Origin of the sequence: Pseudomonas sp. PAGU 2196 (assembly GCF_022179005.1) — a bacterium.
GTDB lineage: Bacteria > Pseudomonadota > Gammaproteobacteria > Pseudomonadales > Pseudomonadaceae > Aquipseudomonas > Aquipseudomonas kermanshahensis.
The window spans coordinates 1-57037 of record NZ_BNTL01000015.1; the positions used below are offsets into that span (position 1 = coordinate 1).

The window sequence follows — 57037 nt, forward strand, 5'->3', positions numbered from 1 at the left end:
CCACATTTGTTTCGGGCCAGTTATTCCTGAGGCATGGGCGCGCGGCCCCTTGGTGCCCACCTTGATATCGAGTCGGACAAACAAGGCGGTCGCGCGCAGACTTCACAGGCCTCACTGGCCCGAAACAAACGTAGGAGCGAGCGTTGCTCGCGATGCGCCGCGCGGGCGGCGCTCGATCTGACAGGCTCTGCAAATCCATCGCCATGCACCCGGCGGCCCTATCTCAATCTACCGCCACCCACCCTCACATCAAAAACTGGCCTTGACCGACACCATGAAATTACGCGGCTCCCCATAATAATTACCAAACGTCTCCGTCCCGATACTGGCGTAATAACGCTTGTCGAACAGGTTGTTGCCGTTAACCGCCACCGACCAGGTATCGTCGATCCGGTAACCGATCCGGCCATTCCACACCGCGTACCCCGCCTGGCTGATCTTCTCGCCACTGGCAGGCGAAACCCGGAAGTTATCGCTCTGCGCATTCACCCCGGCACCCAGGCTGAACCGCTCAAAAGCGCCACCGAGTGCGTACTCGCCCCACAGGCGCAGCACGTGCCGAGGCACATAGCTGTTGAACGCCGCGCCGTTCAGGCTGGTGTCGATATCGTCGAGGGTCTTGGTCTGGGTGTAGGTGTAGCCCGCCAGCAATTGCAGGCGCTCGATGACTTCACCACTGATCTCAGCCTCGAAACCCTGGGCGCGGACCTTGCCGGCGTTCACGTAGCAATAGCCATCCGAGGAGGGGCACGACGAGTTGTAGTCGGTCTGCGCCTGGTCCTTCTGAATGGTGCGGAACAGGTTGAAGGCACCGTTCAAACGCCCGTCGAACCAGGCCCCCTTGATCCCCAGTTCATAGCTTTGGCCTACCAGCGGTTTGAGCGCCGAACCTTGTTCGTCCCGGTAGCTGCCTTGCGGGGTGAAGATGTCCGAGTAGCTGGCGTAGGCCGTCAGGTTTTCGTTCAGGTCCAGCAGCACGCCGGCAAAGGGCGTGACCTGCCCGGTCTCGCGGGCGTTGGAGTGCTGCGGCGGCGTGGCGGTGTCGATGAAGACGGTATCGGTCTCGGCGTTATACCAACTCACCCGGCCCCCCATCACCAGGGTCAACGGGTCGGCCAGTTTCAGGCGCAGGGTCGAGTAGAGGCCTTTTTGTGTGGTCACGGACTTGACCGGGCCACCGCGCGACGAGTGCTCGATGAAGTAGCTGTCATCTGGCTCAGGGATGAACTTATCGGGGTTGAACACGTTCTGCCGTTGCGCAAGGAACGCCACCGAGTAGAAGTCATCTTTCTTCGAGCGGCTGGCGTTCATGCCCAGCACCAGTTCATGTTGCTGGCCGAAGGCAGCGAACTTGCCATCCACATAGGCATCCAGGCCGTAATCGACCTGGTCATAGTCATACATACTGCCCAGCATGCCAGTGGTGTCGATGCCGGGGGTCACCGCACCGGAGGCGAAGGCGTACTTGATGTCCTGGGTGTTCTTTGTATAAACACTCGCCACCTTGAGCTTCCAGTCTTCGTCGAGCTGGTGGGTGAGGTCGGTGAACACCGTGGTGCGCTGGCTGCGCCAGGTATTCCACGAAGGGTCGAGGCAGGTCGAGCGGCTGAGGTTCAGATCGCTGCGGTCCCGGTAGCGTGGCAGGCCGCCCCAGCACGGGTTGGCATCCACGTCCTCGTAGGCAACGCCTAGGCCCAAACTTGTGTCGGGGCTGACATCGACGTCGAGGGCGCCGTAGTACACCTGGTCCTTGCGGTTGGCGTCGTCGACGGAGTAATGCCGGCTCTGCTCCGCCACGACTGCCCGGCCACGCAAGGTGCCGGCTGCGTTCAGCGGCCCACCGGTGTCGAGCTGCCCGCGGTAGTTGTCCCAACTGCCCCCGGACAGGGTGATGTCGGTATGCGCCGCCGCCAGGCCACGCTTGCGCACGAAGTTCACCCCGCCAGCGGTACCGCCCGACCCTTTCATCATGCCGGCTGCGCCGCGCAACACCTCGACCCGGTCGTAGTAGGCCATGTCACTGCTGAAGCTGTCGGCCTGGACATAGAGGTTGCCCATGTCCAGCGGCACACCGTCGTACTGGTACTGGCCCGACATGCGGAACCCGCGCGAATAGAAGTATTTGCCGCCCATGGTCGAGTCGTACACGGTGATGCCGGGCGTCTTTTCCATGACCTGATCGATGGTGTACAGGTTCTGGTCGTCCATCATCTTGCGCGTCATCACCGTGACCGATTGCGGCGTCTCCTTGAGCGAGTGCTCGCCCTTGCCGATGGTCACCGCGCCCGTGGTGTACGAGCCGCTGTTCTCAGTGGTTGCGCCCAGCACCTGGCTGGTGATGTTGGTGGCCCCCAGCTCCAGCGCCGAGCCCGACGACGGCACCGCCTGCAGCACATAAGTGCCGTTTGACCGCGGCTCGGCCTGCAGGCCGCTGCCTGCCAGAATCTGGGTAAAGCCCTCGCTGACACCGAACGCACCTTTGAGTCCGGGGCTCTGCAAACCGTCTGTTTGCCGGGCATCGAACGAAATCGCAGCGCCCGCTGCACTGGCGAAGCGGCTGAGGACTTCAGTCAGGCTGCCCCCCGCAATATTGTACGACCGGACGGCATTTTGCTGCGTCGGCTGCGGCGCTGCATTCGTCGTCATGGGCCAGGCGCCGGCGGTGGTTGCCGCCAACAGCCCGACATTTATTGCAGTCGCCAGACGACCACGCTTGAACACAGCAGACATACCTATCCTCCCCCTGAAAACGATCAATAGAACCCTTTGGGGGATGAGCCGAACGTCGTGTAAGAAAAGTGCAAAACCCGCGAAAGTTTTTTCAGCCCGCTGGGGAAGGGGGCGGCGATACGGTGACCCAAAAACGGCTGTAGCGCGTGACGCGCAGCGCAAACCCGGTTTCCAGTGCCGCCAATGCCCGGTCGGTGTCATCGATGGGGAACGCGCCAGAGACCTTCAACTGGGCAATGCGTGGATCACAGCGCAGCACCCCGGTGCGATAGCGTGAGAGGTCCGCCAGCAGTTCGCCCAAAGGGCGATCCAGGGCGATGATGCTGCCTTGTTGCCAGGCCCCTACAGAGGCGTCATTGCGCCGTATTGCCCCTACCGAACGGTCAGAAAACGCAATGGATTGCCCAGCTTCCACACGCACTGCCAAAGCACCGCTGGATGCCCTCACTTCCACCGCCTTCTCGAACACGGCCACGTCACCCTCCAAGGCTTGGGAGCGAACCAGAAAACGCGTGCCCAGCGCCCGTACCTGGCCATGCCGGGTGCGCACAATGAACGGCCGTTGCGCGGGGTCGGCCGCCGTGGTGACCAGAATTTCGCCGCGCAACAGTTCCAGCACCCGTTGCTGGCCGTCGTACATGAGGTTCACCGACGTGTCGGTGTTCAGCAGCAGCGAGCCGCCATCGGGCAAACGAAACGCGCGGCGTTCACCCACAGCGGTGCGGTAGTCAGCCAGCAGTTGTTGCGAGGTGTCGCTGCGCCAACCCAGCCAGCCCAGCGAAGTGGCCGGCACCAGTATCACGACACTGCGCAACAGCTGGCGCCGAGAGCGCTCGGCGCCGCGCAAGGCAGGGGCCGCCAGGGCGCTGGGCACGCCGGCCATCTGCTCGCCCACGGCGGCCATGCGTTGCCAGGCCTGACGGTGGGCCGGGTCGGCAACCAGCCAGTCGTTCCAGGCGCTGCGGTCGGCGTCGGTGGCGATGCCGGAGTGCAGCCGCGCGTACCAGCGCGCGGCGACGCTGATGGCGTTCAACTCGGCGGGCGACAGGCTCATGCCAGTTGCAACTGCATCAAACAGCAATGCTCCATGGCTTTGGCCATGTAGTTGTTGACGCTGCGCACGCTGATGTTCATGTGCTCGGCAATCTGCGGGTAGGTCAGGCCGTCGAACTGCGACAGCATGAACACCTGCTTCACCTTCGGGCCAAGCCCTTGCAGCAGGCGGTCGATTTCTACCAGTGCCTGCAACAGGATCGCCTGTTCCTCCAGCGAAGGCTGCAACGCCTCCGGCAGGCTAGCCAAGGCCTCCAGGTAGGCCTGCTCCAGTGAGCGCCGTCGGAACAGATCGATCAGCAGGCCCTTGGCGATTCGCGACAGGTAGGGGCGTGGCTCGCGAATATCCAGCGCACTGCGTGCCTTGATCACCCGCACGAAGGTGTCCTGCGTCAGGTCGGCGGCATCGAACGCATTGCCCAGGCGTTTGCGCAGCCAGCCATTGAGCCAGCCGTGATGTTCGCAGTACAGATCATTGACGGCGCTACGCAGGGATAGATCGTTGGCGGGCATGGTGATGGAATGGTTCGCGAGTGGTAATGAATCTTATTGTCGTGCGGACTGTGGTTTTTTTGCAAGCGCTACAAAGATTCAAGAAACGCACGTATCGCCTGCCGCTCGCCCTTGCCCAGCGCCGCATAGCGCTGCCGGGCCACTTCTGCTTCACCGCCATGCCAGACAATCGCTTCTTCCAGGGTGCGCGCTCGGCCGTCGTGTAGATAGCCGCTGCCGGGGGTAATCCGTTCGCTCAGGCCAAGCCCCCACAGCGCCGCCGTGCGCCACTGCCGGCCGTTGGCGAGATAGTCTTCACGGCCATCGGCCAGGCCGGGGCCCATGTCGTGCAGTAACAGGTCGGTATACGGCGCGATGCGTTGCTGTGTCAGGGCGGGATAAAGCGGGTGTGTGCCGGTGATCAGCTCGGGGCGGTGACAGGCGGTGCAGCCACTGGCAGCGAACAGTTTTTCGCCCTCAATGACCGCAGGTTCGGCCTGTTGTCGACGGGCCGGTACGGCCAGGTGAGCGAGGTAGAAATGCAGGTCGCCGAGTTGCAGGGCGTCCAGCTCCGGCTCGCCGCCGTGCGCCGCGTGGGCACAGGCCTGTTGAGGGGGCGTGCAGTTCTGCACCGGGGCGAGCGGGGAGGTGATGCCAAGATCACCTAGCATGGCGTGGGCGATCTGTTGGCGCAGGTCCGGCTGATTGGCCTTGAGGCCAAAGCGGCCTGCCTCGGTGCGTTGTCGCTCGACACTCCACACCTGATTGACCTGCCCCGTAACGCCATCTGGTTTGGCTTCGGAGGCCATGGCGTGCAGGGTGCGCTCATCGATAGCCTCCAGCAAACCAAGGCCAATGACCGGCGAACCTACGCGTGCCGACGTTAACACCGCGTCCAATGGCCCATAAGCCAGCTCACGCAGCTCGACACGCGGCTTGCGCAGCATGACGGTTTCGCCATCGCCCAGCGGCACCGCCTGCTCCTCCCAGTGCACATGGGCGCGCCCTTCACCCGGCACGCCCGGCACACCCTGGTCGTTCAGCTGATCGCCGTAGAGGGGGTGCGGCTTTGGCCCGCCATGGTCGTCGTGCCCCGGCAGGGACAAGCGCAGCAACATACTGCGCATCGGCTGCCCGTGTTCAGGTGCCTGGCCGCGGCCGTTCTTGGGGTGGCAGGCGATGCACGACACCCGGTTGTACAGCGGCCCAAGGCCATCCACCGCCTCGTCTCGGGACGGTGCAACCACCCAGGCCTGGCGGAACAGGCTGCGCCCGCGGAAGAAACGTTCCAGTTGGCCTTCGTCCAGCCCGCTGAACGGTTGGGCGTAGGCTTCACGGTTGGCCGCCGTGTGCGTGGTCGCGGCGCTGGCGAGCAGGCTCGTCAGCACACCCATCGTTAACCAAGCGGCGCGCACGGCAGTCATTGCCCCAAACCATCGAGCAAACGGGCGGCCTCTGCCCGGTGAAGCGCGGCCTGGAACTGCCAGCTGATTTCCCGGCGGCCGAGTTCGTCCGCGTCGGTGGCCGGCGCTTGCGTCATGCCCTGGTCCTGGCGCGCCGCGAACAGTGCCAGTAAGGGCTTCGCCTCGGCGTGTTCGGCATCCAGGGGCGGTGCGGTCAACTGTTGGCGTATGGCGGTGACGTCCAGCCCAGCGTCTTCGGCCGCGTGCAGCCGAGCCCAGAGCTCGCCCAAGGCTTCATGGGGCATGCCGAGCCAGTGGGTGAACAATGAGCTGATCAAGGCCAGGCGTTCGCGTGAGCTGCCGTTGCCATAGTCATAGGCACCCAGGCCCGCAGCAACGAACGGGTCATGGTAGTCCGCCGGCAACTGCCGATAGACACTGGGGCGCACGGGCAGTTTGCGGATATCGGCATCGGCCAGCAGCCCTTGGCCTGCTTCCGACAGCACGAACTGCGCAAACGCTCGGGCACCCGCCAATGCCTGGCTGTGGGCGGTAATAGCGATGAAGGCTGGGTTAAGGCCGCCAAGCGCCGGATAGATGAAATCCACCGGCTCGCCATTGGCCTTGGCCGAGGCGACAAAGAAATCGATCGACAACCCGACTGCTGCACGCCCGCTGGTCACTTCATCACTGACCAGGGTGCCACCCCGCGTTACCAGGCGCGCCTGGCCGGCCAGTTCACTCCAGAGGGCCCAGCCACGTTCCCAGCCATAGGCACGCAGGACGATATCCAGCAGGACCGGTGCAAAGCCGACCCGGCCTGGGTCTGGCAGCGCAATGCGCCCGCGCAGTCGTGGGTCGAGCAAGTCTGGCCAATCCCTTGGTACCGGAACCCCCAGTTCGCCCAGTGACGTGGCGTTGATGGCAAAGCCATAGCCCGCGAGCTCGGTTGCCTGGTACAGCTGGCGTTGGTCACGCAATGACAAACCACCGATCTGTGCCGGCAGGCCCTTCAGGCTGATCCCCAGGGGTTGCCAGCTACCGGCTTTCGCCAGCCGGGCGAAGTTGCCCGGCGACGGTGCCCAATAGACATCGACACCGCCCTGCTGTGCTTGCAGCAGATAGGGCAGGGCATCGAAGCCCTGGCGCCAGAGGATGTGCAGGCGATAGCCCGGGTGGGCTTGAGCAAAGCCATCCTCGATCCGCATCATCACCTCTTCGGGGTAGCTGGTCATGACCACCACGGTTTGCGGGGCGGCGTTCAGCAGCGTGCTGACCGTCAGCAGCAGGCCCGCCAGCCAGCGGTTACAGCGGCACATTGAATTGCACGAAGTATTGACGGCCCATTTCAGGGTAGCCCTCGCTGTACTCATACAGCCGGTCGAACAGGTTGCGAATGCCGCCCTCGATCAGCACATCGTTGCTGAAGCGGTAGCCGCTTTTGAGGTTGTACACCGCGTAGCCGGGCGCCATCTGGTTGCCGTCCGAGGTGTTGTAGCGACGCGATGCGGCCTCCACGCTGGCAGTGTGTTGCCAGTCACCCAGATGCCACGAGGCCGAGCCGAACGCGCTGTGGCGTGGGGTGTCGGTAGGGTGCAGGTCGTGGTCGCTGAGGTTCTCGCGGTCGAGCCAGGTGTAGTTTGCCGCCAATTCCCAGTTGCCCAGGTCGCCGTTGATGCCAAGCTCCACACCCTGGTTTCGCGCTTTGGCAATGTTCTGGTACTGGCCACAGGGCGCGGCGCAGTTAGGTTGCGCGGGCACCGTGACGTTTTGAATGGAGTCCTCGATGTTGGCCACGAACAGCGCGGCGTCCAGCTTCCATTGCGGGGCGATCTGGCCGCTGTAGCCGAGCTCATAGTGAGTCGCCCGCTCAGACTTCAAGTCGGGGCTCGGGATCACCGTGCCGAAGCGCGTCGAGTAGCGGTCTTTGATAGTCGCGAAGCGGCTTTTGCGTGCCACGGTCAGGCGCAGTTGGCCGTCGTCGTGGGTGCCCAGCAGCGGGTTGGTATTGGCGAACAGGCCCAGTTGCGCGTTGACGGCGTCGTTGCTGCCGGTGGGTTCGTCATAGCGCGTGGCCTGCGATGGCGAGCTGGCGTTAGTGCCATAGTTCTGTGCATCGAGGCTCTTGCGGTAGTTGTACGAGACGCCGCCCACCACGCTGAAGATGTCGTTCAGGCGCAGGGTGTCTTCCAGGGCAATCGATTGAGTCTGGTCGCGGAAGTGGGTCTGGGGGTTGGCGCCATCACGCGAGCGATGCACATCGTCTTTGAAGTGATAGGCAATGCCCAGGCGGTTGGCCTCGCTCAAGGCGAGGTCGCCTTCCACCGAAAAGCCGCTGCTCTCGTCATCGTATTTGCTGGGGAAGCCCGGCTGCAAAGCGCCGACCACGCCATTGCGATAGGTGAAGCTTTCCAGCGAGTTCTTGAAGGTGTCGTGGTACACGCGCGTTTTCAGGGCGTGCTCGCCAAAGCCGGTCTTGGTGGCGATGAAGACACTGGTGTTGTCCGACCGCGGCCACTCCCACCAGCGCGCACGTTGGCCGGTGGTCGGCAGGTCGCCGGCATACGGCGGTTGGCCCTTGCTGCCTTCCTGCTGAACGTAGCCGAGCACGTACTCGTCGGTTTCACTGGGGGTGAAGCCCACTTTGAAGCTGAATTTGCTGTCGCGGTGGTTGCTGTTCTCGCGCCGCCCCGTGCCCTGCTGGTTGTTGGTCGGCTTGAAGTCATCGGGCAGCAGGGTGTAGTCGTAATCGACATACGACACGCCGCCCTGAACCCACCACAGGCCCTGGTTGGAACCCACGTTGGCGTAACTGCGGTAGGCATTCACGTTACCGTGATCGGTCAGCTCCAGCCCCCCACCCACTTCGCCCTCGAACGCTTGCGTGGGGCGGCGGGTCACCAGGTTGATCGCCCCACCCAGGGTGTTGGGGCCGTACAGCAGCGAGGCGAAGCCCTTGTCCACCTGGATGCGTGACAGGTCGTAGGTGGTGAAACGCCCCAGGTCGATGTTGCCGTCGTAAGGCACGTAGGTGGGAATGCCGTCGATGAACACCGGCACCTGCAAGCGATCGAAACCGCGCACGAATACCACCTGCTCGGCGCGACCGCCGATGTAACCGAGGTTGACCCCAGGGGCCAATGTCAGCGCGCTGCCGACGGTCTCGCGGTCGTGCAGCCGAATGTCTTTCAAGTCGATGACGCTACCACCCGTGGACAGCGTTTCGTCCCGTGGTGCGGAGATCTGGATTTCGCCGAGGTTGAAGGTGTTGTTCTGTTCGGCGACAGCGGGTTGAGCACCGAGGGCTGCGACGGCAACCATCACGGTGCGCGGTGTTAGCGGCTTCATTACTGCTCCTGGGTCGGCCATGGCAGTGGCGGGCCTGGCGACGTTATATATTGTTGTATATAGCGGTAGGCGAAATTAACCGACCACGACCTCCCCAGGGCGTGATCAGTCAGCGATCGCAAAAAGAGATAGCAGGATGGCAGATAGCCAACCGCGGGGAATCCTAGCGTTGTTTACGGGGGGTTACAACGATGTATACAAAAATATATAGCGTGTGCCGAGATCGGTAGGGAGGGAGGTCGCAATGGTGCCCCTCCGGTCATGCGCGATCGGTGTAGGAGCAGCCTTGTGCTGCGAAGAGGCCGGTGGCAGCGCTGAAGATTCCCGGTGGGGTCACGGGCCTCTTCGCAGCACAAGGCTGCTCCTACAGTGGAAGGCGTATGCCTTGAGGATCAAACAACGCTCCGAAACCTAGCCCGCCGTCTCAACTTCCAAAAATGCCGCCTCCAACAACTGCCGCGTATACGCATGCTGCGGCGCGTGGAAGATCGCCTGCGCATCCCCTTGCTCTACCACCTGCCCCTGCTTGATTACCATCAACTGATGGCTCAGCGCCTTGACCACTGCCAGGTCATGGCTGATGAACAGGTAGGTCAGGTTGTACTTCTGCTGCAAGCTGCGCAGCAACTCCACCACCTGCCGCTGCACCGTGCGGTCCAGCGCCGAGGTGGGTTCATCCAACAGGATCAACGCCGGTTTCAACACCAACGCCCGGGCAATCGCAATGCGCTGGCGCTGCCCGCCCGAGAACTCATGCGGGTAGCGGTGCCGTGTCCGTGGGTCCAGCCCCACTTCCTCCAACGCAGCAATGATCGCCGCTTCCTGCTCTTCAGCGGTGCCGATGCGGTGAATCCGCAACCCTTCACCTACGATGTCTGCCACGCACATGCGTGGGCTGAGGCTGCCAAACGGGTCTTGGAACACCACCTGCATCTCTCGCCGCAGCGGGCGTACTGCCTTCTGGTTCAGCCCTGCGAGGTCCTGGCCGTGAAAGCGAATGCCGCCCTGGCTTGAAATCAAGCGCAAGATGGCCAGCCCGAGCGTCGACTTACCCGAGCCACTCTCGCCGACAATCCCCAGCGTCTGCCCTTGGGGCAAGCTGAAGTTGATGCCGTCCACCGCCTTCACATGGTCCACGGTGCGCCGCAAGAAGCCTTTCTTGATGGGGAACCAGACCTTGAGGTCATCCACCTCCAGCAACGGCGCGCCGACTGGGTTGTGGGCAGGCTGGCCGCTGGGTTCGGCATTGATCAGCATCTGCGTGTAGTGATGCTGCGGTGCACTGAACAGCGTCGCGCAATCCGCCTGCTCGACAATCTGCCCGCGCTGCATCACGCACACGCGGTGGGCAATGCGCCGCACCAGGTTCAGGTCATGGCTGATCAACAGCAGCGCCATGCCCAAGCGTGCCTGCAGCTCCTTGAGCAGGTCGAGAATCTTCAACTGCACGGTCACGTCCAGCGCGGTGGTGGGTTCGTCGGCAATGAGCAGTTCTGGCTCGTTGGCCAGCGCCATGGCGATCATTACCCGCTGCCGCTGCCCACCCGACAGCTCGTGGGGCAGGGCCTTGAGGCGCTTGCGCGGTTCGGGAATCCCAACCAGTTCCAACAGCTCCAGCGTGCGTGCGGTGGCTTCCTTGCCGGTCAGGCCTTTGTGCAGCAGCAGGATTTCGTTGATCTGCTTCTCGATGCAGTGCAGCGGGTTCAGCGAGGTCATCGGCTCCTGGAAGATCATGGCAATGCGGTTGCCACGGATATGCCGCAAGGCCTTCTCGCTCTGCTGCAGCAGGTCTTTGCCCTCGTAGCGGATGCTGCCGCTGGGGTGGCGGGCGAGGGGGTAGGGCAGCAGGCGCAGGATCGAGTGGGCGGTCACCGATTTGCCCGAGCCGCTCTCGCCGACCAGGGCCAGGGTCTCGCCCTTGCGAATGTCGAAACTGATGCCGTCGACCACCCGGTTGACCTGCTCGCCAGTGACGAACTCCACCGCAAGATCACGCACTTCGATCAGGTTATGTTCGCTCATGTCATTTCCTTGGGTCGAAGGCATCGCGGGCGGATTCGCCGATGAACACCAGCAAGCTCAGCATCACCGCCAGCACGGCGAATGCGCTGATGCCGAGCCATGGCGCCTGCAGGTTGGATTTGCCTTGGGCGACCAGCTCGCCCAGCGACGGCGAGCCAGCCGGCAGGCCGAAGCCGAGGAAGTCCAGGGCGGTCAGCGTGCCGATGGCGCCGGTGAGGATGAACGGCATGAAGGTCATGGTCGAGATCATCGCGTTAGGCAGAATGTGCCGGTACATGATCGCGCCATTGCGCATGCCCAGGGCGCGGGCGGCGCGCACGTATTCAAGGTTGCGGCCACGCAGGAACTCGGCGCGCACCACGTCCACCAGGCTCATCCACGAGAACAACAGCATGATCCCCAGCAGCCACCAGAAGTTGGGCTGCACGAAGCTTGCGAGGATGATCAGCAGGTACAGCACCGGCAAGCCCGACCAGATCTCCAGAAAGCGCTGGCCGGCCAGGTCGACCCAGCCGCCATAAAAGCCCTGCAAGGCACCGGCGATGACGCCGACGATGGAACTGAGGATGGTCAGGGTCAGGGCGAACAGCACCGACACGCGGAAGCCGTAGATCACCCGCGCCATCACATCACGGCCCTGGTCATCGGTGCCCAGCCAGTTGTCCGCCGAAGGCGGGGCGGGGGCCGGGACCTTGAGGTCGTAGTTGATGCTTTGGTAACTGAAGGGGATTGGCGCCCACAGCACGAAGCTGTCTTTCTTGGCCAGCAGTTCGCGGATGTACGGGCTCTTGTAGTTGGCCTCCAGCGGGAACTCGCCGCCAAAGGTGGTCTCCGGGTAGCGCTTGAACGCAGGGAAGTACCACTCGCCGTCGTAACGCACGGCAATCGGTTTGTCGTTGGCGATCAGCTCGGCGCCCAGGCTCAGGCCGAACAGGATGAGGAACAGCCACAACGACCACCAGCCGCGGCGGTTGGCCTTGAAGCGCTCGAAGCGCCGGCGGTTGAGAGGGGACAGTGCCATGTCAGTGCTCCCGGCTGGCGAAGTCGATGCGTGGATCGACCAGGGTGTAGGTCAGGTCGCCGATCAGTTTCACCACCAGCCCCAGCAGGGTGAAGATGAACAGGGTGCCGAAGACCACCGGGTAGTCGCGGTTGATGGCCGCCTCGAAGCTCATCAGGCCCAGGCCGTCGAGCGAGAAAATCACCTCGATCAGCAGCGAGCCTGTAAAGAAGATGCCGATGAAGGCCGAAGGGAAACCGGCAATCACCAGCAGCATGGCGTTACGGAACACGTGCCCGTACAGCACCCGCGAGCGGCTCAGGCCCTTGGCCTTGGCGGTGACCACGTATTGTTTGTTGATCTCGTCGAGGAAGCTGTTTTTGGTGAGCAGGGTCATGGTGGCGAAGTTGCCGATGACCAGTGCGGTGATCGGCAGCACCAGGTGCCAGAAGTAGTCCAGCACCTTGCCGGTGGTGGACAGTTCATCGAAGTTGTTCGAGGTCAGCCCCCGCAGCGGGAACCAGTCGAAGTAACTGCCACCGGCGAACAATACGATCAGCAGGATGGCGAACAGGAACGCCGGGATGGCGTAGCCGACGATGATCGCCGAGCTGGTCCAGACGTCGAAGTGGCTGCCGTGGCGCACGGCCTTGGCGATGCCCAGGGGGATGGACACCAGGTACATGATCAGGGTGCTCCATAACCCTAGCGAGATCGACACCGGCATCTTCTCGATGATCAGGTCGATGACCTTGGCATCGCGGAAGAAGCTGTCGCCAAAATCCAGCTGGGCGTAGTTCTTGATCATGATCCACAGGCGTTCGGGCGGCGACTTGTCGAAGCCGTACATACGCTCGATCTCGGCAATCAGCGCCGGGTCCAGGCCCTGCGCGCCGCGGTAGCTGGAACCGGCCACCGAGACTTCGGCGCCGCCGCCGGCGATGCGGCTGGTGGCGCCTTCGAAGCCTTCGAGCTTGGCGATCATTTGCTCGACCGGGCCGCCGGGCGCGGCCTGGACTATGATGAAGTTGATGATCAGGATGCCGAACAGGGTCGGGATGATCAGCAGCAGGCGGCGCAGGATATAGGCCAGCATCTCAGTTGGCCTCGCCCGCGGAGGCATCGGTGACGGCTGGGGTCACGCCAGGCTTGATCCACCAGGTGTCGATGCCGATGTCGTACTTGGGCGACACGCTCGGGTGCCCGATGTGGTTCCAGTAGGCCACGCGCCAGGTCTTGATGTGCCAGTTGGGGATCACGTAGTAGCCCCACAGCAGTACGCGGTCGAGCGCTCGTGCGTGGTTGATCAGGCTCTGGCGTGAGTCGGCGTTGATCAACTGTTCCACCAGTTGGTCGATGGCCGGGTCACGCAGGCCGATGAAGTTGCGGCTGCCGGGGTTGTCGGCGGCGGCGCTGGACCAGAACTCGCGCTGTTCGTTGCCTGGCGAATTGGATTGCGGGTAACCGCCGACGATCATGTCGTAGTCGCGTGAGCGCAGGCGGTTGATGTATTGCGAAACGTCGACCCGGCGGATGTTCAGGTCAATGCCCAAGTCGGCGAGGTTGCGTTTGAACGGCAGCAGAATGCGCTCGAATTCGGTCTGGGCCAGCAGAAACTCGATGGACACCGGCTTGCCGTCCTTGTCTACCATCTTGTCGTCGACGATTTTCCAGCCGGCCTCCTGCAGAAGCTTGTAGGCCTGGCGCTGCTGTTCACGGATCATGCCGCTGGCGTCGGTGACCGGGTTGTGGAACGCCTCGCTATAGACCTGCTCGGGCACCTTGCCGCGCAGCGGTTCGAGTATTTTCAGCTCGTCAGGGGAGGGCACGCCCCTGGCGGCCATGTCGGAGTTTTCGAAGTAGCTGCCGGTGCGGGTGTAGGTACCGTTGAACAGCTGCTTGTTGGTCCACTCGAAGTCCAGCAGCAGGCTCAGCGCCTGGCGCACGCGGATGTCCTGGAAGACCGGTTTGCGCAGGTTGAAGATGAAACCCTGCATGCCGGTGGGGTTGCCGTTGGGCAGCTCTTCCTTGATCAAGCGGCCATCGCGGACCGCCGGGACGTTGTAGGCGGTGGCCCAGTTTTTTGCGCTTACCTCGAGCGCGTAGTCGAACGCCCCAGCCTTCAATGCCTCCAGCGCTACGGCCGTGTCGCGGTAAGCGTCGAAGGTCATGGCATCGAAGTTGAACTGACCGAGGTTGATCGGCAGGTCCTTGGCCCAGTAGTCCTTGACCCGCTCGTAGCGGATGGTACGCCCGGCCTTGACCTCGGCGACCTTGTACGGGCCGCTGCCCAGGGGGATTTCCAGGTTGCCGCGGTTGAAGTCGCGGTTTTCGTACCAGTGTTTGGGTAGCACAGGCAACTGGCCGAGAATCAGCGGCAGTTCGCGGTTGTTCTGATGCTTGAATTTGAACAGCACCCGCAGCGGGTCTTCGGCGATCACTTCGGCAACGTCGGCGTAGTACTGGCGGTACAGCGGCGCGCCGTCCTTGATCAGGGCATTGAAGGTGAAGACCACGTCGTCGGCACGCATCGGGTGGCCGTCATGGAAGCGGGCTTCGGGGCGCAGGTAGAAGCGTACCCAGCTGTTGTCCGGGGCTTTTTCGATCTTGCCGGCAACCAGGCCGTATTCCGTGAACGGCTCGTCCTGGCTCTGGCGCATCAGGGTGTCGTAGATGACGCTGATGTTTTCGGCGGACACACCCTTGTTGATGAAGGGGTTGAGGCTGTCGAAGCCGCCGAAGCTGGACTGGCGGAACGTGCCGCCCTTGGGGGCATCGGGGTTCACATAGTCGAAATGCTTGAAGTCGGCCGGGTATTTCGGCGCCTCGTCGTAGAGCGTCAGCGCGTGTTGCGGGGCGGCCAGCGTGGGCAGGCTCAGGCACGCGAGCAGCAGGCTGCCGGCCAGCTGGCGCAGGCGGTGCGTTGGCATCATTTGGCTTTCTCCGAAGGCTTGATCCACCAGCTGTTCAGCCCGAGGGTGTAGGGCGGTGTGGTGACAAAGGCGAACCGGTTGCGGTAGGCCAGGCGGTGATTGTCGAGATACCAGTTGGGGATCATGTAGTACTGCCATGAAAGCACGCGGTCCAGGGCGCGGGCGGCGGCGACCTGGTCGTCGCGGGTGCGCGCGGCGAGCAAGGTGTCGAGCAGGTGGTCGACCACCGGGTCCTTGACCCCAGCATAGTTCTTGCTGCCCTTGGTCGCGGCTTGGCTTGAATGAAAGTACAGCCACTGTTCTAGGCCTGGGCTCAAGGTCTGGTTCAGGGTCATCAGAATCATGTCGAAATCGAACTGGTCCAGGCGTTGTTTGTACTGGGCGCGGTCCACGGTGCGCAAGCGTGCGTCGATACCGATGCTGGACAGATTTTCGACATAAGGTTGCAGGATACGTTCGAGGTTCGGGTTTACCAGCAGCAGCTCCAGGCGCAACTGCTGGCCTTTGCTGTCCACCAGGCGCTGGCCGTTGAGCTTCCAGCCCGCTTCGCCGAGCAGGGCCAGGGCTTGGCGCAGGGTTTGGCGGTTGATGCCACGGCCATCGGTCTGGCTGACCTTGTAGGGCTCGCTGAACAGCTTTTCGGGCAGTTGGTCGCGGAACGGTGCCAGCAGCAGCCATTCCTTGCCGGTGGGCAGGCCGCTGGCGGCGAATTCGCTGTTGGGGTAGTAGCTGGTCGAGCGGCGGTAGGCGCTGCTGAACAGGGCGCGGTTGGTCCACTCGAAGTCGAGCATCAGGCCCAGTGCCTGGCGCACGCGCGGGTCGCTGAACGTGGCCCTGCGGCTGTTCATGAACAGGCCTTGGGTCTGGGTCGGAATACGGTGCGGGATCTGTGCCTTGATCACATCACCGCGGCGCACCGCCGGGAAGTTGTAGCCATTGGCCCAGTTCTTGGCCTGGTGTTCGATATAGATATCGAACTCGCCGGCCTTGAACGCTTCGAACGCCACGGTGGCGTCACGGTAGAACTCGTATTCGACCCGCTTGAAGTTGTACTTGCCACGGTTGACGGCGAGGTCCTTGCCCCAGTAGTTCTTCACCCGTTCGAACACCAGCCGCCGGCCAGGCTCAACCTGGGTAATGCGGTAGGGGCCGCTGCCCAGCGGCGGCTCGAAGGTGGTGGCCTTGAAGTCGCGGCCCTGCCAGTAATGCTTGGGCAGCACCGGCATTTCGCCCAGGCGCAGGATCAGCAGCGGGTTGCCGGCGCGCTTGAAGACGAAGCGGATGCGCAAGGGGCCAAGTATGTCCACCCGCTGCACTTCCTGCAGGTTGGTGCGGTAGAGGGGGTGGCCATCCTTGAGCAGCGTGCGATAGGAGAACGCGACGTCCGCCGAGGTGATCGGGTGGCCGTCATGGAAGCGTGCCTGCGGGCGCAGGTTGAACACGACCCAGCTGCGGTCCTCGCTGTATTCCACCGAGCGCGCGATCAGGCCGTAGCTTGAGGTCGGTTCGTCGCCCGAGGGGTCGTACTGCCCGGTGCCGATCATCAACGGCTCATTCAGCTCGCTGATGCCATATTGCTGGAAGTTTGGCGTGGTAATCGGGCTCGATCCCTTGAAGGTGTAAGGGTTGAGCGTGTCGAAGGTACCGAATGCCATGGCCCGCAAGGTGCCGCCTTTAGGCGCTTGCGGGTTGACCCAGTCGAAGTGGGTGAATGTGGCTGGGTACTTGAGCGTGCCGAACTGCGCGTATCCGTGGCTTTCGCTCACCATCGCGACGGCGGGAAAGCTCAAGGCCAGGCTGATTGACAGCAGGAGGGGACGTATCAAGTCGGCATCCGATCCAGAGGCGTTGGGCTTTGATCGAGTACAGTAACAGCTTGGTGGGGTTGGAAAAAGAGAGGTTTTGGCGGTATTGGCGGGAAAGCCCAGTGCAGGTAACGCTGTACCTGTAGGAGCGGCCTTGCCGGGGCGCCGGACTGGTCGGAAAGGGCCGCAGCGCGGCCCCTGGCGTTACATCAATGCGACAGGTAAACAGTCAGCGTCTGACCGGGTTTGAGCGCATGCCCGCTGCGCGGGTTCCAGCGCTTTAGGTGCTTCATCTCGACATTGAAACGCTTGGCCACGAGGTACAGCGAGTCGCCCTTGCGCACCTTGTATTGGGTTGAACGCTGCGATGACGCCGCTACCCGGTTGCCCGCGGCGCTCGGCGCATTACCACCGCGCAGTGCCAATACCTGGCCTGCCTTCAGGCTGTTGCCCGACATGCGGTTCCAGCGCTTGATGTCCCGGACCGACACGCGGTTGGCCTTGGCGATGCTGCCCAGGTTGTCGCCCCGTTTTACCCGGTAGCTGCGCGCGGTCGTCGCGGGTGCCTTGGCTTCGGCCACGGCGCGGGCGAACACGGCCTTGTTCGGTTGCAGGCTGACCAATTGCTCAGGCTTGAGGTTGGACAGGCTGGCGGACAGCAATTGCGCCTTGGCAGTCGGTACCAGCAGCTGCTGGGGGCCGTCCACGGTCATGCGCTTCTTGAAGGCCGGGTTGAGCTGGATCAGTTCGTCTTCGTCGATGTCGGCAAAGGCGGCAACGCGCGACAGGTCGAGGCGATCATTGATGGCCACCGCCTCGAAGTAGGGTTCGTTGGCGATCGGGTTCAGGTTGACGCCATAGGCGTCAGGCGTGGACACCACCTGCGACAGGGCCAAAAGCTTGGGCACGTAGTCGCGGGTTTCCTGCGGCAGTGGCAGGTTCCAGTAGTCGGTCGGCAGGCCGAGCCGTTCGTTGCGTTCGATCGCACGGCTGACGGTGCCTTCACCAGCATTGTAGGCCGCCAGGGCCAGCAGCCAGTCACCGTTGAACATGTCGTGCAGGCGGCTCAGGTAGTCCAGTGCAGCGTTGGTCGACGCGGTCACGTCGCGGCGGCCGTCGTAGAAATTGGTCTGGCGCAGGTTGAAGTGGCGCCCGGTGGACGGGATGAACTGCCACATGCCCGCTGCATGGGCACGCGAGTAAGCCATCGGGTTGTAGGCGCTTTCGATGGCTGGCAGCAGGGCCAGTTCCAGCGGCATGTCGCGCTCTTCGAGGCGTTCGACGATGTAATGCAGGTAGAGGCTGCCACGCTCGCCCGCGCTTTCGATGAAGCGTGGGTTGCTGGCAAACCACAGGCGCTGCTGTTCGATGCGCGGGTTGACGTCGATGCTGTCCTGCAGGGCGAAGCCTTGGCGCATGCGTTCCCACACGTCCTGCGGCGCCTGCTCGGCCGGTTTGACCAGCAGCGGTGCCGGTTTGTGCTTGATCCGCGCCTGGTAGTTGTGCGCGCGAACGCTATCGGATTCGTCTAGCTGACGGGTGCTCTGGCAGCCCACCAACGTGGCGGCCAGGGCCAGCGCACTGATCTGGGCCAGGCGCGTCAGGGCGACGGAATGAGAGGTTCTGCGGCTACGGGAAGGCATCGGCTGGGACAGGTTTCCGGGCGAAAAATTTCGGCGATTCTAGAAACCTCTACCCGCCGGGTCAACCGTTGTGCCGCACATGCGATATATCTTGAGGTTATCAGAAGGTGTCCTTCCAAGACCTCAAGGCAGCAAAAACAGCGACATGCGTGGTGTTTGAATGTCCCTTCCATTCGTCTGCTTTTTGTTTAACGGATGTTTCAGCCGTGCGAATAAAGGGGTTCGTCAGGCGTTCCAAGCCGATCGTTGATGGCAATGTGATGCGATTTTCGGCGCGCAGCTGGGTAACCTCGTCGAAGCGTTGCAGAACGTGCAGGTTTTGCGGTTCGACGGCTTTTGCAAAACGCAGGTTGCTCAGCGTGTATTCGTGGGCGCAATACACCTCGGTGTGCTCGGGCAGGGCGGCCAGGCGCTGCAGCGACGGGTGCATCTGTTCGGCGGTGCCCTCGAACATGCGCCCACAGCCGGCCGCGAACAGGGTATCGCCACTGAACAGCAGGGGCGTTGGCGGTTGCGCCGAATAGAAGGCGATATGGCCAAGGGTGTGCCCGGGCACGCCGATGACCTGGAAGGGCAGGCCCAGTACCGTGATTTCATCGCCGTCCGCCAGCGCTACATCGCGGGCGGGGATGCGCTCGTTGGCCGGGCCGTAGACCTTGGCATCGGTCAGTTGCTTGAGCCGTTCGACACCGCCGACATGGTCGTTATGGTGGTGGGTGACCAGAATATCGGTCAACACCCAGTCGGGGTGGGCTGCCAGCCATCCTTCCACTGGGCCGGCATCGCCAGGGTCGACCACCGCACAGCGGCGTTTGGCAGTATCCTGTAACAACCAGATGTAGTTGTCGGAGAAAGCGGGGAGAGCATCGATCTGTATCATGGTGCGGATCCGTATCGCCAAGCGTGGGACATGAGGGCATCTTAGCCGCGATGGCGTGGCGCGAGAACCTTCGAGGGAGAACGCAATGACCGACCAAGCCTTTGCCCAGGCCGACCCCGACTGGGTCGAGCTGATCAGCCTGGCCCGTGAGTGGTTCAACGGCCCGCTCGGGCAACTGATGCTCAAGGAAGAAGAAAAACTGCTGGAAGAAGAGCTCGGGCGCTTCTTCGGTGGTTACCTTGTGCACTATGGGCCCTGCGCCGAAGCACCGCCCAGCGCCCCTCAGGTGCAACGCAACGTGCGCCTCGGGGCACCGCTGCCGGGGGTGGAGATCGTCTGTGAGGAGCAAGCCTGGCCGTTGAGCGAGCACGCCGCCGACGTGGTGGTGCTGCAGCATGGCCTGGACTTCAGCCTGTCACCCCATGGCCTGTTGCGCGAGGCCGCCAGCGCCGTTCGCCCGGGTGGGCATCTGCTGATCGTCGGTATCAACCCCTGGAGCGGGTGGGGCATGCGCCACCTGTTCAGCCATGGCGCCCTGCGCAAGGCGCGCTGTATCTCGGCTTCGCGGGTGGGCGACTGGCTCAACCTGCTGGGCTTCGCGCTGGAGAAACGCCGCTTCGGGTGCTATCGTCCGCCGCTTGCCTCGCCGGCCTGGCAGCAACGCCTGGCGGGCTGGGAACGCGCGGCAGGCAACTGGCAAACCTCGGGTGGCGGCGTCTACCTGCTGGTGGCGCGCAAGATGGTGGTCGGCCTGCGGCCGTTGCGCCTGGAGCGCCGCGAACCCATGGGCAAACTGCTGCCGCTGCCGCTGGCCAAGGTCAACCGTACGGCGGCCAATCCTGATTCTGAAAAGCACTGAACAAGAGTGGTACATGAGCGATAGCGTCGAAATGTTTACCGATGGCGCCTGCAAGGGCAACCCGGGCCCTGGCGGCTGGGGCGTGCTGATGATCTACAAGGGCGTCGAGAAGGAACTGTGGGGCGGCGAACGCGAGACCACCAACAACCGCATGGAGCTGATGGCCGCGATCCAGGGCCTGATGTCGCTCAAGCGTGAATGCGAGGTGGTGCTGACCACCGACTCGCAGTACGTGATGAAGGGCATCAACGAATGGATGGTCAACTGGAAGAAGCGCGGCTGGAAGACCGCCGCCAAGGAGCCGGTGAAAAACGCCGACCTTTGGCAGTTGCTCGACGAACAGGTCAACCGGCACAAGGTGAGCTGGAAGTGGGTGCGCGGCCACATCGGCCACCCGGGCAACGAACGCGCCGACCAGCTGGCCAACCGTGGGGTGGATGAGGTGCGCGCCGCGCGCTGAGCTGGGGTACAATCCCCGGCTTTGTCACTTTTGTCACTGAAGCAAGTGGGAGCCCCCGCGTGGAGCAGCAGCAAGATAAACGCCTGGTCATTCTCGATACCGAAACCACCGGTATGCCGGTCAGTGAAGGCCATCGCATCATCGAGATCGGTTGTGTCGAGGTCATTGGCCGTCGCCTGACCGGGCGGCATTTCCACGTCTACCTGCAACCCGATCGCGAGAGTGACGAAGGCGCCATCGGTGTTCACGGCATCACCGACACCTTCCTGATCGGCAAGCCACGGTTCGCCGAGGTCGCCGAGGAGTTCTTCGACTTCATCCAGGGCGCCACGCTGGTCATTCACAACGCGGCGTTCGACGTTGGCTTCATCAACAACGAGTTCGCCCTGCTGGGCCAGCACGACCGCGCCGATCTTTCGCAGCATTGCACCATCCTCGATACCCTGCTGCTGGCGCGTTCCCGGCACCCGGGGCAGCGCAATAGCCTCGACGCCCTGTGCAAACGCTACGACATCGACAACTCGGGCCGTGAGCTGCACGGCGCTTTGCTCGACTCGGAACTGCTGGCCGACGTCTACCTGGCGATGACCGGTGGCCAGACCAGCCTGTCGCTGGCTGGCAACGGCGCTGAAGGTGATAACGAAGGGCAGGGCAGTGGCGGCAGCGAGATTCGCCGCATTGCCGGCCGTGCGCCCGGGCGGGTGATCATGGCAAGTGCCGAAGAGCTCGAGGCGCATGCCGAGCGGCTGGCGGCAATCGCCAAGTCGGCCGGGGCGCCTTCGATGTGGCAGGCGTTGACCGAGGCCTCTGCGGGCTAAACCTCACCACACAAGGCCGCACCTGCAACTACCCTGAAAAGGACACATGTCCTTCAGAGGTAGTTGCCTGATGTACAAGGACCTCAAGTTCCCCATCCTCATCGTCCACCGTGCGATCAAGGCCGACAGCGTCGCCGGTGACCGCATACGGGGGATTGCCGAAGAGTTGAGCCAGGATGGCTTTGCCATTTTGGCCGCAGCGGACCACGCCGAAGCGCGACTGGTCGCCGCCACCCACCACGGCCTTGCCTGCATGCTGATCGCAGCCGAAGGCGTGGGCGAAAACACCCACCTGCTGCAGAACATGGCCGAGCTGATTCGCCTGGCCCGCTTGCGCGCGCCAGACCTGCCGATTTTCGCCTTGGGCGAACAGGTCACCCTGGAGAACGCCCCCGCCGAGGTCATGAGCGAGCTGAACCAGCTGCGCGGCATTCTGTATCTGTTCGAAGACACCGTGCCGTTTCTCGCACGCCAGGTGGCCCGCGCTGCCCACAGCTACCTCGACGGCCTGCTGCCGCCCTTTTTCAAAGCCCTGGTGCAGCACACCGCGCAATCCAATTACTCCTGGCATACACCGGGCCACGGCGGCGGCGTGGCCTATCACAAGAGCCCAGTAGGCCAGGCCTTCCACCAGTTTTTTGGGGAAAACACCCTGCGCTCGGACTTGTCAGTCTCGGTGCCGGAGCTGGGTTCGTTGCTTGATCACACCGGCCCGCTGGCCCAGGCAGAGGCCAGGGCCGCGCGTAATTTTGGTGCCGACCACACCTTCTTCGTGATCAACGGCACCTCCACCGCCAACAAGATCGTCTGGCACGCCATGGTCGGCCGTGATGACCTGGTGCTGGTGGACCGCAACTGCCACAAGTCGGTGGTCCACGCGATCATCATGACCGGGGCCATCCCGATCTATCTTTGCCCGGAACGCAATGAGTTGGGCATCATCGGCCCGATTCCGCTCAGTGAATTCAGCCCAGCTTCGATCCAGGCAAAGATCCAGGCCAACCCCCTGGCCCGTGACCGCGGGCAGCGCATCAAGCTGGCGGTGGTGACCAATTCCACCTACGACGGCCTGTGCTATCACGCCGGGCTGATCAAGCAGACGCTCGGTGCCAGCGTCGAGGTGCTGCACTTTGACGAGGCCTGGTTCGCCTATGCGGCGTTTCATGAATTCTTCGAGGGGCGCTACGCCATGGGCACGGCCTGCGCGGCCGACAGCCCGTTGGTGTTCAGCACCCATTCCACCCACAAGTTGCTGGCGGCGTTCAGTCAGGCGTCGATGATTCATGTGCAGGACGGCGCCAGGCGCCAGCTGGACCGGGACCGCTTCAATGAAGCGTTCATGATGCACATCTCGACCTCGCCGCAGTACAGCATCCTGGCGTCCCTGGACGTGGCCTCGACCATGATGGAAGGGCCGGCCGGGCGCTCGCTGTTGCAAGAAATGTTCGACGAGGCGCTGAGCTTTCGCCGCGCGCTGGCCAATTTGCGCACGCACATCGCTGCCGCCGACTGGTGGTTCAGCATCTGGCAGCCGCCGACGGCAGAAGGCATCCAGCACCTGGCCGCGCAGGACTGGCTGCTGCAACCAGGGGCAGAGTGGCATGGTTTTGGGGAGGTGGCGGGCAACTACGTGCTGCTCGACCCGCTGAAGGTGACCTTGGTCATGCCCGGTTTGAGCGCAGGCGGTGTGCTGGGCGAGCAGGGTATTCCGGCAGCGGTGGTCAGCAAATTTCTCTGGGAACGTGGGCTGGTGGTGGAAAAGACCGGCCTGTACAGCTTCCTGGTGCTGTTCTCCATGGGCATCACCAAGGGCAAATGGAGCACCTTGCTGACCGAGTTGCTGGAGTTCAAGCGCCACTACGATGGCAACACGCGGTTGAGCGCCTGCCTGCCCAGTGTGGTGGCAGCCGATGCCTCACGTTATCAGGGGATAGGCTTGCGCGACCTGTGTGACCAGTTGCACGAATGCTACCGCGCCAATGCCACGGCCAAGCAGCTCAAGCGGCTGTTCACGCGTTTGCCGGAGGTGGCTGTCAGCCCGGCCCGGGCGTATGACCAGATGGTGCGCGGCGAAGTGGAGGCCGTACCGATCGAGGCACTACTGGGGCGGGTGGCGGCGGTGATGCTGGTGCCGTATCCGCCGGGCATTCCGTTGATCATGTCGGGAGAGCGGTTCACCGAAGCGACCCGCTCGATACTCGACTACCTGGCATTTGCCCGGGCGTTCAACGATGGCTTCCCCGGATTCGTCGCCGACGTGCATGGCCTGCAGAACGAAAACGGTCGCTACACCGTGGATTGCATCAAGGAATACGAATGATCTCGACGCCGGTCTGTGCCAGCTCGAAACGGTTTTCGCCCAGGTGGTTGACCCGATCGCCGATGGCCAGGCGATAGGTGGTGATTGGCGCGCCCAATGTGCTGCCGTCGACTTGGAGGGTCGACTCTTGGAACTCGTGGACGGGGTAGATGCGGCCTTCGGCGTCACGGGCGTGGAATTGGCCGACCATTACTGCTGCCATTTAGGTGAAAACCTCTGAATTACGTAAGAAATGTCTGGAAACATAGACCGTACAAGATACCCGGAAGTTTTCGCCGGGTGGAAAAAAAACCAAAGCGCCGAGAAACGGTCATCTATAACTACAACGTCCTCTTAGCCAGCAAAGGTTGGAAATCGCCATGAGCCAGGTGTATTCGGTAGCGGTCGTCGTCGGCAGCTTGCGCAAGGATTCCTACAACCGCAAGGTAGCCCGCGCACTTTCGGAGCTGGCGCCGTCCAGCCTTGCCTTGAAGATTGTCGAGATTGGCGATCTGCCCCTGTATAACGAGGACGTCGAGGCCACCGCGCCAGCGTCCTGGAAGCGCTTTCGTGACGAGATTCGCCGCAGTGACGCAGTGCTGTTCGTCACGCCGGAGTACAACCGTTCGGTGCCGGGTTGCCTGAAGAACGCAATTGATGTTGGCTCCCGGCCTTATGGCGAAAGCGCTTGGAGCGGCAAGCCGACGGCAGTGGTGAGTGTGTCGCCGGGGGCCATTGGCGGCTTTGGTGCCAACCATGCCGTGCGCCAGTCGCTGGTGTTTCTCGACATGCCTTGCATGCAGATGCCTGAGGCGTACCTAGGGGGCGCGGCGAACCTGTTCGAGGAATCCGGCAAACTCAATGATAAGACGCGGCCGTTTCTGCAGGGGTTTGTCGACAAGTTCGCTGCGTGGGTGAAGTTGAACAGGGCGGTCTGAAGCCCTGTTCAGGTGCGGGGGCGCATGGCGGCCCCGGCGTTTATCGGAAGCTGTAGGAAACCCCCGCATAAACCCCAAACCCTTCACCCGGCGTCGAGCGGGCAATGTCCTGCCCGGCGTCGTTGTAGCCTGGCGTTACTGTCGCGGCGTAGCGTTTGTTGGTCAGGTTGCGCAGGTCCAGCCAGGTCTGCCAGTCCTGTTTCGGTGAGTCCCAGCCCAGGCGCGCGCCCAGCAAGGCATAGGCGTCGGCGTGATAGCTGTTGGCATAATCCACCTGCACCTTCGATGCCATTTGCGTGTTGACCCCGGCATAGAAGCCGCTGGGCCAGTCATAACGCAGCTCACCCTGGTAGTAGTGCATGGGGATGCCCGGCAGGCGGTTGTCACCGAACTGCTCGTCGTCACGGTAGTGGAAGTCACTGAAGGTGTAGGCCTGGCGCAGGCTCAGCTTGCCTGTTCCTGCTCGCTCCCACAGCGTAGTGTCCAGGCCTGCCTCGACACCCTGGTGCACGGTGGCGCTGGCATTGAACTCTTTGGCCGGCAGGCCTGGCACGATTTCCACGGCCAACAGTTCGTGGCGCACTTGCGAGTAATACCAGGCCAGGTCCCAACGCCCCAGCGCCGAGTCGCCGCGCGCGCCGAGCTCCAGCGTGGTGGCTGTCTGATTTTGCAGGTCGATCGGCTGCGTCGCTACCGGTGAGCTCCAGATCAGCGACCAGGGGTGTGGCGGCTCTACCGAGCGGCTCAGGTTGCCGTAAACCTGCAGTTGCGGGCTGATGTCGTAGCGCAGGCCCAGGCGCGGCGCGTAGTCCCAGTCATGCTGGCTGACCTTGCCACCCGTGAGCGGGTAGCTGACGTCGCTTTCGCGGCGGGTGTAGATCATCGCCAGGCCGGTGGTCAGCCACAGGTCCGGGATCAGCTCCAAGTCGTTGCCTGCATGCAACACGGTGTCCGAGCCCTGGTAGCTGAAGTCGCGGCTGCGTGCGCCGAAGTTATCGCCGCTGGTACGGGCAAATTGCGAGGCGCCACTGTTGGGCAGGTGTTTGGTGGTTCGCCAGCCTAGGGTGGTCTTGCTCTCCCGGCCCAGCAGGGTGTCGCGGCGGAAGTAGTTCAGGGTGCCGCTGACATCGGTGTAAGCGACCTTCAGGCGCATCGGGCCTTCGCGCAGGTCCATGGGGAAGTCGTGATAGACCAGCCCGGCTTCCACCCGGGCATCGTCCTCGAGGTAGAAGGTGGTCTTGTTGGCCACCCAGGTGCTGCCCGGTTGCGGGCGGCTGTCGTCGCGCGCCAGGTACGCCGCGTTGGCGGCACGCGGGTCATGCTTGATCTGGTCCTTGGTCAGGCGCCCGGCCAGGTCGTTCTCGGTTTCCCGGTAACGCAGGTAGAAACGCGTTTCCAGGTTCGGGTTGAAACGGTAGCCGACGTTCGCGGCAATACCTTTGGCACTGCCACTGCTGTGCGCCTGATAGCCGTCGTATTCCGAGTCGGTCAGCGCCACGTAGTAGTCGAGGTTGCCCAGCACCTGCCCAGAGCTGATGTGCCGATGCTGGTAGCCGCGGCTGCCGACCTCGTATCGCACCTGCAAAGGCGCGGCATCGTAGCCGGTATGGGTGACGTAGTTGATGGCGCCACCCAGGGCCAGGGCGCCTTGATCGAAGCCATTGGCCCCGCGCAAAACCTCGGCACGGCTCAGCCACAGCGGTTCGAACAGCTCGTATGGGGTACCGCCTGGGCCGGTGAGCGGCAAGCCGTCGAACATCGTGTAGACACCGGAACCGTGCGCCCCAGGTGCCCGGTTGATGCCCGACCCACGGATCGACAGCTTGATACCGTCATTGCCCGCCGACTGGGCGAACACGCCAGGCTGGTACGCGAGTACATCCTGGTTACTGGCGACCCGGCCTTGCCCCACACGCTGCATGTCCACGAGATTGCTGGCGCCTGGGATTTCGCGCAAACGCTCGCTGGCGGCCGTCAGTTCGCTTTGCTCCTCGTCGGTGATCAGCACCTGGCCCAACTCGACCGATTGTGCGGCCAGGGCAGGTGGCGTGGCGGTGATGGCAGCCAGCAGGCCAAGGCAAGACGAGAGGGGTAAAACGGAACGCATCGTACGACTCCAGGCGAAAGGCGAATGGACAACGGCGTTGAGACGAGCGAAACGGCGCTTGGAGCACGAAGAACTGCAGTAAATCTCGCGCAACCTTCGTCAGACGGTTTTGTAGGCAAGTTCTTTACAAGTTGCTCGGCTGGAGGGGGGGGCGGGGTGCTTCGTAAGGTGTTTGCAGATCGGCAGTGATGCCTCTCTCAAACACTCGTGGAGTTCAACGATGAATGACAACGCACGACACTCGCCCGAATCCCTCTCGGATTCACCCATCCACCTGACGCCGCGTGAGCGGCAGGTATTGCTGTGGTGCGCCTACGGCAAGAGCTCGTGGGAAATTGGCCAGATACTGGAGTGCAAGGAGTCAACGGTGAACTTTCACGTTGCCAATATCTTGCGCAAGTTCGATGTGCCTACACGCGTGGCGGCCGTCATCAGGGCGATTCGCTACGGCATGCTGGCCGAGCAGTGAGGGGGGGATGAACATGAATCAGCGTACAGCAACTCATCTTAAACCTGCTGCCGTAGGGCCCCGGTTCCCAGACTGCCATGACCCGTTCTGGCCGCGGCTGGAGCTGGCGGCATTGCGTGAGCGCTTGCAGCTTCGGCCGGATACCAGCGAGGCGCATTTCGAGGTTGCAGCACAATGCGCCGCTATCGATGCATCGCGAGAGTTCGCACGTTGGCGCGCGGCACTGCGTGAGCGGGGCTATAAGCGTCTGGAGGATGTGTCCGGGCACGATCATGGGCGGGCACTGCTGGTTTGTTACACGCGCTTTGTAGAGGCCTCGATCCTGCGAGATCTGCGCGCAGTTCCCCAGCGGAAGGCGTCGCGCAGGGGAGGTGCTTATGCGTGAATGCACATTGTTCGAGGGCCTGTTCGTGGCTGCTCTGGAGCTCGTGGGGATGGATGGCACGGTCCTGTTCAGCGCGTTGCTGGGGGCCCTGTTGGTCAGCGCTGCTCGAGACCGCTTGATCACCAATACATCCACGCGCCTGACGATCTGCAAGAAAGGGCTGCTGGTGTTCGTGACCGTAGGTGTGGGCCACCTGTTCGAGCCCTTGGTGATGTCCCTAGCACCTATGCTTACCCGTGGCATGGCCGCCTTCGTGGCAGCAGTGGTGGTAATCCCGATCAGCCTAAAGGTAATGGCTTCGCTGGATGCGCTGGACCCGAGCGAAATCATCCAGCGTTGGCGACGCAGAGGTTAACGGCTGATGGTGTCAGGCAGGTGTTTGGCAAGCTCGCTCAGTTGCTGTTCCAGTTGTTGGATACGTTGTTTGTCCTGGATGAGCAGCAGCACCGCCTGGCGGTCGTCTGCAGAAAGCGTGCGTAGCCGCTCGAGCATGTCCCGCTCCCAGTCATCCTTGTCAGCGTTGCGATGTTGTACGGGTTCACCCAGCAGCAGCCAGTCGAGGGAGCACGCATGCTGCCTGGCGATTGCTATGCATATTGAGTATGGAATGCTGTCGCGTACCTTCCAGCTGCTCAACGTCTGTGGGCTGATGGCCAGCGCTCTGGATAGCTCAGCATCCGTCTCGCAACCCATCAAAAGCTTCAGGCGCGCAAGTACAGGCGATAGCAAGTGAGTACTCATAACAATTATCCATGTCTGGTTTAATGATATTCCATGGGCTTAAACTACTCGTTATGAATACAGCCCTGCGTTTTTAAGGAGCATTTCTGCAATGAGAAGCATCAAACTGAAGAATACAGTCACTTACGCAGTAAATACTGACAAAACTAAACGATCATTCTCACAGATCGGCGGCGTGTTTAATGCCTGCAGGTGCCTGCCGTGAGTACGTATAAGCTGGTCTGCCCGCATTGCAACAGCCGTATGCGCATACGTACCAGTGAGGGGCGCCATATATTTCTTCGGGTCGCCTACCTGCAATGCACCACCGAGGCCTGTGGCTGGTCAGTGCGAGCCGAGTTTGAAATGACCCATGAACTTTCTCCCAGCGGTATGCCCAACCCTGAAGTCCACCTGCCATCGGCCAATGGTGACCTACGCAGGGCCGCATTGCCTGAAGCGGTCGAGTAGACAGCCCTTTGGCGCAAAAAAAAACACCCCGCATGAGCGGGGTGTTCTGTATTGCAGGGCTGATCAGCCGATCAGTTGCAAGCCGGCCTGCTGAACCATTTCCAGCAGCGGTTGCGGGTAGACACCGAGCACGAAGGCGAGGATAGCGATGGCCAGCAGCATGACGCCGCCGGTGCGCTGTTCCCACTTCAGCGGGGCATCGTGACGACGCAGGTTTGGCTCGACCAGGTACAGGGTGACCATGACGCGCAGGTAGTAGTAAACACCGATGGCGCTACCGATCACCAAGGCGCCGACCAGCCACCACAGGTGCGACTCGACGCCGGTGGCGATGATGTAGAACTTGCCGATGAAGCCTGCAGTCAGCGGGATGCCGGCCAGCGACAGCATCATCACGGTCAGCACGGCAGTCAGGTACGGACGGCGCCAGAATAGGCCACGGTACTCGTACAGGGCGTCCGCATCACGGCCGCCGTAAGGCGAGGACATCAACGTGATGACGCCGAAGGCACCCAGGCTGGTGATCACGTAGGTGACCAGGTACACGCCCATGGCTTCCAGGGCCAGGCCCTTGCTGGCGACCAGGGCGATGACCAGGTAACCGAAGTGGGCGATCGACGAGTAACCCAGCAGACGCTTGAGGTTGCTCTGGGTCAGCGCCAACAGGTTACCGACCAGAATCGAAGCCACCGCGATCACCGCCAGAACGGTGCTCAGCACGCCGCTGCTGGCAGCAGGGGAGAGCATGAACAGGCGCACGACCACGGCGAATACCGCAACCTTGCTGGCGGTGGCCAGGAACGCAGCGACCGGCGCCGGAGCACCTTCGTACACGTCCGGGGTCCACAGGTGGAACGGCACCAGCGACAACTTGAAGGCCAGGCCGACCAGCATCATGCCCAGGCCCAGTTGTGCGACCAGGCTTGGCATGTTGGTGGCTGCCAGGGCTTTACCGATCTGGTCGAAGCTCAGGCTACCGGCATCAGCGTACAGCAGTGCCATGCCGAACAGCAGGAAGGCAGAACCTGCAGCCGAGAGCACCATGTACTTGATGCCGGCTTCCAGCGAACGCTTGTTGAAGAAGGCATACGCCACCAGGCCATAGACCGGCACCGACAGCAGTTCCAGGCCGATGAACAGGCCGGCCAAGTGGTTGGCACTGACCAGCACCAGGCCACCCAGTGCCGACATCAGCAGCAGCAGGTAGAGTTCTTCACGGTTGCCCGGGAAGCCTTTGGCGCCTTCGCCAAGGTAAGCGTGGGCCAGCGTGACACAGGCCAGCGTGGCCACCAGGATGATCGCCATGTACAGGCAGGCGAACTTGTCGATGGTGATCAGCGAGGTCACCGCCAGGGGCGCGACCTTCAGTGCTGGCAAGATCGACAGCAAGGCCAGGTTCAGGCCCACGGTGGACAGCAGGAAGGTCTGCGAGTGGTTGCGCTTCCAGGCGATCGCCAGCATCACCACCACCGTGGTGATGGTGGTGATCAGCATCGGCGCCAATGCGATGAAGTGTTGAGTGGTGAATTCCATAGCGCTCTTACCGGGCCGAAGCGAGTTGAGTGAAAGCGGAACCAAGCCACTGCTGCACACCGCTCATGGTGGCGGCAGAAGTGTCGAGGAACGGCTGCGGGTACACACCAAGCACGATCAGCAGCACTGCCAGGCCCAGCACCATGATCAGCTCGCGGCCGTCCATGCCGGCCAGCACGGTGTCGCTTTTGCTTGGGCCGAAGTAGGCGCGGTGGATCATGATCAGCGAGTAGACCGAGCCGAAGACCAGGCCGGTGGTGGCGATCACGGTGATCCACGGCACGCTGGCGAAGCTGCCGATCAGGATCAGGAACTCGCCGACGAAGTTGCCGGTGCCTGGCAGCCCCAGCGATGCGGCGGCGAAGAACAGGCTGATCGCAGGCAGGTAGGCGATGCGGTGCCACAGGCCACCCATTTGACGCATGTCACGGGTGTGCAGGCGCTCGTACAGCTGGCCGGACAGGATGAACAGCGCAGCAGCCGACAGGCCGTGGGCCAGCATCTGGATCACCGCGCCTTGCAGGGCTTGCTGGCTGCCGGAGTAGATACCGATCAGCACGAAGCCCATGTGCGAAACGCTGGAGAAGGCGATCAGGCGCTTGATGTCGGTTTGCGCGAAGGCCAGGAAGGCACCGTAGAAGATACCGATCAGGCCCAGGGTCATGGCGATCGGTGCAAACTCGGCCGAGGCGTTCGGGAACAGCGGCAGGGCGAAGCGCAGCAGGCCGTAGGCCGCCGTCTTCAGCAAGATACCCGCCAGGTCCACGGAGCCTGCAGTCGGTGCCTGGGCGTGAGCATCAGGCAGCCAGGAGTGGAACGGCACCACCGGCAGCTTGACCGCGAAGGCGATGAAGAAGCCCAGCATCAGCACGTACTCGACACCGGCTGGCAGCTCGGCCTTGAGCAGGTCGCTGTAGTTGAAGGTGAGTACGCCGGTGGTGTTGTAGTTGACCAGCACCAGGCCAAGGATCGCCACCAACATGATCAGGCCGCTGGCCTGGGTGAAGATGAAGAACTTGGTTGCAGCGTAGATCCGGGTCTTCTTGCCGTCTGCAGAGCTGTGACCCCAGAGCGCGATGAGGAAATACATCGGCACCAGCATCATTTCCCAGAAGAAGAAGAACAGGAACAGGTCCAGGGCCAGGAACACACCGACCACACCGCCCAGAATCCACATCAGGTTGAGGTGGAAGAAGCCGACGTGGCGCTGGATCTCTTTCCAGGAGCACAGTACCGACAGCACACCGAGCAGGCCGGTCAGCAGGATCATCAGCAGCGACAGGCCGTCGAGGGCCAGGTGGATGCTGATGCCGAAGCGCTTGATCCACTCGACTTTGTATTCGAGTGCCCAGGCAGGTTCGGCGCCCGGAGCAGGGGCCAGGGTGTAGTCGCCGGTGCCCCACAGGTAGAGGCCGATGCCGAGCAGCAGGGACATGGTCAGCAGCGCGATCCAGCGCGGCAGGGTGGCGCCGAAGCGCTCACCCAGCCAGCACAGGAAGCCGCCGATGAAGGGGATCAGGATCAGCCAAGGCAAAATCATGACGGGTTGGTTTCCTTTGGCAAAGTCGCAAGATTCATAGTCATACCGCGGCCACTACCACAGCGCCGAGTACCAGCACGGCGCCGACGGCGATCGAGGCGGTGTACCAACGCAGCTGGCCGGTCTCGGTCTTGCTCATGGCGACGTGGCCGCCACGGGCCATCCGAGGGATCAGGCCAATGCTGCGGTCAACCGGGTCCTTGCGCAGGATGTGGCTGATCAGCAGGTAAGGTTTGACGAAGAGCTTGTCGTAGATCCAGTCGAAGCCCCAGGCAGCGAACCACCAGGCCGACAGGACGCGGCCGATGCTGCTGTTGGCGACGGCGCTGACGAAACGACGCTTGCCCAGGAACAGCAGGGCCGACAGCAGGATACCGGCGATGGCGATGGCACCCGAGGCGATCTCCAGCGAGTGCTTGGCGTCGCCACCGGCATGGCCGGCGCTTTCAGGCAGTACACCGGCCAGTGGCGGGGTGATCCAGGCGCCGACGAAGGTCGACAGCACGATCAGCACGCCCAGCGGCAGCCAGTGGCTGATGCCGTGGCCCGCGTGGGCTTCGGTCTTGGCTTCGCCGTGGAAGGCGATGAAGATCAGGCGGAAGGTGTACAGCGAGGTCATGAACGCACCGACCAGGCCGGCGTACAGCAAACCGGTGTTGCCGCTGGCGAAGGCTTCCCAGAGGATCTCGTCCTTGGAATAGAAGCCCACGGTGACGATTGGCAGGGCAGCCAGGGCGGCACCACCGACCACGAAGCTGGCGTAGGCCAGCGGCAGTTTCTTCCACAGGCCGCCCATCTTGAAGATGTTCTGCTCGTGGTGGCAGGCAACGATCACCGCACCGGAGGCAAGGAACAGCAGGGCCTTGAAGAAGGCGTGGGTCATCAGGTGGAAGATCGCCGCGTCCCAGGCGCCAACGCCCAGGGCCAGGAACATGTAGCCGATCTGGCTCATGGTCGAGTAGGCGAGGATACGCTTGATGTCGGTCTGAACCAGCGCGGCGAAGCCGGCCAGTACCAGGGTCACACCGCCGACTACGCCAACCAGGTGCAGGACGTCCGGCGCCAGCAGGAACAGGCCGTTGGTACGGGCGATCAGGTATACGCCCGCGGTCACCATGGTTGCGGCGTGGATCAGTGCCGAAACCGGGGTCGGGCCCGCCATTGCGTCGGCCAGCCAGGTCTGCAGCGGCAGCTGGGCCGATTTACCGACCGCGCCACCCAGCAGCATCAGGGTAGCCAGGACCATCCAGGTGTCACCCGCCTGGAACTTCTGCGGTGCCAGCACCAGCAGTTCCTGCACGTTCAGGGTACCCAGCTGGGCGAACAGGATGAACAGGCCGATGGCCATGAACACGTCGCCGATACGGGTGACGATGAAGGCCTTGAGTGCTGCGTTACCGTTGTTGCGGTTGCTGTAGTAGAAACCGATCAACAGGTACGAGCACAGGCCCACGCCTTCCCAGCCGAAGTAGATGAACAGCAGGTTATCGCCCAGCACCAGGAACAGCATGCTGGCGATGAACAGGTTGGTGTACGAGAAGAAGCGCGAGTAACCGGCTTCGCCACGCATGTACCAGGACGCGAACAGGTGGATCAGGAAGCCTACGCCGGTGACCACGCCGAGCATGGTGACCGACAGGCCGTCCACGTACAGGGTGAAGTTCGGCGCAAAGCCGTCCACCGACATCCACTGCCACAGCAGCTGGCTGTACGCACCGCCTTCAGGCGGGGCGACGTTGAACTGCCAGATCACGTAGGCGGCTGTCGCGGCCGAGAGGCCCACCGAGCCGACGCCGATCAGGGCGGACAGGTTCTCCGAGAACCGCCCGCGCGAGAACGACAGCAGCAAGAAGCCGATCAGGGGGAAGACGAAAGTCAGGAAGATAAGGTTCATCCGCGCATCTCACTGGCAGCATCGATGTCGAGAGTGTGGAAGCGGCGATACAGCTGCAGCAGGATAGCCAGGCCAATACTGGCCTCGGCGGCTGCCAGGCTGATCACCAGAATGAACATCACCTGGCCATCGGGTTGGACCCAACGGGCGCCGGCGACGATGAACGCCAGCGCAGAGGCGTTCATCATGACTTCCAGGCTCATGAGCACGAAGAGGATGTTGCGGCGGACCATCAGGCCAACCAGACCTAAGCAGAACAGGATACCGGCGACCGCCAGACCATGCTCGAGAGGGATAGCACCCATGATTTACTCCTTCGCCTCGTTACGGCCCAGGTGGAAGGCGGTGACGGCTGCGGCGAGCAGCAGCATCGAGGCCAGTTCGACCACCAGCAGGTACGGGCCGAACAGGCTGATGCCCACGGCCTTGGCGTCCACGGTGGTACCGCTGATGGCTGCGCCGCTTGGGGTGACGAACAGCACGTACAGCAGCTCGAGCAGCAGCAGGGCGGCAAGGATCACCGGCCCGGCCCATATGCCAGGCTTGAGCCAGCCGCGCTCCTGGGCGACCGACGCCGGCCCCAGGTTGAGCATCATCACCACGAAGACGAACAGCACCATGATGGCGCCGGCGTAGGCGATCACTTCCAAGGCGCCGGCGAACGGCGCACCCAGGGCGAAGAAGATCATTGCCACGGAAATCAGCGAAATGATCAGGTAGAGCAGGGCGTGCACGGGGTTGGTGCCGGTCACCACCCGAAGGGTGGAGACCACGGCGATCCCGGATGCGAAGTAGAAAGCGAATTCCATCTTTCTGTCCTTATGGGAGCAAGCTCTTCACGTTGATCGGCTCGGCTTCGTTCTGTGCAGAGCCTTTCGGCTTGCCAGCGATCGCCATACCCGCAACACGGTAGAAGTTGTAGTCAGGGTTCTTGCCGGGGCCGGAGATCAGCAGATCTTCTTTCTCGTACACCAGGTCCTGACGCTTGAACTCGGCCATTTCGAAATCCGGAGTCAGCTGGATCGCGGTGGTCGGGCACGCCTCTTCGCACAGGCCGCAGAAGATGCAGCGCGAGAAGTTGATGCGGAAGAACTCAGGGTACCAACGACCGTCCTCGGTCTCGGCCTTCTGCAGCGAAATGCAGCCGACCGGGCAGGCCACCGCGCAGAGGTTGCACGCTACGCAGCGCTCCTCGCCGTCGGGGTCGCGGGTGAGGACGATGCGGCCGCGGTAGCGCGGCGGCAGGTACACCGCTTCTTCGGGGTACTGCAGGGTGTCGCGCTTGCGGAACCCGTGGGAGAACACCATGGCCAGGCTGCGCAGCTGAGTGCCGGTGCCCTTAACGATGTCGCCGATATACTTGAACATGGGTCAAATCCTCACTGGGCCGCGACGGCTGGCGTGTTGTAAAGCACGATCGCAGCGGTCACCAGCAAATTGATCAGGGTCAGCGGCAGGCAGAACTTCCAGCTGAAGTCCATCACCTGGTCATAGCGTGGGCGCGGGATCGAGGCGCGCAGCAGGATGAACAGCATGATGAAGAACGCGGTTTTCAGCGCGAACCACAGGAACGGCACCTGAGGCAGCAGGTCGAACGGACCGTGCCAGCCGCCGAAGAACAGGGTCACCAGCAGCGCCGAAATGAGGATGATGCCGATGTACTCACCGACGAAGAACATGCCCCATTTCATGCCGGCATACTCGATGTGGTAGCCGTCGGCCAGTTCCTGTTCCGCTTCCGGCTGGTCGAACGGGTGACGGTGAGTCACGGCGACGCCTGCGATGAAGAAGGTGCAGAAGCCGAAGAACTGCGGAATGATGAACCACAGGTTCTGGGCCTGGTATTCAACGATGTCGCGCATGTTGAACGAACCCACCTGCACCACCACGCCCATCAGCGCCAGGCCCAGGAACACCTCGTACGAGACGGTCTGTGCCGATGCCCGCAAGCTGCCCAGCAGCGCGTACTTGTTGTTCGACGACCAACCGGCGAACAGTACGGCGTACACCGACAGGCCGGCCATGGCGAAGAAGAACAGCAAGCCGATGTTCAGGTCGGCGACGCCCCAGCCCGGTGTGATCGGGATGATCGAGAAGCCGATCAGCAGGGCGCTCATGGCCACGACCGGTGCCAGGGTGAAGATCATCTTGTCGACGAAGGGCGGGTTCCAGTCTTCCTTGAAGAACATCTTCAGCATGTCGGCGGCGATCTGGAACATGCCGAACGGGCCGACCCGGTTAGGACCGTAGCGGTCCTGCCACCAGCCCAGCAGGCGGCGCTCGACGAAGCTGAGCAGGGCGCCGCAGACGACTACGGCCAGCAGCACCACGATAGCCTTGACGACCTGGATGATCACATCGATCACTTCGGGGGTGAACCAGCTCATTGTGCTGCCTCCTGCAGGCCTTCGACGGATGCACCGAAGATGGCAGGCGGAATACCGGCCAGGCCTTTCGGCAGCGCGACCAGGCCAGCGCCCAGCTCTTCATTGATGCGCAGCGGCAGACGCAGTGCCACGCCCGCCACGTTGAGGCTGAGCAGCGCACCTTCGTTGACGCCCAGGCGGTCCGCTTCGGACTTGGCCAGGCCAACGTAGGCAGCAGGGATGCGCTCTTGTACCGGAGCGGCGCGCGAGGAGCTTTCTTCGCTGCCGAACAGGTGGAAGAACGGCACGGCGGTCCAGGTGCCACGGGCCGGGTTGAATGCGCCCGGGATGGCGTTGAACCAGTTCAGGCGATCACCTTGCGATTCGATCAGGCGCACGCCCGGGTCACCGGCACGCAGATGGCCACCGACCTCGTCCTGGAACTTGTTCCAGGCTTGCGGCGAGTTCCAGCCCGGCGACCAGGCGAACGGCACTTGCTGGCGCGGTTCGACGGAGCCCGAGTAACCTTCCATCGAGAAGGCGAACGCGGTGTCCTTGTCTTGCGGGGTACGCGGCTCGTGCACGCTGATGTTGGCGCGCATGGCGGTACGGCCGGAGTAGCGCAGCGGCTCACGGGCCAGTTTCATGCCCTTGATGCGGAACGCGGCGGAAGGCGCTGCGTTGACGATGCCAGCCAGTTGCGGGGCGGCTTCGGCGCAGGCGCTGGTGACGTGGTCCAGTTGGGTCCAGTCGACCGGCTTGTTCAGCAGGGTCGCACGCAGGGCGTGCATCCAGCGCCAGCCTTCGTGAACCAGGATGCTGCTGTCCAGGTATTGCGGGTCGAACACCTGGAAGAAGCGCTGGGCGCGGCCTTCCTGGCTGACCAGGGTACCGTCACCTTCGGCGAACGAGGCTGCCGGCAGTACCAGGTGAGCGCGTTCCAGGGTGGCGGTGTTGGAGTGGTCGGCAACGATCACGACCTTGGCTGCAGCCAGGGCGGCATCGACCTTGGCGGCCGAGACGCGGGTGTACAGGTCGTTTTCCAGGACCACGATGGCGTCGGCCTTGCCGCTGATGACCGCGTCCAGCGCGGCATCGACGGATTCACCGCCCAGCATCGCCAGGCCGAAGCTGTTGGCTTCAGGCACGACCAAGCTCAGCGAACCGTTTTTCTCGCGCAGCTTCAGGGCTTTGGCGATGTTGGCGGCAGCTTCGATCAGCGCCGGGTCGGCCAGCGAGGTACCGGCAACTACCAATGGGCGCTTGGCCGCAACCAGGGCATCGGCGATGCGCTGGGCCAGGGCCTTGGCTTCTTCGTCCAGGCCAGCAACGGCCGGGGCGCTCGGGTCGATGGCGTGGGCTACGGCGAAGCCGATACGGGCCAGGTCAGCCGGGGCTGCGTGTACGCATTCTTCAGCGACGTCATCCAGCTTGGTTTCAGCCAGGCTGGCGATGAACAGCGGGTACAGCGCGTGCTGGCCGATGTTTTTCACCGCAGCGTCCAGCCAAGGCTGCACTTTCATCGCCTCGGCCATGGCTTCGGCCTTGCCTTTGGTGGCCTGGCGTACGGACAGGGCAACGCGGGCGGCGGTTTGGGTCAGGTCTTCACCGAGCACGAACACAGCGTCGTGGTCTTCGATGTCGCGCAGGGTCGGCACCGGCAGCGGGCTGTTGTTCAGCACGTTCAGGGCCAGGCGCACACGGGCCAGTTCGCCCGCTTCCATGCCCGAATAGAAGTAGTCGGCGCCGACCAGCTCACGCAGGCCGTAGTTGCTTTCGAGGCTGGCGCGCGGCGAGCCTATACCGACGATGGTGCGCCCGCGAAGCAGGTCAGCGGCCTTGTCCAGTGCGGCGTCCAGGCTCAGCTTGGTGCCATCGGCCAGGCGTGGCTGGCGTGGGCGGTCGGTGCGGTTGACGTAGCCATAACCGAAGCGGCCGCGGTCGCACAGGAAGTACTGGTTGACCGAGCCGTTGAAGCGGTTTTCGATGCGACGCAGTTCACCGTAGCGCTCGCCGGGGCTGATGTTGCAGCCACTGGAGCAGCCGTGGCAGATGCTCGGTGCGAACTGCATGTCCCACTTGCGGTTGTAGCGCTCGGAGTGAGTCTTGTCGGTGAACACGCCGGTCGGGCAGACCTCGGTCAGGTTGCCGGAGAACTCGCTTTCCAGCACGCCGTCTTCAACGCGGCCGAAGTACACGTTGTCGTGAGCGCCATAGACACCCAGGTCGGTACCGCCTGCGTAGTCCTTGTAGTAGCGCACGCAGCGGTAGCAGGCGATGCAGCGGTTCATCTCGTGTGCGATGAACGGGCCGAGGTCCTGGTTCTGGTGGGTACGCTTGGTGAAACGGTAGCGGCGCTCGTTGTGGCCGGTCATTACCGTCATGTCCTGCAGGTGGCAGTGACCGCCTTCCTCGCACACTGGGCAGTCGTGCGGGTGGTTGGTCATCAGCCATTCGACGACGCTGGCGCGAAACGCCTTGGACTCTTCATCTTCGATGGAGATCCAGGTGCCGTCGGAGGCAGGGGTCATGCAGGACATGACGATACGACCACGGGTGTCGTTCTCGTCGGTGTACTGCTTGACCGCGCACTGCCGGCAGGCGCCAACGCTACCAAGCGCGGGGTGCCAGCAGAAATAAGGGATGTCGAGGCCGAGCGACAGACACGCCTGTAACAGGTTGTCTGCACCGTTGACTTCGAGCGCTTTGCCGTCTACGTGGATAGTGGCCATTGTTCAAAGTTCTTCGTTGGCCCGCGTGAGCGGGCGTGGCTAATGGAAATCTGTACGCCTGCGGCCCGCCGCGAATCGTTCGGGCCGGCCTGCAGGCTGGCGGGTGGCACGGACCACCCGCAGCTCATCTTGTTATGCGCCGACCACGATCGGCCCGCTCGGTACTGGCTTGGCCAGGTTCGGGCGCAGGGCATCGGCAGCACTGGCTGGGGCGACACCGGCCTCGAATTCGGAGCGGAAGTATTTGATGGCACTGCCCAACGGCTCGACGGCACCCGGTGCGTGAGCACAGAAGGTACGGCCTGGGCCGAGGAAGTTGACCAGACCCAGCAGGGTCTCGATGTCTTCGGCGCGGCCTTGGCCTTGCTCCAGCGAGCGCAGCATTTTCACGCTCCACGGCAGGCCGTCACGGCATGGGGTGCACCAGCCGCACGATTCGCGGGCGAAGAACTCTTCCATGTTGCGCAGCAGCGAGACCATGTTGATGCTGTCGTCGACCGCCATGGCCAGGCCAGTACCCATCCGGGTGCCAACCTTGGCGATGCCGCCGGCGTACATCTGTGCGTCGAGGTGCTCAGGCAGCAGGAAACCGGTACCGGCGCCACCAGGCTGCCAGCATTTGAGCTTGAAGCCATCGCGCATGCCGCCGGCGTAGTCTTCGAACAGCTCACGGGCGGTGACGCCGAATGGCAGTTCCCACAGGCCAGGGTTTTTCACCTTGCCGGAGAAGCCCATCAGCTTGGTGCCGTGGTCTTCGCTGCCTTCGCGGGCCAGCGACTTGTACCAGTCGTTGCCGTTGGCGACGATGGCCGGCACGTTGCACAGGGTCTCGACGTTGTTCACGCAGGTCGGCTTGCCCCATACGCCAACGGCGGCAGGGAAGGGCGGCTTGGAACGTGGGTTGGCGCGGCGGCCTTCCAGCGAGTTGATCAGTGCGGTTTCTTCACCGCAGATGTAGCGGCCGGCACCGGTGTGCACGAACAGCTCGAAGTCAAAGCCCGAGCCCAGGATGTTCTTGCCCAGGAGGCCAGCGGCCTTGGCTTCGTCGATGGCGCGGTTGAGGTTTTTCGCTGCGGTGGTGTACTCGCCACGCAGGAAGATGTAGCCGCGGTAGGCCTTCAGGGCGCGGGCACTGATCAGCATGCCCTCGACCAGCAGATGGGGCTGTTGCTCCATCAGCATGCGGTCCTTCCAAGTGTTCGGCTCCATTTCATCCGCGTTGCACAGCAGGTAGCGGATGTTCATGGATTCGTCTTTAGGCATCAGGCCCCACTTCACACCCGTGGGGAAGCCTGCGCCGCCGCGGCCCTTGAGGCCGGAGTCTTTGACGTTTTGCACGATGTCGTCTTGCGACATCTCGCTCAGTGCCTTGCGGGCAGCAGCGTAGCCATTCTTGGCCTGGTACTCGGCAAGCCAGACCGGCTCGCCGTCGTCACGCAGACGCCAGGTCAGTGGGTGGGTTTCGGCCGAACGCGCGATGCGGTTGGCCGGGCCGAAGGAAGTAATGGTCATACGTAACCCTCCAGCAGTTTGGAAACGCCAGTAGGCTGCACGTCGCCAAAGGTGTCATCGTCGATCATCAGGGCCGGGGCCTTGTCGCAGTTGCCCAGGCAGCAGACCGGCAGCAGGGTGAAGCGCCCGTCGGCGGTGGTCTGGCCGAGGCCGATGCCCAGTTCGCTTTGGATCTGGCTGACCACCGACTCGTGGCCACCGATGTAGCAGACCATGCTGTCGCACACGCGGATGATGTGGCGGCCGACCGGTTGACGGAAGATCTGGCTGTAGAACGTAGCCACGCCCTCGACGTCACTGGCCGGGATGCCCAGCACTTCGCCGATGGCGTGAATGGCGCCGTCCGGCACCCAGCCACGTTCCTTCTGGACGATCTTCAAGGCTTCGATGGACGCCGCGCGCGGGTCCTCGTAGTGATGCATCTCGTGCTCGATGGCCGAGCGCTCGGTTTCGCTCAGGGCGAAACGGTCTGTCTGGATAAGCGTGCTGTTCATGCTTAGCGGTCCACGTCAGCCATAACGAAGTCGATACTGCCCAGGTACGCAATGAGGTCGGCGACCATGCTGCCTTTGATCACCGAAGGGATCTGCTGCAGGTGCGGGTAGCTCGGGGTACGGATCCGGGTGCGGTAGCTCATGGTGCCGCCATCGCTCGTCAGGTAGTAACTGTTGATGCCCTTGGTCGCTTCGATCATCTGGAACGACTCGTTGGCCGGCATGACCGGGCCCCACGAGACTTGCAGGAAGTGCGTGATCAAGGTTTCGATGTGCTGCAGGGTGCGCTCTTTCGGCGGCGGCGTGGTCAGCGGGTGATCCGCCTTGTACGGGCCTTCCGGCATGTTGCGCAGGCACTGGTCGATGATGCGGATACTCTGACGCATCTCCTCGACACGGACCATGCAGCGATCGTAGGCATCGCCGTTGTGGGCCAGCGGTACTTCGAACTCGAAGTTTTCGTAGCCAGAATACGGGCGCGCTTTACGCAGGTCGAAGTCGCAACCGGTGGAACGCAGGCCGGCACCGGTGGTGCCCCATTCCAGCGCTTCCTTGGTGTTGTACGCGGCAACGCCGACGGTACGGCCCTTGAGGATGCTGTTCTGCAGGGCGGCCTTGGTGTATTCGTCGAGGCGCTTAGGCAGCCAGTCGACGAAGTCCTTGACCAGCTTGTCCCAGCCGCGCGGCAGGTCGTGGGCGACGCCACCGATGCGGTACCAAGCCGGGTGCAGGCGGAAACCGGTGATCGCTTCGATCACGGTGTAGGCGCGCTGGCGGTCGGTGAAGGTGAAGAACACCGGGGTCATGGCGCCGACGTCCTGGATGTAGGTACCCAGGAACAACAGGTGGCTGGTGATGCGGAAGAACTCGGCGAGCATGATGCGAATCACGTCGACTTTCTGCGGCACCTTGATGCCGGCCAGCTTCTCTACCGCCAGTACGTACGGCAGGTTGTTCATCACCCCGCCGAGGTAGTCGATACGGTCGGTGTAGGGGATGAAGCTATGCCAGGACTGGCGCTCGGCCATCTTCTCGGCGCCACGGTGGTGGTAGCCGATGTCCGGTACGCAGTCGACGATCTCTTCACCGTCCAGCTGCAGGACGATACGGAACGCACCGTGGGCAGAGGGGTGGTTGGGGCCGAGGTTGAGGAACATGTAGTCCTCGTTGGCGCCCTGGCGCTTCATACCCCAGGCTTCCGGGTTGAAACGTGCCGATTCCTCTTCAAGCTGCTGCTTGGCCAGGGTCAGGCTGTAGGGGTCGAACTCGGTGGCGCGGGCTGGGTAGTCCTTGCGCAGCGGGTGGCCTTCCCAGGTGGGCGGCATCATGATGCGGCTCAGGTGCGGGTGGCCGGCAAAGTCGATGCCGAACATGTCCCAGACTTCGCGCTCGTACCAGTTGGCGTTGGGCCAGATGCCGGTCACGGTCGGCAGGTTCAGGTCGCCTTCGCTGAGCGACACCTTGATCATCACGTCGCTGTTACGCTCGACCGACAGCAGGTGGTAGAACACGCTGAAATCGGCAGCGGGCAGGCCGCGGCGCTGGGTACGCAGGCGCTCGTCGACGCCATGCAGGTCGTACAGCATGCTGTACGGCTTGGCGACGTTGCGCAGGAAGCTGAGTACTTCTTTGAGCTGTGCACGTTTTACCCACAGCACCGGCATGCCGGTGCGGGTTTCCTGGGCGACGAATGCGTCGGCACCAAAACGGTTGTGCAATTCGACGACCACATCCTGGTCGTCAGCCTTGTAAGGCGGAATATAAATAGCGGTGTCCGCTGTCATGGTCTCGGTCGCTTTGAGTCAACGTAGAGAATGAAGCCAGGCCGCCGGCTCCTTGGGGAGCGGGCGGCAGGTCGCTGGATCAGACTTCGTCGGGGCTGCGCAGGTTGGTTACCGCGATACGCTGTTCACGACGCAGGTCTTTCTGGGCAGGCATCTCGGCACGGTAAATGCCTTGATCACCAACAACCCAGGAAAGCGGGCGTCGCTCCTGGCCAATCGACTCCTGCAGCAGCATCAAGCCTTGCAGGAACGCTTCAGGGCGAGGCGGGCAGCCAGGCACGTAAACATCCACGGGGAGGAACTTGTCGACCCCCTGAACGACCGAGTAAATGTCGTACATGCCACCGGAGTTGGCGCACGAACCCATGGAGATGACCCACTTCGGCTCGAGCATCTGCTCGTACAGGCGCTGAATGATCGGCGCCATCTTGATGAAGCAGGTACCGGCGATGACCATGAAGTCGGCCTGACGCGGCGAGGCCCGGATGACTTCGGCGCCGAAGCGGGCGATGTCGTGGGGCGCCGTGAAGGCCGTGGTCATTTCCACGTAGCAGCAGGACAGGCCGAAGTTATACGGCCAGAGGGAGTTCTTGCGACCCCAGTTGACCGCGCCACGCAGCACATCTTCGAGTTTCCCCATGTAGATGTTCTTGTGGACCTGGTCCTCGAGCAGTTGGTCGGTGACGGTTTCCCGTTCACCTACCGGGTACTGCTCGTTGGGCGCATCCGGATCGATTCTGGTGAGATTGTATTGCATTGCCAAAGCCTCATTGTTTCAGCTTCGCTTGCCGCTTGCGGCGACCTTCGGGAGCCCAATCAAGAGCACCGACGCGCCAAAGGTAGACAAGACCTGCCAACAGAATTGCTATGAAAACGAGCGCTTCGACGAACCCGGTCCAGCCGCTTTCGCGGACGGACACAGACCATGCAAAGAGGAAGAGGGCTTCGATATCGAAGATCACGAACAGCATCGCGACCAGATAGAATTTGGCGGACAGGCGCAGGCGGGCGCTGCCGACGGGCAGCATGCCGGATTCGAAGGGTTCGTTCTTGGCGCGGCCCCAGGCCTTGCTACCGAGCAGGCTGGACAGACCGAGCATGAAGGCACACAGGCCGACGACACCCAAAAGGAAGATGGCAAAGCCCCAGTTGTGGGCGATGAGTCCTGCCGAATCGGACATGCTAGAGATCCTTATACAGAGACCCAGCTCTGCAGTCTGAAATAAGTAGAGCGGCGACCTGGTGTCGCACATGCAGTGACCAAATGTCGCAGCTGAATCAATCGCGCTGATTTTATGGGTAAACCCGGTGCAAGTAAAATTTCTGTGGCAATTTATTCGTAGGATTAAGAACAAAAATCTTTCGTAACTGGCTGAAAGCCTTGAATTTCGGGCATTGCGCGCGTTTTTGTTAATTATGTTTCTTGCGCGACGTAACGAATTCCTAATTATGTAATGATAATTAATCGCATTGAGCTTGGTGCGGTGAAATCCTCCTCTTGTGAGCCTTGTAAAGTTGCACGGGCGGGTTGGCTACTTGCAAATGCGAAAAAGGCTCGTTCTAACAGTTTCCAGCGCCTCGCGCACCGCTCTGGGTCAATACTTTATCGGTTAAGCCGTGGCGGGCCGATGAAGCGATTGCCCACTGGCCCAGCCAGTAAGCGACGATGATCAGGTAAGGCGCAGCAGCGAACGGGCTGACGAAGCGGTCGATGCCGATCAGGCTGTCAGAAAATACGAACATGCACGCGCCGAGCCCGGCGATACCGCCGCATGCCAGAGCGCGCCAGAGCATGGCACTGATCGCCAGGGCATACAGCGCCACTGGGGCCAGAAGTGGGCCGAGGCCGTGGCTGGCCAGCACCCCCAGCAGCGTCGAGCCCGTCGCCGCGCTCAGCAGCAGAGCTGGCAGGGCCGGGCGTAACGTCATGTTGCAATAGGCACGCAGGTAAGCCAGGTGGGCGCAGAGAAACGCTGCCAAACCGAACACGAACAGGTCGGCTGGGACGGCCAGAAGTGCGTCACCCAGTACCGAAAAACCCAGGCCGATGACGATCCAATGGCGGTATACAGTGTCGGGCCCCTGGTAGAGCCAGGCGATCAGCGCCAGTATCGGAACGGGTTTGACCAGCAGGCCAAGCAGGGCATTGTCGCTGGCCAGTGTATAGAGATAAAAAGCAGCGGCTGCGACGGCGATTGTGATCAGGTGGCTTGGACGAAGCATGGGCAGTCCTTGCTACTGTGCTGCCACAAGCATAGTCCGGATCCTGGGTTTTGCTTTCGTCTGCACTGGCCTCTTCGCGGGCAAGCCCGCTCTCACAGGTTCTGCGCCTATTTCGAGCATGGCGCGATACCTGTGGGAGCGGGCTTGCCCGCGAAGAGGCCAGTGCAGGTAAAAAGAAGGCCCGAGACGCTTGCGAGTCCCGGGCCCTCCTTCAGCAGCCCGCTGTTATCAGTGGAACTGCTCTTCCTCAGTCGAACCGGTCAGCGCAGTCACCGACGAAGCCCCACCTTGAATCACGGTGGTCATGTCATCGAAGTAGCCAGTGCCCACTTCCTGCTGGTGCGCAACGAAGGTGTAGCCTTTGCTGGCATCAGCGAATTCTTGCTCCTGCAGCTTCACGTAGGCAGTCATGTCGTTGCGGGCGTAGTCGTGCGCCAGGTTGAACATGCCGTGCCACCAATATTTTTAAACGCTCTGCGCGCAGTTGTTTTTATCGAATGGAAAGTTGGTTTTACCAAAAAAATCTATAGCAGAATAGGTGGTGCTTAGGTGGCTCGCCAATGGTAAGTGCAACAAATCATTTCCGAGTTGGTGTGAGTATTAATTGGCTATTTCTGCGTGTCTGGAGAGTGGGTGTGCTTGTTTGAATTTTCCAATGGTGATAACCCTTGGCGTAACTTAGTGCGGGGCTGAGGTGCTGGTTTGCCTGTTGGGGTTGACCTGTCCTGTTGGGTAGTGTTGGTATTGCATTCGATGGTTTTTTTATTGGAGGGCAACAAGAAATATTTGGTGTGATTTATTGTAGGAAATTTCTTTTTTCTTTGCTAGTTAAGCATGTGTACATGTTTATGGGGGATGCTATGTCCGAACAAAGAAACCTATTCATCAATACCACCCGTACCATCGAGTTAGGCAGTGCGTCCTGGCAGCTCGCTCAGGAGTCAGGCCTGACAGATCGCAGCGTTGTCCATTACCCATCCAGCCGGCTGCGCGATCAGAATGGACATGTCTTCATGAACATGTGCTCCTGCTCCTATTTGGGGCTTGAGATCGACGAGCGCCTGGTACAGCGAGCAGCTCGCTATGTCTTGGACTGCGGCACCGTCAACCTGCCGACCTCGCGCATCCGTATCCGCCTGCGCGAGCTCGATGAGCTGGAGGATGCGCTGTCGTCGCACTTCGACTGTCAGGCGTTTACCGCAACTTCCTGTAGCGCCGGGATTGTAGCTTCATTGCCATTACTCGCTGCTGGCATATTTACCAATGGCGTACGGCCTTATCTTATTTTTGACAAGCACGCACACTTCGCACTGAATCAGGTCAAGGCCATTTGCGGTGATGAAACCCAGGTCACTACGTGCGCTCATAATGATGTGCAATTGATTGAAGATGCGTGCAAGCGCCACCGGCAGGTGGCTTATGTTGCCGATGGGGCTTATAGCATGGGTGGCAGTGCGCCCATCGAACAGTTGCTCATCCTGCAGGAAAAGTACGGGTTGTTTCTTTACTTCGATGATTCCCATTCATTGAGTGCCTATGGAAAAAAAGGCGAGGGCGTTGTTCGTATGCTAATGCCCGAGCTGAACAGCAGGACTATTCTGGTTTACTCGTTGGCCAAGGCATTTGCTGCCAATGGCGGTGCTATATTCATGTCCAGGCAAGCATCGTATCTAAAGGAGTTCCGTCGATTTGGCGGACCGATGTCCTATTCACAATATCTCAATCCAGCAGCGATCGGCGCAGCTATGGCATCGTTGGAGATCCATCGTAGCGCCGAACTGGCCACCCTGCAGCGCAGGCTGGCCGATAATATCGCCCTGTTCGACCAGCTGGTGCCAACCGAGCATACCGGCACGCCATCGCCCATTCGTATTGTGCCCATGGCAAGCCCTCATATGGCAGTTAAGGTGTCCGAGGCGGTGTTTCAGCAAGGCTACTATACCTCGGCGGTGTTCTTCCCGATCGTCGCTAGGAATAAATCCGGCCTACGGGTCATGCTGCGAGCAGACATGGCCGAGAAAGATGTCCGCAGTTTTTGTTCGATCATCGCGCAGCAGATTCAGCAGTGCGACGGGGAGCTGGCATGCCAGGCGGAGGTGCGCCCATGATCTCTTTCGCACCCCGAAGCCTACTCTACTGTTCGGCCCTTTACCCAGAGCAATACTGCAAGAGCAAACTCAGCGACGTCATGGTCCTGGACTTGGAAGATGGAGTCCCCATCGAGCAGAAGGCCGAAGCACGGCAGAACATTGAGCGATTCTTTGCCGAGCAGCCATTGGCCGGCATGGCGGTGCGCATCAATCCCCTGCGCAGCAACGAAGGGCTAGAGGACCTGCTGTTGCTCTCGCGGTTGGTGCTGCGGCCGGATATCGTGGTTATGACCATGCTTGAGTGTGCAGACGAGATCGATGTCGTTCGCGCCAACTTGGCCCGCGGGGGAGTTCTGTCGCCCTTGGTGTTCGTCACAGTGGAAACTCCTTCATGCCTGTATGACATCCATGCGGTGGCGCATCGTGCTGATGGGTTGATCTTCGGCTCCGCGGATTACGCGGCCAGCCTGGGTGTGGACATCGGTGGTTGGCAGAACATGCTGCATGCCCGGTCGAGCATTGTCGCGGCGGCGGCGGCAACAGGAATCGCGGCATTCGACACTGCCTACTTCCATCTGGACGATGAGCCCGGCCTGTTGCGTGAAAGCCTGGCTGCCCGAGACTTGGGTTTCTGCGGCAAGACGGCGATCCATCCACGTCAGGTGGCAGTTATCAACCAGGCCTTCACGCCTTCGTCCGAGGAACTCAAAAAAGCCTGCGCGATTGTCGAGGCTTCCCGCAGTAGTGGCGAAAAGATTACCCGATTGAATGCTCTGATGATTGGGCCACCGTTCGTCAAACAAGCCATGAAGGTCATGCAACGTGCCCAGGAACTGGGGCTCTGAGGGGGTTGGCAATGGAACCGATGATCACCGGTTATCAGCGTATTGCAGCAAACCGCTATCGGGAAGCCCCAGGTTTGTTCTACGAGGCCTTCGTTATTGGCGACCTGTTCGAGCACCGCCCGGGACGGACCGTCAGCCAGCTGGACAACTTGTGGCAGTCTCTGATCAACATGAACAACCACCCCGCCCATGTAGATGCACACTATGCACAACGGACAGAGTTCGGGCGTCTGCTAGTCAACAGCTCTGTAACCTTTGCCATCGTCAGTGGGATGACTGTCACTACCTTGAGTGCGCGTGCGATAGCCAACCTGGGTTGGGACGAAATTCGCCTGCCGAATCCGGTATTTGCCGGCGACACCCTCTATGCCGAGAGCGAAGTACTGGCAAAGCGACTTTCGGTCTCGCGGCCTGGGCAGGGGATCGTCACCGTGCGGGTGACCGGCTGCAACCAAGATGGCTTGCCAGTCATCACCTACAAGCGATCCTTCCTGGTTCCTTGCGAAGTAAATTCGCAGGGCTACCCGATTGGTTGAAGTCATGACGGACGAGGATTCGAATGTGCTTCTACTCAACGCGCAGGATATTCATGACTGCACTGACATCACAGGGCTTCTGGATGTGTTGGCGAGAGGTTACCGCGCCAGCGCTCGCACACCGGACAAGGTGCCGGCGCGGCATGTCATCGAGCATCCCGCGCATCAGGCGTTTTCCTTGTTCATGCCTGCCGTCCTTCCTGAGAGCCAGATAATGGGCATCAAGGTGTCGTCTTTCTTCCCGGGCAATTCCCGTCGAGGGCTACCGGCGATCAATGGTGCGGTATTGTTACTCGAGCCCGATACCGGGCGCCTGCAGGCCATGCTAGATGGCTCCGCGCTGACTGCATTACGCACGGCCGCCATGAGTGCGCTGGTCACCGACCGGCTCTGCCCACTTGCTCAACCGACGCTGGCGGTGCTCGGGGCAGGAGTTCAGGCGAGGGCTCACATACGGGCCATAGCCGCGATCCGAACATTGCGTTGGGTCAGGGTGGTGGCAAGAGACATGGATCGCTGTCGCGCCTTTGCCCTCACCATGAGCGAGCAGATCGGCGTGCCGGTTGAGGCTGTCAAGTCAGTCGCGCAGGCACTGGTTGATGCGGACATCGTCTGCACCACCACTTCTCACGATACGTCATCCCCGCTGGTCATGGCTCATCAACTCAAGCCCGGCGTACACATCAATGCTATTGGGGGTAGCACGGTGCATGCCTGTGAAGTCGATCCCGGGCTGCTTGGCCAGGCGCTTATTCACGTCGACGACCCCCAGGCAGCGATGCGGGAGTCGGGGGAAATCAGCCAGGCCCTAGCGCGTTCGCTAATCACCCCCACGCAGGTTATGGGGCTAGAGGCCTTACTGCAGGAGCCTGCGCTCTCGTGGGTCGCGGCAACCAGCTACTTCCGGTGCGTAGGCCATGCCAGTCAGGACATGCTTGTTGCCAGGCATCTATACGCCGCTGCCCTGGAGCGGCAGTTGGGGAAGCGCTGCGACTACCTCACCAGCTCGAGGAAGAACCTCACCCAGGTGCGCGGACAACATGCACCTAATGGAGAAGGATAAGCACGTGAATATTCTGATGATCGATTCGCCACAGGTGAACTATGTCGAGCACGGCGAGTTCGATGGCCTGCGCGATGACGGCTGCAAGATTAAGGTGACCAGAACTCCGACCCCCGCTCAGCTGTCCTGGGCCGATGGTATCGTTGCATTCCATTCCGTGAAGATCGACAACGCACTGCTGGCCCAGACGTCGCGCTGTCGTGCACTAGTGAAGGCAACCACGGGTGTGGATGATGTCGACATGGTCGCGCTGCGTGGCAAGGGTATCCGCTTTGCCAACATCGGCCATGTGGGTGTGGAGGAGGTGGCAGAGCATAGCTTGGCGCTCGTGCTACTCGCTCAGCGTAGGCTACTTGACTACTTCCGACACACGCGCCGTGGCGGTTGGTGCTGGCGTGAGCACGGAGCCCAGGTGCCGAGTGGGCCGCCCAAGCCATGCCATGAAACGGTGCTCGGCCTGTTGGGTTACGGCGCCATTGGCCAAGCCGTGGCCCGGCGCGCTGCTGTGTTCGGTTACCAGGTGAAATTCCACGACTCGGCGTTAACGTACTGTCCGAATGGGTTCGCACAGGCTTGTTCGTTCGAAGCCTTATTGGCGCAGTCCGACATTGTGTCGATTCACTTGCCGCTATCGCTGGCGACCCACCACTTGCTCAATGAGCGCAGCCTGGCCAGGTTCAAGCCTGGTGCGGCATTGGTCAACACGTCCCGCGGTGGCCTGATCGACACCGACAGCCTGCTTCGGGCACTGGACAGTGGGCAACTGGGTCAAGCCCTACTCGATGTTGTCGAGCACGAGCCGGAGGTCCCGCCTGCACTGCGTGAGCATGCGCGTGTAGCGTTGACGCCCCATGCGGCGTTTTACAGTCATCGGTCATTGTCGACCCTGAAGGAACGGGCACTCCGAACCCTCCTGACGATGCTGGAGGGCGGTCCGTCAGTGACTGCCGGTAATGGGTGGTCTTATGATCAGGAGGGTGACGCGCATGTCTAAGCGGATTATCAAGCGCACTCTTGACGGGGGCGGGGAGCTACCAGACTGGTTCGATCTGGAGACCGCTCAAGACATACTGGTATACGGGCAACGGCTGGCCACCCGGCAACTGCTTATGAATACCCTGGGAAACATCGCGGTGCGCCGCCATTGCCCACACTGGCGGCGCGAGGTCGTTTACACCAAGCACATTGGTCTGTCGCTGGAGGAGTGTGGGCTGGAGCATATCGTGGTGCTCGACCTGCTTTCGGATGCGTTGATACACGGCACTACAAGGCCAAGCCAGGGGCATCGGATGCATCGAGAAATTCTCTGTTGTCGCCCGGACATCAATGCCACCGTGCACCTGCACCCCAATGAAGTGGTGGCGTTCTTCTCAGTGATGCGCTGGCGGACGATGAAGTATGTCTCCAATGATACGGCCCTGGTGTTGGGCAAGCCGCCGTGCATCCTGGATGAGGGGGTGAATATCGAGCTGAATATTCAGGCCATTGCTCAATATGCTTCCGAGACCAATTGCATCATCATGCCTGGCCATGGGATCACCACTCTAGGGCGTAACCTATCCGAGGCATTTCATCGTGCCCTGGCCTTCACAGCGGAGGTCGGGCGCCTAATTGTTAGCCAGCAGCTGTCTACCGCCAGTGGCTGTCCCGTAGTCTATGCAGACGAGGACGATGTGCGGGAGATGTACCGGCAGGGCGAGGAGGTTATTTATGGAGGGGCGAGCTTGTGAAACTGCATCCGCACACCCTGGCCGCAGGGCAATGGAAGGCGCCGGAGCGGGACTTTTCCTCGGTCTTGCTCGACCTGAACGAGAACCAGTTTCTCGAATCTTTCCTTAATAAATTTCTCGCCGACGCCTTGCACCCGAGAGACTTGTACACTTATCCCAACTATCGACAGTTGCTCGATGCGCTCAGCGACTACTGTCAGGTTCCTCGCCAGCATCTGCTGTTGACCAACGGTGCCGACCAGGCCATCGATCTGGTGGTGCGTCTGATCTTTGCGCCGGGCGCGCAGGTGGTCGTTCCCTCACCGGTATTCTCGTTCTACTACCAGATGCTGGACGTCAATGGGGTGAAGTCCGTCGTGGTGCCCTATGAGCGGCGCGGGCAGTCATTCCATCTGCCTTGTGATGCCGTGCTCGAAGCTTTGCCCGGCAGTGACGGGTTGATCCTGTGCAATCCGAACAATCCGTTAGGAGTACAAATCGAGCCTGATGATCTGCAGCGGCTAATAGCTCTCTGCGTAGAGCTGGACAAACCGGTGATCGTTGATGAGTGCTACTACGAGTATCTACGCCATTCCTGCCTAGAAGCCTTCAGTGGTCTTGAGCAACTGTTCGTTATCCGATCGTTTTCCAAGTATTTCGGCTTGGCCGGCTTGCGTCTCGGCTATGTGGTGGCCAGCACCCATGCAGTCAGGCAGTTGCTGAAGTTGCGAGGTCCCTGGGATATCAACCACGCCGCGGTCAAGGCGGCCCTGCATTGTCTGGCCAATCAGTCAGAGCTTGCAGCGGCGCATGGTCGTCAAGACCGGGTACGCGAGCGGCTCATTGAGTGTTGCCAGAGGCTGGGGATAGGTGTCATCAACACCTCTACCAATTTTCTACTGCTTGACGACACCCCCGAGCGGCGTTTGGCCAAAGCGTTTCATAGGGCGAGGATTCGATTCAGCGATTGTTCGGGATATCCCCATGCTGGTTCATCGCTCAACAATGTGCTGCGAGTGGCGATTCCAGGAAGCGACGACCTGCAGCCGTTTATCCAAGCATTGCACGAAGCATGAGTTCAGCCTCGGGGTAGGGACGCCCCGTATCCATAACCACCGGCGATTGCCAACTAGAAGCTGCAGGATGCAGGTATGTCTATACAACAACAATATTCTTTGATCAGGAAGCTCTATACTTCCCAGCCGCGAGAGATGTTGCTAGATCTAAGCATCCTACAAGGCATCGGTATTTCGAGCCAGCGGGCTGCCAGTTATGCCAGAAATGGCTGGCTACGTCGCATAGCTCGCGGCATTTATACCTTTCCAAATACTGAGCTGAGTCTTGTGGTGGGATGCTCCTATTTGGCAAGTCAGATTACCTGCCTGCATCTAGGAGGTTGCAGTGCACTTGGCGAAGTCCGCGAAGATGATGCCCCGCTGGTTTTGTGGGGGGATAACCGAGCCTCATTGCCTCGATGGTTTGTCGAGCATTATTCGGTGCGCTATGTGTCTGCACGATTGTTTGACTGGAATGATGAGCCGGCTCTGCATGCAGCTACCCTTGAGCGGCGGGGTGGGCTGCTCAGATCTGCCCCCGAGCGTGCGTTGCTGGAGATGCTCTACGAAGTCGGTAGCAGTCATGATGTGTTAAAGGCCAGGGAGTATTTCAATACCGTTGGTGACGTCTGTCCTTTGGCCAGTGGGCGACTGCTCCAGTGCTGCACCAGCGTGAAGGCTGTGCGTTTGTATCTGCGCCTGGTTCGTCAGGCGAAATTGCTGGATGTCGATGAGTTACTCGGAAGCTGGAGTGTTCGCGTCGGTAGTAAGCGTCGCTGGGTTTCACGGCTCAAGGATGGCACGACTCTGTGCCTCGGCCCTCATGGATAACGCCGAAAGCTACAGCCTTATACGAATGAGCCCGCTGATGCATAAGGTGGCATTGCTCAAGCTGCTATTTGTCTTGACCAACGGAGTAGGCTCGTTTGCGGCGTTGTTCATGCAACAGCACTTCGCGTTGGCGAATGCTGAGCTGGCAACCACCGTCGCGTTGATGATTGCCAGTCATCTGATGGGTAACTTACTTGGCGGGCAATTACCAGGTCGGGTAGGCAGTCGGCGTCTATTGCTGGCCTGTTCGACGGTGTCGCTACTGGCGCTGTTGGGCAGTTTGCTGCTCACATCACCCATCGCAATTGGGATGATTTTGTTGTTCATGTTCAGTGCCGGCGCTATTACGCCGTTGTTAAGTGTGATGACGGCTCAAGCTGCTCCACCGGATGATCAGGTGGGAGCCTTTGCCTATCTTCATCTGGCCAGTAATGCGGGTGGTGTTCTGTTGTTCGTCGCGGGTAGTGTTTTGCTTGGCTGGAAAAGTCAGTATTTATTGTGGTTCACCGCCACAACCTGCCTGGTTTGCATGGTGGCGAGTGCCATCGTGGCGCTGCCGAGTTCTGGGGATTCGCCCGATACCCGGTGCACGCAGCAGGGCGGGAGGCTTACGCCGATACCTGTCGTTGTGGTCCTTGCGGGCGTGATGTTTTTCGTATTGTCGTTGCTTGATGGTCAGCGCGAGTACCAGTTTCCTCTTTGGTTGGGAGTACTGGGTATTGGCGATGCAGCTCGTATGTTTGGGGTGGCCGGTATTGTCAATGGGTTACTGGTCATCGTTTTGACACGACCGCTGATTGCCTTGACTCGGCGTTGGTCGGCCACGGCCAACTTGGCGCTTGCGGCGATCTGCTATGGCATTGGCTTCGGCACCTATGCCTTGATCGATGCTTGGCCTGCAATACTACTGCTGGTGGTGATTTGGACCTTGGGTGAAATCATTGGCATTACCTACATGGCAGCCTTGATTGCCCAGCGTGCGCCGACGTCACGCCAAGGGATGCTGTTCTCATTGATACCTGTGCTTCAAGCTGCAGCGCGGGTGTTATGCGTGACTTTGGCTGTGCCGATGTTGGGAAGTCTTGGTTTCAGCTCTACTTGGGCCGTCTTTGGCTGCGTGGGAGTGATTTTCGGCATGACCTGCTTGCTGCTGACAAGAAGTAACTTGGGAGGAAGGGTGTGAACAAGGTAGTTGTTATTACGGGCGGCAATTCTGGCATTGGTGAGGCGTGTGCTTGGAAATTTGCCAGAGAACAATGCACGGTGATTGTATGTGGGCGTAACCATTCCAGAAACATGTGGGTGTGTGAATGCATTAATCGGGCCGGAGGGCGCGCATATCCATATTCAGTTGACTTGCGCAATTCCGCCGAACTGAGCGAGTTCTTCAGGCAACTGACCTTGGATCATTCGCCTGTTAGCTGTCTTGTCAACAGCATTGGTATTGATGGGCGCTCATTCACGATGACCGAGGATTATCCTGAGGAAGATTTCGAAGATGTTATGTCCACGAATGTGCGGGCACCATGGCAAAGTATGAAGGCGGTGTTGCCATCAATGCGCGAGGCGGGGGGTGGTACCATCGTCAATATTGCGTCACTCGCAGGGTTAAATGCCAGTGTGACAGGTGGTTCTGTATACACCGCCAGTAAGCACGCGCTGGTTGGCATGACCAGAGCGGTGGCCAAAGAATATGCCCCTTATGGCGTGCGAGCAAATGCCGTTTGTCCAGGCTTTGTGGCAACACCCTTGGCGGAGCATGTATTGGGGAGCAAGTTTGATGCGGTGTGTGCCGCGCAACCTATGGGGCGCGTTTGTGAAGCTAAAGAGGTTGCTGAACTTGTTTACTGGCTTAGCTCGGAAGCAGCTTCCTTTGTGACCGGTGTGGCGGTACCAATAGATGGTGGATTTCGGGCTTAGATTAACCCTTTGAGTCCTGAGGGGAAGGGTGACGCAAGATACTGTGTCATCAAGATATTTACGCATAAAAAAGCCCAGAGCTTTCGCAAGCCCCAGGCCTTTGCTCAACAGCAACCCACCATCAGTGGAACTGCTCTTCCTCAGTCGAACCGGTCAGCGCAGTTACCGACGAAGCCCCACCTTGAATCACGGTGGTCATGTCATCGAAGTAGCCAGTGCCCACTTCCTGCTGGTGCGCAACGAAGGTGTAGCCTTTGCTGGCATCAGCGAATTCCTGCTCCTGCAGCTTCACGTAGGCAGTCATGTCGTTGCGGGCGTAGTCGTGCGCCAGGTTGAACATGCCGTGCCACATGTTGTGAATGCCAGCCAGGGTGATGAACTGGTGCTTGTAGCCCATGGCCGACAGCTCGCGCTGGAACTTGGCGATGGTCGCGTCGTCCAGGTTTTTCTTCCAGTTGAAGGAAGGCGAGCAGTTGTACGACAGGATCTGGTCCGGGTATTCCTTCTTGATCGCTTCGGCGAAGCGGCGGGCTTCGTCCAGGTCCGGCTTGGCGGTTTCGCACCAGATCAGGTCGGCATACGGTGCGTAGGCCAGGCCGCGGGAGATTGCCTGGTCGAGGCCTGCACGCACTTTGTAGAAGCCTTCACGGGTGCGCTCGCCGATCACGAACGGTTGGTCGTACGGGTCGCAGTCGCTGGTCAGCAGGTCGGCGGCGTTGGCGTCGGTACGGGCCAGAATGATGGTCGGCACGCCCGAAACGTCAGCTGCCAGGCGCGCGGCAACCAGCTTCTGTACAGCTTCCTGGGTGGGTACCAGTACCTTGCCACCCATGTGGCCGCATTTTTTCACCGAGGCCAGCTGGTCTTCGAAGTGCACGCCGGCGGCACCCGCTTCGATCATGTTCTTCATCAGCTCGTAGGCGTTCAGTACGCCGCCGAAACCGGCTTCGGCGTCAGCTACGATTGGCGCGAAGTAGTCGATGTAGCCTTCGTCGCCCGGGTTCTTGCCGGCTTTCCACTGGATCTGGTCGGCGCGGCGGAACGAGTTGTTGATGCGCTTGACCACGGTCGGTACCGAGTCGACTGGATACAGCGACTGGTCGGGGTACATGGACTCGGCCGAGTTGTTGTCGGCGGCAACTTGCCAGCCGGACAGGTAGATAGCCTGGATGCCGGCTTTGACCTGTTGTACTGCCTGGCCGCCGGTCAGGGCGCCCATGCAGTTGACGAAATCTTTTTCTGGGCGGAAGGACGGGTGGGCACCCTGGGTGACCAGCTTCCACAGTTTTTCTGCGCCCTGACGGGCCAGGGTGTGCTCCGGCTGCAGGGAGCCACGCAGGCGAACGACATCAGCGGCGGTATAGGTACGGGTCACGCCTTTCCAGCGCGGGTTTTCGGCCCAGTCTTTCTCGAGGGCTGCAATTTGCTGTTCGCGTGTCAGTGCCATGGAAATAAACCTCGTCGCATCGATCTTGGGGTAATTGTGCTGATGCTCGGGTGCAGATCAGAGGCCTGGCGGCTGTCCTGTTCGGGGGCGTGCGGCGGCGAACGCGAAGGCTCGAAGGGGAAGGGGGTGCAGGCCAGGCGAAGGTGTGCGCTGCAGGTCGGCTCGTGGTTGCCTTGCTGCGGTGCTACGCGATTGCCAGAACTGCGGTGATGCGCTTCCGTCCCTCGGGACAACTTCTTCGTTGCAGTCGCAATCCCGTCGAACCGCCTTGTGGGCCGTATAGACACGAGGCGCCTCCAGGGGTGGGAGGAGCACGCCTCGAAGGCCCTTGCCAGGGCCCCTGATTAGCGGGAGCGAGGCCATCATGCCCTTGAGAAAAAGTACCTGTCAAATGTTTTGTAGTGACTTTTTTCACTTACTACATCTTTGGTCTAATACGACTCGGTAGTCAGTTTCTAGGCCATTGGTCGAGGCCTTGAATTGCCTGGGATCAGTCCAGAAGGTCGACTTTTACACGTAAAGTCATGTTTTCACCGCGCTGGGTACTGTAAGTGTGGCTTGACGCGCCACGATCGGACTGACTCTGCTGGTTGAACCCCGCCAAGGTGATCCATTCCCCTAGCTTGCC

At 61.4% G+C, this 57037-nt stretch carries 51 protein-coding genes and 1 pseudogene (1 of these 52 cut by a window edge); 19 read left to right on the plus strand and 33 right to left on the minus strand.

What is annotated here, in order from left to right:
- Nucleotides 1–249 precede the first annotated feature (249 nt).
- The 13 genes from MFF34_RS14890 to gloB form a co-directional block, all read right to left on the minus strand.
- On the minus strand, nt 250–2730 hold the full coding sequence (locus MFF34_RS14890) for a TonB-dependent siderophore receptor (protein WP_238214942.1): 2481 nt from the start codon (nt 2728–2730) through the stop codon (nt 250–252).
- Between the two features lie 91 nt (nt 2731–2821).
- Nucleotides 2822–3784 (minus strand): FecR domain-containing protein, encoded by a 963-nt coding sequence (locus MFF34_RS14895; protein WP_238214947.1) that lies wholly within the window; start codon nt 3782–3784, stop codon nt 2822–2824.
- Nucleotides 3781–4296 carry a sigma-70 family RNA polymerase sigma factor gene (locus MFF34_RS14900; RefSeq protein ID WP_238214948.1) on the minus strand — a complete coding sequence of 172 codons (516 nt, stop codon included), beginning with the start codon at nt 4294–4296 and terminating at the stop codon, nt 3781–3783. The genes MFF34_RS14895 and MFF34_RS14900 overlap by 4 nt, the downstream gene beginning before the upstream one ends.
- A gap of 68 nt (nt 4297–4364) precedes the next feature.
- A complete protein-coding gene (locus MFF34_RS14905) occupies nt 4365–5699 on the minus strand; it encodes a di-heme oxidoredictase family protein (protein WP_238214949.1) in 1335 nt (444 codons plus the stop codon).
- Nucleotides 5696–6997, minus strand: a complete 1302-nt coding sequence (locus MFF34_RS14910; protein ID WP_238214950.1) for an ABC transporter substrate-binding protein — start codon at nt 6995–6997, stop codon at nt 5696–5698. The genes MFF34_RS14905 and MFF34_RS14910 overlap by 4 nt, the downstream gene beginning before the upstream one ends.
- Nucleotides 6984–9026, minus strand: coding sequence for a TonB-dependent siderophore receptor (locus MFF34_RS14915; RefSeq protein ID WP_027592836.1), 2043 nt, complete (start codon nt 9024–9026; stop codon nt 6984–6986). Before MFF34_RS14915 ends, MFF34_RS14910 begins: the two co-directional genes overlap by 14 nt.
- 411 nt (nt 9027–9437) lie before the next feature.
- Nucleotides 9438–11048: an ABC transporter ATP-binding protein gene (locus tag MFF34_RS14920; RefSeq protein WP_027592835.1), complete on the minus strand. Its 1611-nt coding sequence runs from the start codon at nt 11046–11048 to the stop codon at nt 9438–9440.
- A gap of 1 nt (nt 11049) precedes the next feature.
- Entirely contained in the window at nt 11050–12069 is a 1020-nt protein-coding gene (locus tag MFF34_RS14925; RefSeq protein WP_027592834.1) for an ABC transporter permease, read from the minus strand.
- A 1-nt stretch (nt 12070) separates the two neighbouring features.
- Nucleotides 12071–13144, minus strand: coding sequence for a microcin C ABC transporter permease YejB (locus tag MFF34_RS14930; protein WP_027592833.1), 1074 nt, complete (start codon nt 13142–13144; stop codon nt 12071–12073).
- 1 nt (nt 13145) lies between these two features.
- A complete protein-coding gene (locus tag MFF34_RS14935; protein WP_238214953.1) occupies nt 13146–14981 on the minus strand; it encodes an extracellular solute-binding protein in 1836 nt (611 codons plus the stop codon).
- Nucleotides 14978–16807, minus strand: a complete 1830-nt coding sequence (locus MFF34_RS14940; RefSeq protein ID WP_216642501.1) for an extracellular solute-binding protein — start codon at nt 16805–16807, stop codon at nt 14978–14980. Before MFF34_RS14940 ends, MFF34_RS14935 begins: the two co-directional genes overlap by 4 nt.
- A 188-nt stretch (nt 16808–16995) precedes the next feature.
- Nucleotides 16996–18429 (minus strand): lytic transglycosylase domain-containing protein, encoded by a 1434-nt coding sequence (locus MFF34_RS14945; protein ID WP_238214955.1) that lies wholly within the window; start codon nt 18427–18429, stop codon nt 16996–16998.
- A gap of 100 nt (nt 18430–18529) precedes the next feature.
- Complete coding sequence (gloB, locus tag MFF34_RS14950; protein ID WP_238214957.1) at nt 18530–19309, minus strand: hydroxyacylglutathione hydrolase; 780 nt, start codon at nt 19307–19309, stop codon at nt 18530–18532.
- An 85-nt stretch (nt 19310–19394) separates the two neighbouring features.
- Here gloB and MFF34_RS14955 point away from each other — a divergent pair, with 85 nt between their 5' ends.
- The 4 genes from MFF34_RS14955 (at nt 19395) to MFF34_RS14970 (ending at nt 23766) form a co-directional block, all read left to right on the plus strand.
- On the plus strand, nt 19395–20168 hold the full coding sequence (locus MFF34_RS14955; protein ID WP_027592828.1) for a class I SAM-dependent methyltransferase: 774 nt from the start codon (nt 19395–19397) through the stop codon (nt 20166–20168).
- Nucleotides 20169–20181: 13 nt separating this feature from the next.
- Nucleotides 20182–20628 (plus strand): ribonuclease HI, encoded by a 447-nt coding sequence (gene rnhA / locus MFF34_RS14960; RefSeq protein WP_027592827.1) that lies wholly within the window; start codon nt 20182–20184, stop codon nt 20626–20628.
- Between the two features lie 59 nt (nt 20629–20687).
- Nucleotides 20688–21446 (plus strand): DNA polymerase III subunit epsilon, encoded by a 759-nt coding sequence (gene dnaQ / locus MFF34_RS14965; RefSeq protein WP_027592826.1) that lies wholly within the window; start codon nt 20688–20690, stop codon nt 21444–21446.
- A gap of 70 nt (nt 21447–21516) precedes the next feature.
- Nucleotides 21517–23766, plus strand: a complete 2250-nt coding sequence (locus MFF34_RS14970; RefSeq protein WP_238215085.1) for an Orn/Lys/Arg decarboxylase N-terminal domain-containing protein — start codon at nt 21517–21519, stop codon at nt 23764–23766.
- Here the strand turns inward: MFF34_RS14970 and MFF34_RS14975 are convergent.
- A complete protein-coding gene (locus MFF34_RS14975; RefSeq protein ID WP_027592824.1) occupies nt 23750–23968 on the minus strand; it encodes a hypothetical protein in 219 nt (72 codons plus the stop codon). The genes MFF34_RS14970 and MFF34_RS14975 overlap by 17 nt on opposite strands.
- Nucleotides 23969–24125: 157 nt before the next feature.
- On the opposite strand from MFF34_RS14975, the gene MFF34_RS14980 reads away from it, so the two are divergent.
- Complete coding sequence (locus MFF34_RS14980) at nt 24126–24683, plus strand: NADPH-dependent FMN reductase (RefSeq protein ID WP_238214959.1); 558 nt, start codon at nt 24126–24128, stop codon at nt 24681–24683.
- A 40-nt stretch (nt 24684–24723) separates the two neighbouring features.
- Here the strand turns inward: MFF34_RS14980 and MFF34_RS14985 are convergent, their stop codons facing one another.
- Entirely contained in the window at nt 24724–26790 is a 2067-nt protein-coding gene (locus MFF34_RS14985) for a TonB-dependent receptor domain-containing protein (RefSeq protein WP_238214961.1), read from the minus strand.
- 220 nt (nt 26791–27010) lie between these two features.
- On the opposite strand from MFF34_RS14985, the gene MFF34_RS14990 reads away from it, so the two are divergent.
- The 3 genes from MFF34_RS14990 to MFF34_RS15000 are packed head-to-tail and all read left to right on the plus strand — an operon-like array spanning nt 27011 to nt 27999.
- Nucleotides 27011–27259 carry a helix-turn-helix domain-containing protein gene (locus tag MFF34_RS14990; protein WP_027592821.1) on the plus strand — a complete coding sequence of 83 codons (249 nt, stop codon included), beginning with the start codon at nt 27011–27013 and terminating at the stop codon, nt 27257–27259.
- A gap of 13 nt (nt 27260–27272) precedes the next feature.
- The gene (locus MFF34_RS14995; RefSeq protein WP_238215087.1) at nt 27273–27644 is read left to right on the plus strand and encodes a head completion/stabilization protein; all 372 of its coding nucleotides are present in this window, start codon (nt 27273–27275) and stop codon (nt 27642–27644) included.
- Nucleotides 27637–27999, plus strand: coding sequence for a hypothetical protein (locus MFF34_RS15000; protein WP_099428747.1), 363 nt, complete (start codon nt 27637–27639; stop codon nt 27997–27999). Before MFF34_RS14995 ends, MFF34_RS15000 begins: the two co-directional genes overlap by 8 nt.
- On the opposite strand, the gene MFF34_RS15005 is transcribed toward MFF34_RS15000, so the two are convergent.
- A complete protein-coding gene (locus MFF34_RS15005; RefSeq protein ID WP_238214963.1) occupies nt 27996–28385 on the minus strand; it encodes a helix-turn-helix domain-containing protein in 390 nt (129 codons plus the stop codon). The genes MFF34_RS15000 and MFF34_RS15005 overlap by 4 nt on opposite strands.
- A gap of 201 nt (nt 28386–28586) precedes the next feature.
- Here MFF34_RS15005 and MFF34_RS15010 point away from each other — a divergent pair, with 201 nt between their 5' ends.
- Entirely contained in the window at nt 28587–28835 is a 249-nt protein-coding gene (locus tag MFF34_RS15010) for an ogr/Delta-like zinc finger family protein (protein WP_081717454.1), read from the plus strand.
- A 63-nt stretch (nt 28836–28898) separates the two neighbouring features.
- Here the strand turns inward: MFF34_RS15010 and nuoN are convergent, their stop codons facing one another.
- The 15 genes and pseudogenes from nuoN to MFF34_RS15085 form a co-directional block, all read right to left on the minus strand.
- A complete protein-coding gene (nuoN, locus tag MFF34_RS15015) occupies nt 28899–30368 on the minus strand; it encodes an NADH-quinone oxidoreductase subunit NuoN (protein WP_085272593.1) in 1470 nt (489 codons plus the stop codon).
- A 7-nt stretch (nt 30369–30375) separates the two neighbouring features.
- On the minus strand, nt 30376–31908 hold the full coding sequence (nuoM, locus tag MFF34_RS15020; protein ID WP_085272594.1) for an NADH-quinone oxidoreductase subunit M: 1533 nt from the start codon (nt 31906–31908) through the stop codon (nt 30376–30378).
- 40 nt (nt 31909–31948) lie between these two features.
- The gene (nuoL, locus tag MFF34_RS15025) at nt 31949–33802 is read right to left on the minus strand and encodes an NADH-quinone oxidoreductase subunit L (protein ID WP_027592816.1); all 1854 of its coding nucleotides are present in this window, start codon (nt 33800–33802) and stop codon (nt 31949–31951) included.
- Nucleotides 33799–34107: an NADH-quinone oxidoreductase subunit NuoK gene (nuoK, locus tag MFF34_RS15030; protein ID WP_008096201.1), complete on the minus strand. Its 309-nt coding sequence runs from the start codon at nt 34105–34107 to the stop codon at nt 33799–33801. Before nuoK ends, nuoL begins: the two co-directional genes overlap by 4 nt.
- Before the next feature lie 3 nt (nt 34108–34110).
- Complete coding sequence (gene nuoJ / locus MFF34_RS15035; protein ID WP_027592815.1) at nt 34111–34611, minus strand: NADH-quinone oxidoreductase subunit J; 501 nt, start codon at nt 34609–34611, stop codon at nt 34111–34113.
- 10 nt (nt 34612–34621) lie between these two features.
- A complete protein-coding gene (gene nuoI / locus MFF34_RS15040; protein WP_027592814.1) occupies nt 34622–35170 on the minus strand; it encodes an NADH-quinone oxidoreductase subunit NuoI in 549 nt (182 codons plus the stop codon).
- Nucleotides 35171–35181: 11 nt separating this feature from the next.
- Nucleotides 35182–36189: an NADH-quinone oxidoreductase subunit NuoH gene (gene nuoH, locus MFF34_RS15045; RefSeq protein ID WP_027592813.1), complete on the minus strand. Its 1008-nt coding sequence runs from the start codon at nt 36187–36189 to the stop codon at nt 35182–35184.
- Entirely contained in the window at nt 36186–38900 is a 2715-nt protein-coding gene (gene nuoG / locus MFF34_RS15050; RefSeq protein ID WP_238214965.1) for an NADH-quinone oxidoreductase subunit NuoG, read from the minus strand. The genes nuoH and nuoG overlap by 4 nt, the downstream gene beginning before the upstream one ends.
- Nucleotides 38901–39032: 132 nt before the next feature.
- A complete protein-coding gene (gene nuoF, locus MFF34_RS15055; protein WP_027592811.1) occupies nt 39033–40412 on the minus strand; it encodes an NADH-quinone oxidoreductase subunit NuoF in 1380 nt (459 codons plus the stop codon).
- Nucleotides 40409–40906, minus strand: coding sequence for an NADH-quinone oxidoreductase subunit NuoE (gene nuoE, locus MFF34_RS15060; protein ID WP_027592810.1), 498 nt, complete (start codon nt 40904–40906; stop codon nt 40409–40411). Before nuoE ends, nuoF begins: the two co-directional genes overlap by 4 nt.
- 2 nt (nt 40907–40908) lie before the next feature.
- Nucleotides 40909–42690 carry an NADH-quinone oxidoreductase subunit C/D gene (nuoC, locus tag MFF34_RS15065; RefSeq protein WP_027592809.1) on the minus strand — a complete coding sequence of 594 codons (1782 nt, stop codon included), beginning with the start codon at nt 42688–42690 and terminating at the stop codon, nt 40909–40911.
- 79 nt (nt 42691–42769) lie between these two features.
- Complete coding sequence (locus tag MFF34_RS15070) at nt 42770–43447, minus strand: NADH-quinone oxidoreductase subunit B family protein (RefSeq protein WP_012313769.1); 678 nt, start codon at nt 43445–43447, stop codon at nt 42770–42772.
- Nucleotides 43448–43457: 10 nt separating this feature from the next.
- Nucleotides 43458–43871, minus strand: coding sequence for an NADH-quinone oxidoreductase subunit A (locus MFF34_RS15075; protein ID WP_003251427.1), 414 nt, complete (start codon nt 43869–43871; stop codon nt 43458–43460).
- Nucleotides 43872–44250: 379 nt separating this feature from the next.
- Nucleotides 44251–44913, minus strand: coding sequence for a lysoplasmalogenase (locus MFF34_RS15080; protein WP_238214967.1), 663 nt, complete (start codon nt 44911–44913; stop codon nt 44251–44253).
- Nucleotides 44914–45141: 228 nt separating this feature from the next.
- Nucleotides 45142–45369 (minus strand): annotated as a pseudogene (locus tag MFF34_RS15085) (isocitrate lyase); the annotation flags it as partial.
- Between the two features lie 404 nt (nt 45370–45773).
- Here MFF34_RS15085 and MFF34_RS15090 point away from each other — a divergent pair.
- From MFF34_RS15090 to MFF34_RS15135, 10 genes are all read left to right on the plus strand, one after another.
- Nucleotides 45774–47021 carry an aminotransferase class I/II-fold pyridoxal phosphate-dependent enzyme gene (locus tag MFF34_RS15090; RefSeq protein WP_238214969.1) on the plus strand — a complete coding sequence of 416 codons (1248 nt, stop codon included), beginning with the start codon at nt 45774–45776 and terminating at the stop codon, nt 47019–47021.
- The gene (locus tag MFF34_RS15095) at nt 47018–47848 is read left to right on the plus strand and encodes a CoA ester lyase (protein ID WP_238214970.1); all 831 of its coding nucleotides are present in this window, start codon (nt 47018–47020) and stop codon (nt 47846–47848) included. The genes MFF34_RS15090 and MFF34_RS15095 overlap by 4 nt, the downstream gene beginning before the upstream one ends.
- 11 nt (nt 47849–47859) lie before the next feature.
- Complete coding sequence (locus tag MFF34_RS15100; protein ID WP_238214971.1) at nt 47860–48384, plus strand: MaoC family dehydratase; 525 nt, start codon at nt 47860–47862, stop codon at nt 48382–48384.
- Nucleotides 48385–48388: 4 nt separating this feature from the next.
- The gene (locus MFF34_RS15105) at nt 48389–49447 is read left to right on the plus strand and encodes an ornithine cyclodeaminase family protein (protein WP_238214978.1); all 1059 of its coding nucleotides are present in this window, start codon (nt 48389–48391) and stop codon (nt 49445–49447) included.
- A gap of 4 nt (nt 49448–49451) precedes the next feature.
- Nucleotides 49452–50441: an NAD(P)-dependent oxidoreductase gene (locus MFF34_RS15110; RefSeq protein WP_238214980.1), complete on the plus strand. Its 990-nt coding sequence runs from the start codon at nt 49452–49454 to the stop codon at nt 50439–50441.
- Entirely contained in the window at nt 50434–51177 is a 744-nt protein-coding gene (locus MFF34_RS15115) for a class II aldolase/adducin family protein (protein ID WP_238214981.1), read from the plus strand. Before MFF34_RS15110 ends, MFF34_RS15115 begins: the two co-directional genes overlap by 8 nt.
- Nucleotides 51174–52232 carry a histidinol-phosphate transaminase gene (locus MFF34_RS15120; RefSeq protein ID WP_238214983.1) on the plus strand — a complete coding sequence of 353 codons (1059 nt, stop codon included), beginning with the start codon at nt 51174–51176 and terminating at the stop codon, nt 52230–52232. The genes MFF34_RS15115 and MFF34_RS15120 overlap by 4 nt, the downstream gene beginning before the upstream one ends.
- A 75-nt stretch (nt 52233–52307) precedes the next feature.
- The gene (locus MFF34_RS15125) at nt 52308–53042 is read left to right on the plus strand and encodes a type IV toxin-antitoxin system AbiEi family antitoxin domain-containing protein (protein ID WP_238214984.1); all 735 of its coding nucleotides are present in this window, start codon (nt 52308–52310) and stop codon (nt 53040–53042) included.
- 37 nt (nt 53043–53079) lie between these two features.
- Complete coding sequence (locus tag MFF34_RS15130; RefSeq protein WP_238214986.1) at nt 53080–54225, plus strand: MFS transporter; 1146 nt, start codon at nt 53080–53082, stop codon at nt 54223–54225.
- Nucleotides 54222–54962: an SDR family NAD(P)-dependent oxidoreductase gene (locus MFF34_RS15135; protein WP_238214989.1), complete on the plus strand. Its 741-nt coding sequence runs from the start codon at nt 54222–54224 to the stop codon at nt 54960–54962. The genes MFF34_RS15130 and MFF34_RS15135 overlap by 4 nt, the downstream gene beginning before the upstream one ends.
- 121 nt (nt 54963–55083) lie before the next feature.
- Here MFF34_RS15135 and aceA read toward each other — a convergent pair whose 3' ends face one another.
- Together aceA and MFF34_RS15145 are read right to left on the minus strand one after the other, a co-directional pair.
- Complete coding sequence (gene aceA, locus MFF34_RS15140; RefSeq protein WP_012273289.1) at nt 55084–56409, minus strand: isocitrate lyase; 1326 nt, start codon at nt 56407–56409, stop codon at nt 55084–55086.
- 490 nt (nt 56410–56899) lie between these two features.
- A protein-coding gene (locus MFF34_RS15145) for a secretin N-terminal domain-containing protein (RefSeq protein WP_238215088.1) crosses the window boundary here: on the minus strand, nt 56900–57037 show its end. 597 nt of this gene lie beyond the right edge of the window; only the last 138 of its 735 coding nucleotides appear in the window; its start codon lies off the right edge, out of view — the gene reads right to left on this strand; the stop codon is at nt 56900–56902.

What these genes read in the sequence shown, in the direction of transcription:
- MFF34_RS14910 (WP_238214950.1), bottom strand. Translation starts at nt 6,997, where the DNA reads ATGTGCCGCTGTAACCGCTGGCTGGCGGGCCTGCTGCTGACGGTCAGC.
- MFF34_RS15005 (WP_238214963.1), bottom strand. Translation starts at nt 28,385, where the DNA reads ATGAGTACTCACTTGCTATCGCCTGTACTTGCGCGCCTGAAGCTTTTG.
- nuoC (WP_027592809.1), bottom strand. Translation starts at nt 42,690, where the DNA reads ATGACAGCGGACACCGCTATTTATATTCCGCCTTACAAGGCTGACGAC.
- MFF34_RS14975 (WP_027592824.1), bottom strand. Translation starts at nt 23,968, where the DNA reads ATGGCAGCAGTAATGGTCGGCCAATTCCACGCCCGTGACGCCGAAGGC.
- gloB (WP_238214957.1), bottom strand. Translation starts at nt 19,309, where the DNA reads ATGATACAGATCGATGCTCTCCCCGCTTTCTCCGACAACTACATCTGG.
- nuoG (WP_238214965.1), bottom strand. Translation starts at nt 38,900, where the DNA reads ATGGCCACTATCCACGTAGACGGCAAAGCGCTCGAAGTCAACGGTGCA.
- MFF34_RS14945 (WP_238214955.1), bottom strand. Translation starts at nt 18,429, where the DNA reads ATGCCTTCCCGTAGCCGCAGAACCTCTCATTCCGTCGCCCTGACGCGC.
- nuoJ (WP_027592815.1), bottom strand. Translation starts at nt 34,611, where the DNA reads ATGGAATTCGCTTTCTACTTCGCATCCGGGATCGCCGTGGTCTCCACC.
- MFF34_RS15100 (WP_238214971.1), top strand. Translation starts at nt 47,860, where the DNA reads ATGGAACCGATGATCACCGGTTATCAGCGTATTGCAGCAAACCGCTAT.
- MFF34_RS14970 (WP_238215085.1), top strand. Translation starts at nt 21,517, where the DNA reads ATGTACAAGGACCTCAAGTTCCCCATCCTCATCGTCCACCGTGCGATC.
- MFF34_RS15130 (WP_238214986.1), top strand. Translation starts at nt 53,080, where the DNA reads ATGCATAAGGTGGCATTGCTCAAGCTGCTATTTGTCTTGACCAACGGA.
- MFF34_RS14925 (WP_027592834.1), bottom strand. Translation starts at nt 12,069, where the DNA reads ATGGCACTGTCCCCTCTCAACCGCCGGCGCTTCGAGCGCTTCAAGGCC.
- MFF34_RS15000 (WP_099428747.1), top strand. Translation starts at nt 27,637, where the DNA reads ATGCGTGAATGCACATTGTTCGAGGGCCTGTTCGTGGCTGCTCTGGAG.
- MFF34_RS14895 (WP_238214947.1), bottom strand. Translation starts at nt 3,784, where the DNA reads ATGAGCCTGTCGCCCGCCGAGTTGAACGCCATCAGCGTCGCCGCGCGC.
- MFF34_RS14890 (WP_238214942.1), bottom strand. Translation starts at nt 2,730, where the DNA reads ATGTCTGCTGTGTTCAAGCGTGGTCGTCTGGCGACTGCAATAAATGTC.
- nuoF (WP_027592811.1), bottom strand. Translation starts at nt 40,412, where the DNA reads ATGACCATTACTTCCTTCGGCCCGGCCAACCGCATCGCGCGTTCGGCC.
- MFF34_RS15080 (WP_238214967.1), bottom strand. Translation starts at nt 44,913, where the DNA reads ATGCTTCGTCCAAGCCACCTGATCACAATCGCCGTCGCAGCCGCTGCT.
- MFF34_RS15095 (WP_238214970.1), top strand. Translation starts at nt 47,018, where the DNA reads ATGATCTCTTTCGCACCCCGAAGCCTACTCTACTGTTCGGCCCTTTAC.
- MFF34_RS14905 (WP_238214949.1), bottom strand. Translation starts at nt 5,699, where the DNA reads ATGACTGCCGTGCGCGCCGCTTGGTTAACGATGGGTGTGCTGACGAGC.
- nuoK (WP_008096201.1), bottom strand. Translation starts at nt 34,107, where the DNA reads ATGGGTGCTATCCCTCTCGAGCATGGTCTGGCGGTCGCCGGTATCCTG.
- MFF34_RS14995 (WP_238215087.1), top strand. Translation starts at nt 27,273, where the DNA reads ATGAATCAGCGTACAGCAACTCATCTTAAACCTGCTGCCGTAGGGCCC.
- nuoN (WP_085272593.1), bottom strand. Translation starts at nt 30,368, where the DNA reads ATGGAATTCACCACTCAACACTTCATCGCATTGGCGCCGATGCTGATC.
- nuoM (WP_085272594.1), bottom strand. Translation starts at nt 31,908, where the DNA reads ATGATTTTGCCTTGGCTGATCCTGATCCCCTTCATCGGCGGCTTCCTG.
- aceA (WP_012273289.1), bottom strand. Translation starts at nt 56,409, where the DNA reads ATGGCACTGACACGCGAACAGCAAATTGCAGCCCTCGAGAAAGACTGG.
- MFF34_RS15090 (WP_238214969.1), top strand. Translation starts at nt 45,774, where the DNA reads ATGTCCGAACAAAGAAACCTATTCATCAATACCACCCGTACCATCGAG.
- MFF34_RS14920 (WP_027592835.1), bottom strand. Translation starts at nt 11,048, where the DNA reads ATGAGCGAACATAACCTGATCGAAGTGCGTGATCTTGCGGTGGAGTTC.
- MFF34_RS14990 (WP_027592821.1), top strand. Translation starts at nt 27,011, where the DNA reads ATGAATGACAACGCACGACACTCGCCCGAATCCCTCTCGGATTCACCC.
- nuoI (WP_027592814.1), bottom strand. Translation starts at nt 35,170, where the DNA reads ATGTTCAAGTATATCGGCGACATCGTTAAGGGCACCGGCACTCAGCTG.
- MFF34_RS15105 (WP_238214978.1), top strand. Translation starts at nt 48,389, where the DNA reads ATGACGGACGAGGATTCGAATGTGCTTCTACTCAACGCGCAGGATATT.
- MFF34_RS14935 (WP_238214953.1), bottom strand. Translation starts at nt 14,981, where the DNA reads ATGATGCCAACGCACCGCCTGCGCCAGCTGGCCGGCAGCCTGCTGCTC.
- MFF34_RS14955 (WP_027592828.1), top strand. Translation starts at nt 19,395, where the DNA reads ATGACCGACCAAGCCTTTGCCCAGGCCGACCCCGACTGGGTCGAGCTG.
- MFF34_RS14900 (WP_238214948.1), bottom strand. Translation starts at nt 4,296, where the DNA reads ATGCCCGCCAACGATCTATCCCTGCGTAGCGCCGTCAATGATCTGTAC.
- MFF34_RS14930 (WP_027592833.1), bottom strand. Translation starts at nt 13,144, where the DNA reads ATGCTGGCCTATATCCTGCGCCGCCTGCTGCTGATCATCCCGACCCTG.
- MFF34_RS15070 (WP_012313769.1), bottom strand. Translation starts at nt 43,447, where the DNA reads ATGCAATACAATCTCACCAGAATCGATCCGGATGCGCCCAACGAGCAG.
- nuoE (WP_027592810.1), bottom strand. Translation starts at nt 40,906, where the DNA reads ATGAACAGCACGCTTATCCAGACAGACCGTTTCGCCCTGAGCGAAACC.
- rnhA (WP_027592827.1), top strand. Translation starts at nt 20,182, where the DNA reads ATGAGCGATAGCGTCGAAATGTTTACCGATGGCGCCTGCAAGGGCAAC.
- MFF34_RS14985 (WP_238214961.1), bottom strand. Translation starts at nt 26,790, where the DNA reads ATGCGTTCCGTTTTACCCCTCTCGTCTTGCCTTGGCCTGCTGGCTGCC.
- MFF34_RS14980 (WP_238214959.1), top strand. Translation starts at nt 24,126, where the DNA reads ATGAGCCAGGTGTATTCGGTAGCGGTCGTCGTCGGCAGCTTGCGCAAG.
- nuoL (WP_027592816.1), bottom strand. Translation starts at nt 33,802, where the DNA reads ATGAACCTTATCTTCCTGACTTTCGTCTTCCCCCTGATCGGCTTCTTG.
- MFF34_RS15125 (WP_238214984.1), top strand. Translation starts at nt 52,308, where the DNA reads ATGTCTATACAACAACAATATTCTTTGATCAGGAAGCTCTATACTTCC.
- MFF34_RS15075 (WP_003251427.1), bottom strand. Translation starts at nt 43,871, where the DNA reads ATGTCCGATTCGGCAGGACTCATCGCCCACAACTGGGGCTTTGCCATC.
- MFF34_RS14915 (WP_027592836.1), bottom strand. Translation starts at nt 9,026, where the DNA reads ATGAAGCCGCTAACACCGCGCACCGTGATGGTTGCCGTCGCAGCCCTC.
- MFF34_RS15115 (WP_238214981.1), top strand. Translation starts at nt 50,434, where the DNA reads ATGTCTAAGCGGATTATCAAGCGCACTCTTGACGGGGGCGGGGAGCTA.
- nuoH (WP_027592813.1), bottom strand. Translation starts at nt 36,189, where the DNA reads ATGAGCTGGTTCACCCCCGAAGTGATCGATGTGATCATCCAGGTCGTC.